57 protein-coding genes and 4 pseudogenes (2 of these 61 running past the window's edge) are annotated in these 54,234 nt (G+C 72.8%); 34 read left to right on the top strand and 27 right to left on the bottom strand.

Annotation, left to right across the window (positions count from 1 at the left end; all coding sequences use genetic code 11):
- Positions 1-309: the 3' portion of a hypothetical protein gene (locus ACFY0F_RS15815; protein WP_388793501.1), read on the top strand. The gene continues 138 nt to the left of window position 1, outside the view; 309 of the gene's 447 nt are visible here — the last part of the coding sequence; its start codon lies off the left edge, out of view; its stop codon occupies positions 307-309.
- A gap of 196 nt (positions 310-505) precedes the next feature.
- The gene (locus ACFY0F_RS15810; protein ID WP_388793499.1) at positions 506-2,200 is read left to right on the top strand and encodes an FAD-dependent oxidoreductase; all 1,695 of its coding nucleotides are present in this window, start codon (positions 506-508) and stop codon (positions 2,198-2,200) included.
- On the opposite strand, the gene ACFY0F_RS15805 is transcribed toward ACFY0F_RS15810, so the two are convergent.
- The 6 genes from ACFY0F_RS15805 to ACFY0F_RS15780 are packed head-to-tail and all read right to left on the bottom strand — an operon-like array spanning position 2,197 to position 7,609.
- Positions 2,197-3,435 carry a cytochrome P450 gene (locus ACFY0F_RS15805; RefSeq protein ID WP_388793498.1) on the bottom strand — a complete coding sequence of 413 codons (1,239 nt, stop codon included), beginning with the start codon at positions 3,433-3,435 and terminating at the stop codon, positions 2,197-2,199. The two genes, ACFY0F_RS15810 and ACFY0F_RS15805, sit on opposite strands and share 4 nt — an antisense overlap.
- A gap of 27 nt (positions 3,436-3,462) precedes the next feature.
- Positions 3,463-4,671, bottom strand: a complete 1,209-nt coding sequence (locus ACFY0F_RS15800; protein ID WP_388793496.1) for a cytochrome P450 — start codon at positions 4,669-4,671, stop codon at positions 3,463-3,465.
- Positions 4,668-5,294: an ATP/GTP-binding protein gene (locus ACFY0F_RS15795; protein WP_388793494.1), complete on the bottom strand. Its 627-nt coding sequence runs from the start codon at positions 5,292-5,294 to the stop codon at positions 4,668-4,670. Before ACFY0F_RS15795 ends, ACFY0F_RS15800 begins: the two co-directional genes overlap by 4 nt.
- The gene (locus ACFY0F_RS15790) at positions 5,275-5,622 is read right to left on the bottom strand and encodes a DUF742 domain-containing protein (protein ID WP_388793492.1); all 348 of its coding nucleotides are present in this window, start codon (positions 5,620-5,622) and stop codon (positions 5,275-5,277) included. Before ACFY0F_RS15790 ends, ACFY0F_RS15795 begins: the two co-directional genes overlap by 20 nt.
- The gene (locus tag ACFY0F_RS15785) at positions 5,619-6,026 is read right to left on the bottom strand and encodes a roadblock/LC7 domain-containing protein (RefSeq protein WP_388793491.1); all 408 of its coding nucleotides are present in this window, start codon (positions 6,024-6,026) and stop codon (positions 5,619-5,621) included. Before ACFY0F_RS15785 ends, ACFY0F_RS15790 begins: the two co-directional genes overlap by 4 nt.
- Positions 6,023-7,609 (bottom strand): ATP-binding protein, encoded by a 1,587-nt coding sequence (locus tag ACFY0F_RS15780; RefSeq protein ID WP_388793489.1) that lies wholly within the window; start codon positions 7,607-7,609, stop codon positions 6,023-6,025. Before ACFY0F_RS15780 ends, ACFY0F_RS15785 begins: the two co-directional genes overlap by 4 nt.
- A gap of 185 nt (positions 7,610-7,794) precedes the next feature.
- Here ACFY0F_RS15780 and ACFY0F_RS15775 point away from each other — a divergent pair, with 185 nt between their 5' ends.
- From ACFY0F_RS15775 to ACFY0F_RS15765, 3 genes are all read left to right on the top strand, one after another.
- Entirely contained in the window at positions 7,795-9,276 is a 1,482-nt protein-coding gene (locus ACFY0F_RS15775) for an MFS transporter (RefSeq protein ID WP_388793487.1), read from the top strand.
- 86 nt (positions 9,277-9,362) lie between these two features.
- Positions 9,363-10,196, top strand: coding sequence for a lysozyme (locus tag ACFY0F_RS15770; protein WP_388793485.1), 834 nt, complete (start codon positions 9,363-9,365; stop codon positions 10,194-10,196).
- 17 nt (positions 10,197-10,213) lie between these two features.
- The gene (locus tag ACFY0F_RS15765; protein WP_388793483.1) at positions 10,214-10,942 is read left to right on the top strand and encodes an FG-GAP repeat domain-containing protein; all 729 of its coding nucleotides are present in this window, start codon (positions 10,214-10,216) and stop codon (positions 10,940-10,942) included.
- Here ACFY0F_RS15765 and ACFY0F_RS15760 read toward each other — a convergent pair.
- On the bottom strand, positions 10,918-11,787 hold the full coding sequence (locus ACFY0F_RS15760) for a LysR family transcriptional regulator (protein WP_388793481.1): 870 nt from the start codon (positions 11,785-11,787) through the stop codon (positions 10,918-10,920). The genes ACFY0F_RS15765 and ACFY0F_RS15760 overlap by 25 nt on opposite strands.
- A gap of 132 nt (positions 11,788-11,919) precedes the next feature.
- On the opposite strand from ACFY0F_RS15760, the gene ACFY0F_RS15755 reads away from it, so the two are divergent.
- From ACFY0F_RS15755 to ACFY0F_RS15740, 4 genes are all read left to right on the top strand, one after another.
- Positions 11,920-12,825: an NAD(P)H-binding protein gene (locus ACFY0F_RS15755; protein ID WP_388793479.1), complete on the top strand. Its 906-nt coding sequence runs from the start codon at positions 11,920-11,922 to the stop codon at positions 12,823-12,825.
- Positions 12,826-12,854: 29 nt separating this feature from the next.
- The gene (locus tag ACFY0F_RS15750; RefSeq protein ID WP_388793477.1) at positions 12,855-13,175 is read left to right on the top strand and encodes a hypothetical protein; all 321 of its coding nucleotides are present in this window, start codon (positions 12,855-12,857) and stop codon (positions 13,173-13,175) included.
- A 136-nt stretch (positions 13,176-13,311) separates the two neighbouring features.
- On the top strand, positions 13,312-14,013 hold the full coding sequence (locus ACFY0F_RS15745; protein ID WP_388793475.1) for a ferritin-like domain-containing protein: 702 nt from the start codon (positions 13,312-13,314) through the stop codon (positions 14,011-14,013).
- A gap of 117 nt (positions 14,014-14,130) precedes the next feature.
- Positions 14,131-15,693, top strand: a complete 1,563-nt coding sequence (locus ACFY0F_RS15740; RefSeq protein ID WP_388793473.1) for a hypothetical protein — start codon at positions 14,131-14,133, stop codon at positions 15,691-15,693.
- 7 nt (positions 15,694-15,700) lie between these two features.
- On the opposite strand, the gene ACFY0F_RS15735 is transcribed toward ACFY0F_RS15740, so the two are convergent.
- Entirely contained in the window at positions 15,701-16,117 is a 417-nt protein-coding gene (locus ACFY0F_RS15735) for a DUF6010 family protein (RefSeq protein WP_388793471.1), read from the bottom strand.
- 137 nt (positions 16,118-16,254) lie between these two features.
- On the opposite strand from ACFY0F_RS15735, the gene ACFY0F_RS15730 reads away from it, so the two are divergent.
- The 7 genes from ACFY0F_RS15730 to ACFY0F_RS15700 all read left to right on the top strand — a co-directional run bounded on the left by ACFY0F_RS15730 (position 16,255) and on the right by ACFY0F_RS15700 (position 20,428).
- Positions 16,255-17,193, top strand: a complete 939-nt coding sequence (locus ACFY0F_RS15730) for a GlxA family transcriptional regulator (RefSeq protein WP_388793469.1) — start codon at positions 16,255-16,257, stop codon at positions 17,191-17,193.
- A gap of 66 nt (positions 17,194-17,259) precedes the next feature.
- Complete coding sequence (locus ACFY0F_RS15725) at positions 17,260-17,835, top strand: exonuclease domain-containing protein (protein WP_388793467.1); 576 nt, start codon at positions 17,260-17,262, stop codon at positions 17,833-17,835.
- A gap of 37 nt (positions 17,836-17,872) precedes the next feature.
- A complete protein-coding gene (locus ACFY0F_RS15720; RefSeq protein ID WP_388793465.1) occupies positions 17,873-18,004 on the top strand; it encodes a hypothetical protein in 132 nt (43 codons plus the stop codon).
- Between the two features lie 5 nt (positions 18,005-18,009).
- Entirely contained in the window at positions 18,010-18,228 is a 219-nt protein-coding gene (locus ACFY0F_RS15715; RefSeq protein WP_388793463.1) for an O-methyltransferase, read from the top strand.
- Positions 18,229-18,322: 94 nt separating this feature from the next.
- On the top strand, positions 18,323-18,478 hold the full coding sequence (locus ACFY0F_RS15710) for a hypothetical protein (RefSeq protein ID WP_388793461.1): 156 nt from the start codon (positions 18,323-18,325) through the stop codon (positions 18,476-18,478).
- Positions 18,479-18,550: 72 nt separating this feature from the next.
- Positions 18,551-19,141, top strand: coding sequence for a TetR/AcrR family transcriptional regulator (locus ACFY0F_RS15705; RefSeq protein ID WP_388793459.1), 591 nt, complete (start codon positions 18,551-18,553; stop codon positions 19,139-19,141).
- A gap of 108 nt (positions 19,142-19,249) precedes the next feature.
- Complete coding sequence (locus ACFY0F_RS15700) at positions 19,250-20,428, top strand: GDSL-type esterase/lipase family protein (protein ID WP_388793457.1); 1,179 nt, start codon at positions 19,250-19,252, stop codon at positions 20,426-20,428.
- Between the two features lie 202 nt (positions 20,429-20,630).
- On the opposite strand, the gene ACFY0F_RS15695 is transcribed toward ACFY0F_RS15700, so the two are convergent.
- Positions 20,631-21,116: a MarR family transcriptional regulator gene (locus ACFY0F_RS15695; RefSeq protein WP_388793455.1), complete on the bottom strand. Its 486-nt coding sequence runs from the start codon at positions 21,114-21,116 to the stop codon at positions 20,631-20,633.
- Positions 21,117-21,262: 146 nt separating this feature from the next.
- Here ACFY0F_RS15695 and ACFY0F_RS15690 point away from each other — a divergent pair, with 146 nt between their 5' ends.
- The 6 genes from ACFY0F_RS15690 to ACFY0F_RS15665 all read left to right on the top strand — a co-directional run bounded on the left by ACFY0F_RS15690 (position 21,263) and on the right by ACFY0F_RS15665 (position 27,113).
- Positions 21,263-22,423, top strand: a complete 1,161-nt coding sequence (locus tag ACFY0F_RS15690; protein WP_388793453.1) for a PP2C family protein-serine/threonine phosphatase — start codon at positions 21,263-21,265, stop codon at positions 22,421-22,423.
- Positions 22,424-22,579: 156 nt separating this feature from the next.
- Complete coding sequence (locus ACFY0F_RS15685) at positions 22,580-23,473, top strand: STAS domain-containing protein (RefSeq protein WP_388793451.1); 894 nt, start codon at positions 22,580-22,582, stop codon at positions 23,471-23,473.
- Complete coding sequence (locus ACFY0F_RS15680; RefSeq protein ID WP_388793449.1) at positions 23,470-23,877, top strand: STAS domain-containing protein; 408 nt, start codon at positions 23,470-23,472, stop codon at positions 23,875-23,877. Before ACFY0F_RS15685 ends, ACFY0F_RS15680 begins: the two co-directional genes overlap by 4 nt.
- Complete coding sequence (locus ACFY0F_RS15675) at positions 23,874-24,323, top strand: ATP-binding protein (RefSeq protein ID WP_388793447.1); 450 nt, start codon at positions 23,874-23,876, stop codon at positions 24,321-24,323. Before ACFY0F_RS15680 ends, ACFY0F_RS15675 begins: the two co-directional genes overlap by 4 nt.
- Positions 24,320-25,393 carry a SpoIIE family protein phosphatase gene (locus ACFY0F_RS15670; RefSeq protein WP_388793445.1) on the top strand — a complete coding sequence of 358 codons (1,074 nt, stop codon included), beginning with the start codon at positions 24,320-24,322 and terminating at the stop codon, positions 25,391-25,393. The genes ACFY0F_RS15675 and ACFY0F_RS15670 overlap by 4 nt, the downstream gene beginning before the upstream one ends.
- Positions 25,377-27,113, top strand: a complete 1,737-nt coding sequence (locus ACFY0F_RS15665) for a SpoIIE family protein phosphatase (RefSeq protein WP_388793443.1) — start codon at positions 25,377-25,379, stop codon at positions 27,111-27,113. The genes ACFY0F_RS15670 and ACFY0F_RS15665 overlap by 17 nt, the downstream gene beginning before the upstream one ends.
- Positions 27,114-27,273: 160 nt before the next feature.
- Here the strand turns inward: ACFY0F_RS15665 and ACFY0F_RS15660 are convergent, their stop codons facing one another.
- The gene (locus ACFY0F_RS15660; protein WP_388794065.1) at positions 27,274-27,768 is read right to left on the bottom strand and encodes a MarR family winged helix-turn-helix transcriptional regulator; all 495 of its coding nucleotides are present in this window, start codon (positions 27,766-27,768) and stop codon (positions 27,274-27,276) included.
- Positions 27,769-28,026: 258 nt separating this feature from the next.
- Here ACFY0F_RS15660 and ACFY0F_RS15655 point away from each other — a divergent pair, with 258 nt between their 5' ends.
- Entirely contained in the window at positions 28,027-28,419 is a 393-nt protein-coding gene (locus ACFY0F_RS15655) for an ATP-binding protein (RefSeq protein WP_388794062.1), read from the top strand.
- 89 nt (positions 28,420-28,508) lie between these two features.
- On the opposite strand, the gene ACFY0F_RS15650 is transcribed toward ACFY0F_RS15655, so the two are convergent.
- The 4 genes from ACFY0F_RS15650 to ACFY0F_RS15635 form a co-directional block, all read right to left on the bottom strand.
- Positions 28,509-28,784 carry a DUF4190 domain-containing protein gene (locus tag ACFY0F_RS15650; protein ID WP_388793441.1) on the bottom strand — a complete coding sequence of 92 codons (276 nt, stop codon included), beginning with the start codon at positions 28,782-28,784 and terminating at the stop codon, positions 28,509-28,511.
- 3 nt (positions 28,785-28,787) lie between these two features.
- The gene (locus tag ACFY0F_RS15645; protein WP_388793439.1) at positions 28,788-28,949 is read right to left on the bottom strand and encodes a hypothetical protein; all 162 of its coding nucleotides are present in this window, start codon (positions 28,947-28,949) and stop codon (positions 28,788-28,790) included.
- Between the two features lie 70 nt (positions 28,950-29,019).
- Positions 29,020-30,606, bottom strand: coding sequence for a glycerol-3-phosphate dehydrogenase/oxidase (locus tag ACFY0F_RS15640; RefSeq protein ID WP_388793437.1), 1,587 nt, complete (start codon positions 30,604-30,606; stop codon positions 29,020-29,022).
- On the bottom strand, positions 30,603-31,202 hold the full coding sequence (locus ACFY0F_RS15635) for a TetR/AcrR family transcriptional regulator (RefSeq protein ID WP_388793435.1): 600 nt from the start codon (positions 31,200-31,202) through the stop codon (positions 30,603-30,605). Before ACFY0F_RS15635 ends, ACFY0F_RS15640 begins: the two co-directional genes overlap by 4 nt.
- Before the next feature lie 46 nt (positions 31,203-31,248).
- On the opposite strand from ACFY0F_RS15635, the gene ACFY0F_RS15630 reads away from it, so the two are divergent.
- The 3 genes from ACFY0F_RS15630 to ACFY0F_RS15620 all read left to right on the top strand — a co-directional run bounded on the left by ACFY0F_RS15630 (position 31,249) and on the right by ACFY0F_RS15620 (position 34,970).
- Entirely contained in the window at positions 31,249-32,844 is a 1,596-nt protein-coding gene (locus ACFY0F_RS15630; protein ID WP_388793433.1) for an FAD-binding oxidoreductase, read from the top strand.
- A gap of 60 nt (positions 32,845-32,904) precedes the next feature.
- Positions 32,905-33,786 carry a YegS/Rv2252/BmrU family lipid kinase gene (locus ACFY0F_RS15625; RefSeq protein ID WP_388793431.1) on the top strand — a complete coding sequence of 294 codons (882 nt, stop codon included), beginning with the start codon at positions 32,905-32,907 and terminating at the stop codon, positions 33,784-33,786.
- A gap of 122 nt (positions 33,787-33,908) precedes the next feature.
- Positions 33,909-34,970: a type I phosphomannose isomerase catalytic subunit gene (locus ACFY0F_RS15620; RefSeq protein WP_388793429.1), complete on the top strand. Its 1,062-nt coding sequence runs from the start codon at positions 33,909-33,911 to the stop codon at positions 34,968-34,970.
- Between the two features lie 353 nt (positions 34,971-35,323).
- Here the strand turns inward: ACFY0F_RS15620 and ACFY0F_RS15615 are convergent, their stop codons facing one another.
- The 4 genes from ACFY0F_RS15615 to ACFY0F_RS15600 form a co-directional block, all read right to left on the bottom strand.
- Complete coding sequence (locus ACFY0F_RS15615; RefSeq protein ID WP_388794058.1) at positions 35,324-37,147, bottom strand: M1 family aminopeptidase; 1,824 nt, start codon at positions 37,145-37,147, stop codon at positions 35,324-35,326.
- Positions 37,148-37,419: 272 nt separating this feature from the next.
- A complete protein-coding gene (locus tag ACFY0F_RS15610) occupies positions 37,420-39,123 on the bottom strand; it encodes a purine-cytosine permease family protein (protein ID WP_388793427.1) in 1,704 nt (567 codons plus the stop codon).
- Positions 39,124-39,230: 107 nt separating this feature from the next.
- The gene (locus tag ACFY0F_RS15605) at positions 39,231-39,683 is read right to left on the bottom strand and encodes a hypothetical protein (protein WP_388793425.1); all 453 of its coding nucleotides are present in this window, start codon (positions 39,681-39,683) and stop codon (positions 39,231-39,233) included.
- A 96-nt stretch (positions 39,684-39,779) separates the two neighbouring features.
- Positions 39,780-40,739 carry a helix-turn-helix transcriptional regulator gene (locus tag ACFY0F_RS15600; RefSeq protein WP_388793423.1) on the bottom strand — a complete coding sequence of 320 codons (960 nt, stop codon included), beginning with the start codon at positions 40,737-40,739 and terminating at the stop codon, positions 39,780-39,782.
- Between the two features lie 151 nt (positions 40,740-40,890).
- On the opposite strand from ACFY0F_RS15600, the gene ACFY0F_RS15595 reads away from it, so the two are divergent.
- A complete protein-coding gene (locus ACFY0F_RS15595) occupies positions 40,891-41,253 on the top strand; it encodes an ANTAR domain-containing protein (RefSeq protein ID WP_388793421.1) in 363 nt (120 codons plus the stop codon).
- A gap of 194 nt (positions 41,254-41,447) precedes the next feature.
- On the opposite strand, the gene ACFY0F_RS15590 is transcribed toward ACFY0F_RS15595, so the two are convergent.
- Positions 41,448-41,870: a DUF6003 family protein gene (locus tag ACFY0F_RS15590; RefSeq protein ID WP_388793419.1), complete on the bottom strand. Its 423-nt coding sequence runs from the start codon at positions 41,868-41,870 to the stop codon at positions 41,448-41,450.
- 33 nt (positions 41,871-41,903) lie between these two features.
- Positions 41,904-42,422: pseudogene (locus tag ACFY0F_RS15585) on the bottom strand (glycosyltransferase); the annotation flags it as partial.
- On the opposite strand from ACFY0F_RS15585, the pseudogene ACFY0F_RS15580 reads away from it, so the two are divergent.
- Positions 42,376-42,594: pseudogene (locus tag ACFY0F_RS15580) on the top strand (MerR family DNA-binding protein); the annotation flags it as partial. The pseudogenes ACFY0F_RS15585 and ACFY0F_RS15580 overlap by 47 nt on opposite strands.
- Positions 42,587-42,826, top strand: a pseudogene (locus ACFY0F_RS15575) (glycosyltransferase); the annotation flags it as partial. The pseudogenes ACFY0F_RS15580 and ACFY0F_RS15575, both read left to right, overlap by 8 nt.
- Here ACFY0F_RS15575 and ACFY0F_RS15570 read toward each other — a convergent pair.
- Positions 42,812-42,955 (bottom strand): annotated as a pseudogene (locus tag ACFY0F_RS15570) (MerR family DNA-binding transcriptional regulator); the annotation flags it as partial. The pseudogenes ACFY0F_RS15575 and ACFY0F_RS15570 sit on opposite strands and share 15 nt — an antisense overlap.
- 60 nt (positions 42,956-43,015) lie before the next feature.
- Positions 43,016-43,738: an FAD binding domain-containing protein gene (locus ACFY0F_RS15565; RefSeq protein WP_388793417.1), complete on the bottom strand. Its 723-nt coding sequence runs from the start codon at positions 43,736-43,738 to the stop codon at positions 43,016-43,018.
- Positions 43,739-43,938: 200 nt separating this feature from the next.
- Here ACFY0F_RS15565 and ACFY0F_RS15560 point away from each other — a divergent pair, with 200 nt between their 5' ends.
- Positions 43,939-44,796, top strand: coding sequence for a DMT family transporter (locus tag ACFY0F_RS15560; RefSeq protein ID WP_388793415.1), 858 nt, complete (start codon positions 43,939-43,941; stop codon positions 44,794-44,796).
- 74 nt (positions 44,797-44,870) lie between these two features.
- Here ACFY0F_RS15560 and katG read toward each other — a convergent pair whose 3' ends face one another.
- The 4 genes from katG to ACFY0F_RS15540 form a co-directional block, all read right to left on the bottom strand.
- Positions 44,871-47,090, bottom strand: coding sequence for a catalase/peroxidase HPI (katG, locus tag ACFY0F_RS15555; RefSeq protein ID WP_388793413.1), 2,220 nt, complete (start codon positions 47,088-47,090; stop codon positions 44,871-44,873).
- Positions 47,091-47,123: 33 nt separating this feature from the next.
- Positions 47,124-47,561 carry a Fur family transcriptional regulator gene (locus ACFY0F_RS15550; RefSeq protein ID WP_388793411.1) on the bottom strand — a complete coding sequence of 146 codons (438 nt, stop codon included), beginning with the start codon at positions 47,559-47,561 and terminating at the stop codon, positions 47,124-47,126.
- Positions 47,562-47,675: 114 nt separating this feature from the next.
- Entirely contained in the window at positions 47,676-49,229 is a 1,554-nt protein-coding gene (locus tag ACFY0F_RS15545) for a N,N-dimethylformamidase beta subunit family domain-containing protein (RefSeq protein WP_388793409.1), read from the bottom strand.
- Between the two features lie 68 nt (positions 49,230-49,297).
- On the bottom strand, positions 49,298-49,651 hold the full coding sequence (locus ACFY0F_RS15540; RefSeq protein WP_388794055.1) for a DUF1330 domain-containing protein: 354 nt from the start codon (positions 49,649-49,651) through the stop codon (positions 49,298-49,300).
- Between the two features lie 208 nt (positions 49,652-49,859).
- On the opposite strand from ACFY0F_RS15540, the gene ACFY0F_RS15535 reads away from it, so the two are divergent.
- On the top strand, positions 49,860-50,366 hold the full coding sequence (locus ACFY0F_RS15535; RefSeq protein WP_388793407.1) for a SigE family RNA polymerase sigma factor: 507 nt from the start codon (positions 49,860-49,862) through the stop codon (positions 50,364-50,366).
- Positions 50,367-50,552: 186 nt separating this feature from the next.
- On the opposite strand, the gene ACFY0F_RS15530 is transcribed toward ACFY0F_RS15535, so the two are convergent.
- Positions 50,553-50,918 (bottom strand): hypothetical protein, encoded by a 366-nt coding sequence (locus ACFY0F_RS15530; protein ID WP_388793405.1) that lies wholly within the window; start codon positions 50,916-50,918, stop codon positions 50,553-50,555.
- Between the two features lie 112 nt (positions 50,919-51,030).
- Between ACFY0F_RS15530 and ACFY0F_RS15525 the strand changes: the two genes are divergently transcribed.
- From ACFY0F_RS15525 to ACFY0F_RS15515, 3 genes are all read left to right on the top strand, one after another.
- On the top strand, positions 51,031-52,287 hold the full coding sequence (locus ACFY0F_RS15525; RefSeq protein WP_388793404.1) for a glycosyltransferase: 1,257 nt from the start codon (positions 51,031-51,033) through the stop codon (positions 52,285-52,287).
- On the top strand, positions 52,284-53,546 hold the full coding sequence (locus ACFY0F_RS15520; RefSeq protein WP_388794052.1) for a hypothetical protein: 1,263 nt from the start codon (positions 52,284-52,286) through the stop codon (positions 53,544-53,546). Before ACFY0F_RS15525 ends, ACFY0F_RS15520 begins: the two co-directional genes overlap by 4 nt.
- Positions 53,547-53,627: 81 nt before the next feature.
- Positions 53,628-54,234 carry the 5' portion of a helix-turn-helix domain-containing protein gene (locus ACFY0F_RS15515; RefSeq protein WP_388793402.1) on the top strand. The gene runs 392 nt beyond the window's last position, so the window shows 607 of its 999 coding nt (coding positions 1-607); it begins with the start codon at positions 53,628-53,630; its stop codon lies off the right edge, out of view.

The following is a 54,234-nucleotide window of genomic DNA, read 5'->3' as shown; positions in this document are numbered from 1 at the left end:
GATGACGCGGCGTCAGCGGCCAAGGAGGGCGCCGACAAGGCGACCGGGGCGGCGGCCGAGGCGACGACCGGGGCCGTGCAGGCCGGGGCCGAGAAGCTGGAGGCGGGCCGCCGGGCGGTCGTCGCGGCCTCCGGCCAGGTGGCGTCGACCGCCAGGACGGCCTGGACGGTCATCAGCCAGCGCAAGCTCGTCGCCGTGGCGGCGGGAGCCGGCCTGACCGCGGTGAGCGCCGCGTCGTACGCGGTGGGCCGCCGCGCGGGACGCCCCACGCAGGGTCCCCTCACCCGACTCACCGGCGGCCGTATCTGACACCCGGGGGCGGCCGTGCCCGCCCCCGGGCCCCCTTCCCGGGAGCCGTTCATCGCGATCCAAACCAGCAACTAGCCGGATCGGACGCCTCCGGCCGGGTGAACCGGCCCGAGCCCGTCTCCGTCCCGCGGGGCATGCATGACAGTCCCGGCCGTTTCCGGCCGAGTCGGGGGAGACGACGCGCTGGAGGCGAGTGATGAAGGAAAGAGCCGATTCCGCCGACCGCGGCACCCACCGGGTACCGGTCCTCATCGTCGGCGGTTCCCTGGTCGGCCTGTCCACCTCGGTGTTCCTGGGCCGGCTGGGAGTTCCGCACACGCTGGTGGAACGCCATGCCGGTACGTCCATCCACCCCCGTGGGCGCGGCAACAACGTACGGACCATGGAGCTGTTCCGGGTGGCCGGCGTCGAGCCCGGGATCCGGCAGGCCGCGGCCACGCTGGCCGGCAACCACGGCATCCTGCAGACCCCCACCCTGGTCGGCGACGCGGGTGAATGGCTGTTCAAGGAGATCGACCCGGGCGGCGGACTGGCCCGGTTCAGCCCCAGCACCTGGTGTCTGTGCAGCCAGAACGACCTGGAACCCGTCCTCCTCGACCATGCCGTCGGCCAGGGCGGCGACCTGCGGTACCACACCGAGCTGATGTCGTTCGACACCGACCCCGACGGTGTCACCGCGGTGGTCAAGAGCCGTGACACCGGAGAGCACACCACCATCCGCGCGGACTACCTGGTCGCCGCCGACGGCCCCCGCAGCCCCGTCCGCGAACAGCTCGGCATCGGGCAGAGCGGCCCCGGCGACCTGTTCCACAACATCAGCATGACCTTCCGCTCCCGTCGCCTCGCCGACGTGGTGGGCGAGCGCCGTTTCATCGTCTGCTACCTGACCAGCCCGGACGCCGACGGGGCGCTGCTCCCGGTCGACAACAAGGAGAACTGGGTCTTCCACGCCCCCTGGCATCCCGAACACGGCGAGACGCTGGAGGAGTTCACCGACGAGCGGTGCGTCGACCACATCCGCCGCGCGGTCGGTGACCTGGACCTCGACGTCGAGATCACCGGCCGGGCGCCCTGGCACGCCGCCCAGCGCGTCGCCCGCAGCTACCGGTCCGGCCGGGTCTTCCTGGCCGGGGACTCGGCGCACGAGATGTCCCCCACGGGGGCCTTCGGTTCCAACACCGGCATCCAGGACGCCCACAACCTCGCCTGGAAGCTGGCCGCGGTGCTCGGCGGCTGGGCGGGGGAGGACCTGCTGGACACCTACGACACCGAGCGCCGCCCGGTCGCGGAGGCGACCAGCGCCCGGGCCGCCGGACGTTCGGTGGAGCACAGCCACCCGGGTTTCGCCCCGGCCCCCGGCATGGGCAGCGGCGGCCCGCAGCGCGGCATCCTCAACGTCGCGCTGGGCTACCGCTACCCGCAGGGCGCGGTGGTGGACGCCGACCCGGCGACCCCGGTCGTCCCCGAGGCACTGCACCTGACCGGCGAACCGGGCAGCAGGGCCCCGCACATGTGGCTGCGGCGGGACGGGGAGCGCCTCTCCACCCTCGACCTCTACGAACGCGACATGGTCCTGCTCAGCGACGCGGAGGAGAAGGGCGGGACGGGCGGCTGGCACGAGGCCGCCACCCGCCTCGCCGAACAGATGCCGATCCCGCTGACCTCGTACCGCGTGGGCATCGGACCCGACGCCGAGCTGACGCCCGAGGGCGACGTGAACTGGGCGGAGCGGCACGGCACGACACCCGGGGGCGCCGTGCTCGTCCGCCCCGACGGGTTCGTGGCATGGCGGTCGCCGGGCCCGGTCGAGGAGCCCGCGCTGACCCTGCGCGAGGTCCTGGGCACCGTCCTGGCCCGAGCCGACCTCATCGGCCCGGGCGACCTGCCCTAGGCCCTGTCCTGGCCGTGCAGCCGCACGGGGAGCTCGAACAGGTCGTTCTGCGTCACCACCGGCTTGTTGCGCAGCTCGGAGGGGGGCACCGCCAGCTCCAGCCCGGGGAAGCGGGCGTACAGCGCGGGCAGTGCCACCCCGGCCTCCAGCCGGGACAGGGCCGCGCCGGGGCAGACGTGCGGGCCGTGGCCGAAGGAGATGTGACGGTTCCTCGACTCGCGGGTGATGTCGAAGTCACCCGCGGTCGGCCCGTGCGCCTTCTCGTCCCGGCCTATCGCCCCGTACGAGACGATCAGGGCGTCGCCGGCCGGGATCACCCGGTCCCCGACCGGCACGTCCTCGGTCGCGAAGCGGATCAGGACGTGCGAGGTCGGAGTCGACCAGCGCAGCGTCTCCTCGACCACCGCCGACCAGTCCGCCTCCCCGGACAGCACGAGCGCGCGCTGGTCGGGGTGGGTGGAGAGGTTGACGACGGCGTTGACGATCAGGGAGATGGTCGTCTCGTGGCCCGCGGCGACCATCAGCTGCAGGGTGGAGACGATCTCCTCGTCGGTGAGCCGGTCGCCGTCCTCGGAGGCGAGGATCAGGGCGCTGGTCAGGTCGTCGCCCGGCGCCGCCCGCTTGGCGGACACCGTCTCGGCCATGATCTGCGCCAGCTCCGTCAGGGTCGCGATGACCTCCTCGGGCGGGGTCTGGGTGGAGAAGAACTTCTCGAACAGCACCTTCAGCCGGGGCAGCCGGGCCTCGTCGAGCCCCATGAGGTCGGCGACGACGTACATGGGCAGCGGGTAGGCGAACTCCGCCTTGAGGTCGACGACGTCCGTGCCGGTGGGCAGCCGGTCGAGCAGCTCTTCGGTGAGCTTGGTGATCCGCTCCCGCATCCGCTCCACCCGGCGCGGGGTCAGCGCCTGGGCGACCAGGGTGCGCATCCGGCGGTGGTCCGCCCCGTCCACGGTCAGCATGGAGCGGCCCGGGTTCGCCAGGCCGATCAGCGGCCAGTCCGCGGGGATCTCCCCGCGTTGCCAGGCGCCCCACACGTTGATGTCCTTGACCAGACGCGGATCGGTGAGCAGCGCCTTGGCCTCGGCGTGGTGGGTGACGGCCCAGACGGGGACGCCGCCCGGCAGTTCGACGGCGGCGAGCGGACCGGCCGCGCGCAGTGCCGCGCCCTCGCCGTCCAGGTCGGTGACGAAGGGGTCGAGGGCGATCCGGGTTGCTTCGGTACCGGTCGTCATCGTGGCATGCCTCCAGGGCGGGCGGGTTCAGAGGGCGGGTACGGGCGTGAACCGCACGGGCAGTTCGGTCAGGCCCCGCAGCCAGGGCGAGGGCCGGCGGGTGAGGGACTCGGCGGGCACCGCCAGGTCGATGTCCGGCAGCCGGTCGAGGACGACCTCGATGCCGGTCCGCGCGATCACCTCGGCCACCTCCTGCGCGGGGAACGGACAGCGGTGCTCGCCGTGGCCGAAGGAGAAGTGCGCGTTGTTGCCGCCGGTCAGGGCCGAGCCGTCGGTGCGGACCTGAGGGTCGGAGTTGGCGCCCTGCAGGCCGAGCAGCAGCAGGTCACCGGCCCGGATACGGCGCCCGCCGAGGTGGGTGTCGCGGGAGGCCCAGCGGCCGGCCACGTTCTGGGTGGGCGCGTCCTCCCACAGCACCTCGTTCATGGCCTCGGCGACGCTGTTGCGGCCGCCGAACAGGGAGGCGGCGAAGCGGTCGTCGGTGAGCATCAGTCTGAGGGAGTTGCCGATCCAGTCGGCGGTCGGCTGGTGCCCGGCCGCCATCATCACCATCAGGTCCTGGGCGATCTCCTCGTCGCTGAACCCGCTGTCGTCGGCGAGCATCCGGGAGACGACGTCGTTCGCGGGCCGCGCCCTGCGGTCGGCGAGCAGCTGCGCCATCGAGGTCCCCAGATGGGTCTGGCCCGCGATGGCCCGCTCCCGGCCGTCGATCATGTCGTTGAGGGCGGTGACCAGGCCCGGACCCTCCTCGTCGGAGAAGCCGTAGAGCCGTGCCAGGACACGTACGGGCAGCAGCATCGCGTACTGGCCGACCAGGTCGGCCTCGCCCACGGTGCACACGGCGTCGACGAGTTCGTCGGCGAACCGCTCGGCGTGGGACCGCAGCGCGGACGGGTCCACCGCCTCCAGGGCGTCGCTGATCATCGCTGCGCGCTGCCGGTGGCGTTCACCGACGGTGTACAGGATCGACGGCTGCTTGCGGCCGATCATCGGCAGCAGCGGCCAGTCCGGGGGAATGGTGTCCCACTGGTTCCACAGGTCGGAGTCGCGGCTGAACAGCACCGGGTCGCCGGTGACCTGGTGCAGTTCGCGGTAGCCGAGCACCAGCCAGGCGGGCACGTCACCGTCGAGCAGCACGGGGGCGACGGCGCCGTGCTCGCGCCGCATCTCCCGGTACAGGCGCGCGGGCTCGGTCTGGAACCGGGGTCCGCCGAGGGGAACGGCGTCGGGGGTCACACGAACTCCTGTCGGGGCTGGGCCGCCGGGGCGGACCGGCCGGCGTAGTGCTGCTGGATGTGCTGGACCAAGGTGATGAGCACCTGCTTGCTCGACTCGCGCGAGCGGGCGTCGCAGTCGACCAGGGGCACGTGCGGGTCCAGGTCGAGGGCCTCGCGGACCGCGCCCGGCGGGTGCGCGGGACCGCCGAAGTCGTTGCAGGCCACGATGAAGGGCGTGCCGTGGTGCTCCAGCCGGTCGATGGCGTACCAGGACTCGTCGATCCGGCGGGTGTCGAGGAGGACGACCGCGCCGAGGGTGCCGGAGAACAGCCGGTCCCACAGGAACCAGAACCGCTCCTGGCCCGGCGCACCGAACAGGTACAGCACGTTGCGCGCGTCCAGCGTGATCCGGCCGAAGTCGAAGGCGACGGTGGTGGTGGTCTTGCCGCCGACCTGCCGGATGTCGTCGACCGTCTCGCCCGCCCGGGTCATCGTCTCCTCGGTGTTCAGGGGACGGATCTCGCTGACCGAGCGGACCAGTGTGGTCTTTCCGACGCCGAAACCGCCCACGACGACGATCTTCAGACCGTTGTCGGCGGAGGCACCCAGCGGGGTGCGCGCGTCAGAGATTACGGAGTCCAACGAGCACCTGCTCCAGGATGTCGGGGTCGTGAACGGCGGCTCCGCGGGGGTGGCGGGCGCTGACCCGGCCCGCCGCGAGCAGGTCGCACAGCAGGACCTTGGTGATACTCACGGGCAGCCGCAGCTCGGCGGCGATCTCCACCACGGAGGTGGGGGACTCGGTCAGGCGCAGGATCGCCGCGAGCTCCGACTGCATCCCGGTGACCGGCGCGGACTCGGCGACGACGAGCGTGACCAGGTCGAAGGGGTTGTCGGGGCCGGTCCGGCTGCGCCCACCGGTGATGGTGTAGAGGCGGTCGGGAGCGTCGTCCCGGCCGGGGCGGCTCATGAGGTGCGGGGCGGGGCGCTCAGGTGCTCGCCGAGCTGCTCCACCAGTTCGCTCATGTTGTGGCCCACCATCCCGGGGTCCGCGTCCTCGGTGGTCACGACGGCGAGGTGAGCTCCGTTTCCGGCCTCCACGATGAACAGCACGCCCCCGTAGAACTCGGTCATCGCCGACCGCACGCCTCCGCTGCCGTCGCCGAACTCCACGGACGCCCCGTGCGACAGCGACTGGATGCCGGCCGCGATGGCCGCGAGCTGGTCCGCCTGGTCGACGCTCAGCTCGGGCGTACGGCACAGTTTCAGCCCGTCGCGGGAGAGCACGAGTGCGTGCCGCGCGCCCGGGGTGCGCTCCAGAAGACCCTCGATGAGCCAGGTGAGCTTCTCGTCGGCGGTGGTCGTGCCGGTCATGAGGTGGTGTCGCCTTCCGGGTGGGCCTGCGGGTGGGAGGTGTTCGTGTTCGGCGGCGCGGTGTCGTCGTCCACCGCGTGGTCCGGCGAGGTGTGGTCCGGCGTGGTGTGGTCCGCGGCAGGTGCGCGCACGGCCCGGCGGAAGCTGCTGAAACGGGCGGCGCGGACCCTGGCGTCGTCGGCGGCGGGCGGACGGCCCGGCCCGGCGGCCGGGGGAGTGCCGCCCGGCTCGGCGGACCGGGGCGCGGGCCTCGCCCGCTCGGCGGCGGCGAGGGTACGGCCCCGGCGGCGCTTGGGCAACGACGTCGACTCGTCGTCGGCCGCCGCCTCGTGGAGCGGTGCCGGGTCCGCCTGCGGTGCTCCGGTGACCGGGGCCGGGGCGTCCGGTTCCGTGGGGCGCGGCCCTTCGGCGGCGGGCGGCGCGAGTGCCGCCGCCGGTTCGGCGGTGTGCGGGCCGGTGAGGATCTCCTGCGGGATGAGCACCAACACCCCGGTGCCGCCCCGAGCGGACGGCCGGAAGGAGACCCGCAGACCGTGCTTGCGGGCCAGCCGGCCGACCACGGCGAGCCCGAGCCGGGTGCCGGTCAGACCGCCCAGCTCGGAGCTGTCGCCCGCCACCGCCCGTTCGGCGCGGCGCAGCTGGACATCGCCCATCACCAGTCCGCTGTCCTCCACGGACACGATGGCACCGGCCGGCACCTCCTCGACGTACACGTGGACCTCGGCCGTCGGGGGCGAGAAGTTGGCGGCGTTGTCGAGCAGCTCGGCCAGTGCGTGCATCACGCCCTCGGCCGCGTGACCGGCGACGGCCGTGTCGCTGACCGAGTGGACGCGCACCCGCCGGTAGCCGCTGATCCGTCCCATGGCGCCGCGCAGGATCGACTCCATCGCGATGGGCCGCGCCCAGCGGCGGCCGGTGCGCGCTCCGGTCAGTACGGCGACGGAGTCCGCGAGCCGGCCCGCCTGCGCGGTGCGGTGGTCGAGGTGGAGCAGGTCGGCGAGGACGTCCTCGTCGGTGTGACGGTCCTCCATCGCGCGCAGGTCGGCGAGGGTGGCGGTGGCCAGGGCCTGCATACGGCCGGCCGCGCTGGACGTCGCGGCGATCGCCGCCGCCCGCTCCCGGGTGGCGCGCTCGAGCCGCGCGGCCAGGTCGGCGTTCTCCTGGTCGAGTCGGTCCAGCTCCTGTGCGGCCTCCGCCTCGACCCGGCCCAGCTCCCGGTGGAAGGACTCCGTCAGTTCGGCCCGCTGCTCGGCCAGCTCGTCGATCAGGCGCTGCTGCTCCAGCCGGGACTCCTCGGTCGCCCGGGCCTGCTGCTGCAGGAGCCGGCCGAGGTCCTGCGTCACGGTCTCCAGCCTGCGCCGGGCGCCGCGCTCACCCTGCACGGCGTGCACCGCGGAGGCCACCGCCGCGCACAGCACCAGTGCCGCGGCACTCGCCCCCAGGGCGAGCGGGGTGCGTACCGACGACGGAGCCAGGTCGACCGCTGTGACGACGACGAGCGCGCAAAGGAGGCCGGTCAGCGCCAGGGCGGGGGCGATCGTGCGGAAGGTGGGGCGTTCGCCGTCAGGTGTGGGCGCGGTCATCAGTGGATCCTAGGGCAGCTGTCGGCGGGGGCACCGGCAGATGTGAGTGAGTGGTGACGCTTGGTGCTCAACTGGCGGTCACTATAGGAGAGTTCTTGATCGGATCGGAGAGGTTCCGGACTCATTGCGTGAATCAAACGGGTACTCGCCCGAATGACGTGACCGCAGGGAACAGGAGCGAACCGGTGGAATTGGGTACACACGGGGGTGACGGCAGCGACCCCAGGCGTTGGAAGGCCCTGGCGGTCACACTGGTGGCCGGATTCATGAGCCTGCTCGACGTGACGATCGTCGCGGTCGCGCTGCCGTCCATGCAACGGGCCCTGCACGCCTCGGCGCCCGACATCCAGTGGGTGGTCTCCGGCTACGCCCTGGCCTTCGCCCTGGTGCTGGTGACCGCCGGGCGCATCGGGGACACGATCGGCCGACGGCGCGTCTTCCTGCTGGCTCTCGGCGCCTTCGTGCTGTGCAGCGCCGCGGCCGGCGCGGCCCCCACGATCGGTCTGCTCATCGCGGCCCGGCTGGCGCAGGGAGTCGCCGCGGGCTGTCTCGCCCCGCAGAACTCCGCCCTCATCCAGCAGATGTTCCGCGGAGCCGACCGCGGGAAGGCCTTCGGTCTCTTCGGCGCCACCGTCGGCATCTCCAGCGCCGTGGGGCCGGTCGTGGGCGGGCTGATCCTCAAGCTCGCCGACGGCCCCCAGGGATGGCGGTGGATCTTCTACGTGAACGTGCCGGTCGGTGCCCTGGCACTCCTCCTCGGCCTCCGGCTGCTGCCCAGGCTGGCCCCGGGCCGGCGGGAACGGCTCGACCTGGTCGGTGTGCTGCTCCTCGGCTGCGGGGTCCTGACGCTGATGTTCCCCCTGGTGCTGGCGGAATCGGGCGGGGTGAAGCGGCTGTGGTGGCTCTTCCCGGCCGGGGTGGCCCTCCTGGCCGCGTTCTCCCGGTGGGAGCGGCGGGTCGCGGCACGTGACGGCCGGCCGCTGCTCGACCCGCGGCTGGTGACCGAGACCCGGGGGTACGCCGTCGGCGCCGCCATCGCCGCGCTGTACTTCGTCGGCTTCAGCGGGGTGTGGCTGGTGTTCGCCCTCTTCTTCCAGAACGGCCGGGGCTACAGTCCGCTGCAGTCCGGGCTCGCGGTGACACCGTTCGCCATCGGCTCCGCCGCGGCCGCGGCGATCGCCGGCCGCCTGGTGGAGCGGTTCGGCCGGCTGCTGACCGTGTGCGGGCTGGCCGCCGTCACCCTGGGACTGGGCGCCACGGCGCTGCTCCTGCGCCTCGCACCCGGTGACAGCGCGGTCTGGTTCGCCCTTCCCGCCCTCTTCGTCGGCGGTCTGGGCAGCGGGTGCGTGATCTCGCCCAACGTGACCATGACGCTGCGGGACGTACCGGTGCGGATGGCGGGAGCGGCGGGCGGGGCTCTGCAGACGGGGCAGCGGCTCGGCGGGGCCGTCGGCACGGCGGCACTGCCCGGACTCTTCTACGTGGCACTGGGCGCCCACCCCCACGACTACCGCACCGCCGTCGCCCTCGCCGTCGGCTCCGGCGTCCTGCCCGTGCTGTGCGCACTGGGCCTGGCGGTCCACGACTGGCTGCGCGACCGCCGGGCGATGGCGCGGCACTGCGCGCCCGAGGTGTCGCACAGCCACACCCACGCAGGTCAGGGCTGACCTCACTCGTACGGAGCCTTCTGTCCCCGATGGGCCGTCATGCGGCGCATCCCGGCGTGCGACGAAGGCCGACTGCCGATCAGATGATGTCTGTGCGACCACTCATAGCCCTTCACCCCACGCGCGCCCGCCTGTTCGCCGCCGGTGTCCCGGCTGCCCTGCTGGCGCTGCTCCTCTCCCCGTTCACCGTCCCCGCCTCCGCCGACGACACCCCGGCCCGCGGCTCGGCCCGCATGGGCATGGGCGTAGCGGCCCACGACGGCTCGAGCCCCGCCTCGGCCGGCCCGCGCGCCGGCCAGACCGAGGGGGTCGACGTCGCCAGCTACCAGGGCGACGTCGCCTGGCCGACCCTGTGGGACGGCGGCGTCAGATGGGCGTACACCAAGGCCACGGAGGGGACCTACTACACCAACCCCTACTTCTCCGCGCAGTACGGCGGTTCGCTCGGCGCCGGCATGATCCGCGGCGCGTACCACTTCGCGACCCCCGACACCAGCGGCGGCGCCACCCAGGCCGACTACTTCGTCGACCACGGCGGCGGCTGGAGCGGTGACGGCGTCACCCTGCCCGGAGTGCTCGACATCGAGTGGAACCCGTACGGCGACGACTGCTACGGCAAGACACCGAGCGCGATGGTGACCTGGATCCGTGACTTCCTCGACCGGTACCGGTCCCGCACCGGCCGCGACGCCGTGGTCTACACCGCCACCTCCTGGTGGAACACCTGCACCGGCAGCCACACCGGCTTCGGGAAGACCAACCCCCTGTGGGTCGCCCGGTACGCGTCGGCGGTGGGCGACCTGCCGGCCGGCTGGTCCTCGTACACCATGTGGCAGTACACCTCGACCGGGCCGACGGTGGGCGATCACGACCGGTTCAACGGCTCCGTCGACCAACTGAAGAGCTTCGCCAGGAACTGACGTGGCATCATGCGCGGATGCCCCCGACCGCGCACACGATCCGGCCGCGCCGCATCGTCGCCGTCGTGGCGGCGGCCCTGGCGGTCTTCGCCGGCTCGTTCGACACCTTCCAGGGGACGGCGCCTCCGCGTCCGGCGGAACCGTCCGCCATCAGGCCGTGCGTGAGCGGGACGGGCGATCTCCTGGCGGACCTGGACGCCGACGGCCACCGCGACCGCGTTGCCGACCCCTCCCGGACCGGTGCCCGGCTCACCATCACCTTCGGGACCTCCTCCGGCGACGGCAGGCGGGTCGGGGTCCGCGAACCGGTCGGCGGGATCGGGCACGGGAAGGAGGACCTGGCCGTCGTGGCCGACTTCGACCGCGACGGATGGGCCGACCTCCTCGTCACGGCCACGGGTCCGTCGCGGGGCGACGACCCGATCGAGCCGCGCCTGTCCGAACTCAGGCGCGGCCCGCTCTCCAGAACCGGCCGCGGCCACGCCCCCCGGCACATCGACCTCGGCGAGACCCGCGGGCTCGCCGTCGGCGACTACGACCACGACCGTTACCCCGACCTCGCCGCGTTCATCTACGACGGTGACGGTGTGTACGCGACCCACGGCCTGCTCGGCGAGAAGGCCGCGGGAATCGGCCGTCACACCGGCGAGTACGCCGTCGACGCGGAACGGACGGACGACGACACACCCGACAACATGCCGACCGACGGCCCGAGTTCGTTCTATCCGAGGTGCGCGAGGGAGTGACCCCGCTCCCGTACGGCTTCAGCGCCGGTCTCCGTGACGGCCACCGCGGCGCGTACCAGCGCGGCCGTGGCCCTCGAACGGGACTGCTGCGGCCAGGCGATGGCGAGGACGCAGGGCGGCGCGTCCACGAGCGGCCGGTACACGACCCCGGGGCGCGGATAGCGGGCGGCGACCGACGCGGGCAGCACGGGGGCCACGCTGCCGAGCCCCACAAGGGTGAGCAGTTGGGCCAGGTCACGGCCCTGGCCGCGGATCTCGTCGATGTACCGGTGCAGCTCGCCGGGGCGCAGCCCGAGGTCGGCCAGGGCCAGGCTGTCGCGGGCGGCGAGAGGGGAGGTCGCGGCCAGGGCCACCACACGCGGTTCGGCGGCCAGCGTCTCGGTGTCCAGCCCCGTTCGGTCGAAGGGCTCGTGAACCAGGGCCGCGTCGGCCTCCCCCCGCCGCAACAGCCGCGGCTGCTCCTGCCAGTCGCACAGCCGGACGGCGACGGGTACGGCTCCGGGCTCGGCCGCGTAGCGCGCCAGCACCGGCTCCAGCAGCCCCCCGTCGCCGTCCGCCTTGACGGCCAGCACCAGCCCCGGTTCGGCGGCGGCGCGCCGGGCCCGCCGCCCTGCCGCCTCCAGGGCCTCCAGGGCGAACCGCGCCTCCGGGAGCAGCACCGTTCCCGCGGCGGTCAGCGTCACCCTGTGGGTGGTCCGCTCCAGGAGGGTGACGCCCAGCTCCGTCTCCAACTGGCGGATCGCACGGGACAGGGGAGGCGGGGACATGCCCAGCCGCTCGGCGGCGCGGGCGAAGTTCAGCTCCTCGGCGACGGCGACGAAGTAGCGCAGCAGGCGGGAGTCCATGCGTCCCCTCCGTTCGGTGTTACCCGGAGGGTAACAAGCGGGAGTGAACCGGTCCTTCAGTTCCCGCGCCCCGCGCAGCAGGCTCGACGGCATCCGGAACATCCGGCGGACCACCACAGCATGGAGTTGTTCATGATTGTCGTCACCACCCCGACCGGCCAGATCGGCCGGCAGGTCCTCGACCGCCTCCTCGACGCCCCGGACGCCGCGGCGGGGATCCGGGTGATCGCCCGCGAACCCGCCCGCCTTCCCGCGCGGGTGCGGGAGAAGGCCGAGGTGGTACAGGGGTCGCACGCCGACCCCGCCGTCCTGGGGAAGGCGTGCGCGGGCGCCGACCGCCTGTTCTGGCTGGTGCCGCCGACGCCCTCGGCCGACAGCGTCGAAGGGCACTTCCACACGTTCACCGAGTCGCTGCGCGAGGTGACCTCACGCCAGGGCGTCGAACGGGTCGTCGGCGTCTCCACGCTGGGCCGCTCGGTGGCGAAGAACGCCGGGCAGATCTCGGCGTCGCTCGCCATGGACGAGGCGATCGCGGCCATGGGCGTGCACTACCGGGCACTGTGCCCGCCGTTCCTGATGGAGAACCTGCTGGGCCAGGCCGAGTCGATCCGCACCGGGGGCGTGTTCTTCCTGGCGGTGGAGCCGGACCGGGTGCTGCGTACCTGCGCCACCCGCGACATCGCCGCCACGGCGGCCCGGCTGCTGCTGGACGGCTCCTGGACCGGGCAGGACGACGTCCCACTGGCCGGGCCCGACGACCTGACCCCCGAAGGCATGGCACGGGTCGTCTCCGAGGTGCTGGACCGCGAGGTGCGCTTCCAGGCCGTCAGCAGTGCGCAGCAGAAGGAGACGCTGCTGCGCCGCGGCGTGAGCGAGGCCTGGGCGCAGGGGCTCGCCGACATGACGGACGCGCTGCGCGACCAGGGGTTCTACGGCGCCGACCAGCCGACCACCCCGGACACGGCGCCCACGGGATTCCGCCAGTGGTGCGAGGACGTACTCCGTCCGGCCGTGATGGCACCCGGCTCTCAGGGGTAGGTGGTGTGACATCCGAGGAAAGGATCGTCATGACCACGTACCTGATCAGCGTTCCCGGCACCTTCACCACCGGGATCGAGGAGGACGAGCGAGCACGGCTGAGCCGGGCACTGCGGCCGGCCGATCCCCACACCACTCGGACGGGCAGTACGGAGGATCTGGACGCCCTCACCGTCAACGACGACAACACCTTCACCATCCGCCTGTCCGTGGAGGCGGACAGCGGCGCCGACGCCGAGGAGGACGCCCGTGACCTCGCCGACTCCGCGCTGCGCCATGCGGGGCTCGACCCGGACAGCGCTCCCCTCGGGCCCGCGGTGATCACCGGCATCGATTCCGACGTCGGCTGACCCCTCCCTCTCGGCCTCCGTCGCTCCCGCGCCGGCGGGGCGGCAGACCGCCGCCCCGCCGGAACGATCCGGCCACCGTCCGCGTCCTTCACGACCAGGGCACGGCAGCCGTGCCGCGGGGACGAGGGGAGACCGGGTGCCGACCAGCGGATTCGCCGACTGGACACGCAGATTCGAGGAGGAGGACGAGCGCAGACAGGCGGCGCCCGACCCGGACTGGGAACGGGGAGCGGCCCTGCACCGCACGGTGTGGGCGAGCATCCAGCGTTTCCAGGTCGGGGAGGACGGGGACGGCGCGGGCCTCATCGCCAAGGCGGAAGAGGCCGGTGACCCCCACTACGCGCACGCCGTGAAGCTCTTCGTCGCCGAGGAACAGAACCACGCCCGGATGCTGGCGCGTCTGCTGACCGCCGGTGGCGTGCCGACGTTGGCCGGCCACTGGAGCGACGCGGTCTTCGTACGGCTGAGGCACCTGATGGGGCTGCGTACCGAACTGCTGGTACTGATGATCGCCGAGGTGGTGGCGCTGCGCTACTACCGGGCCCTGCGCGACGGCGCCGACGACCCGCTCGCCTCCGACGTGGCGGCCCGCATCCTGGCCGACGAACAACGCCACGTGCCCTTCCACTGCGAGCGGCTGCACGCGTCCCTGCGGGAACTGCCCCGCCCGCTGCGGCGTCCGGTGACGGCCGCCTGGCAGCTCCTGCTGTGCGCGGTCTGCCTGGTGGTGACCGCCGACCACGGCGCGGCCCTGCGCCGACTGGACGTCGGGCGGCTGCGGTTCGTCTCCGACGTCATGGCGTCGTCGAAGACCGTGGTCCGCGCGATCTTGGCCTGATGGTGTCGCCGCACGGTCTGCCGGGCCGTCGTTATGGACCCCTCTGTCGGGTTCGCGTCCCGGGCCGTACACTGCCAACCCGCAGTTCTGCGGGCACAGTTCGTCGGGGGGAGCACCATGTCCGGGAATCCGTACGGTCCGTACCAGCAGTTCAACGTGCCGCCCATGCCGTCGAGCCCACCGCCGGCACCGCCGGACGGCCTGCGGGCGGCCGCGGTCGCCATTCTCAACCTCAGCGGCCTCGGCCTCGGTTACGCGCTCGTCCGAAGATGGGCCCTGATGGCCGCGTGCTGGGTGGCGACCATCGTGCTGCTGCTGGTGGCACTGCCGGCGGACGCCGACGGCGTCCCGGGGGTGGCGCTCGCCGGGTACGCCGTGTTCCTGCTGCTGGCGGCCGTGCACGGCGCGGTGGCCGGGCTGCGCACCCGGCTGTCGTGGTCGGGCAGGGCGCCCCTCGCGTTGCTGCTGGGTGTGCTGCTCCTCGCCGTACCGGCCGGCGCCGCTGTCGGGTACGGCAACGCGCACGACGAAGCAGTGGAGCGGTCACTCCTCGACCGCCTGGAGCGGGCCGACCACCTGGTGACGGCGGGCAGCCGGCACACGTTCGCCGAGGCCAGGTCCGACTACGGGACCGCCCTGGACGTCTACAGGGACCTCGCGGTCGAGCACTCCGGCTCCCGCGCGGCCGAGCAGGTGCCCGACCGGATGAAGACGTACTACGAGACGGTCGGCGCGGCCTACGGGCACAAGGACTACTGCGCCGCGATCGATCCGTTGAAGTACCTGCGCACGGTGCCCCGCACCATGCCGAGGAAGCAGCTCGGCTCGCTGACGCGGTGGCCCGACGACCGGCTGGCCACCTCGCTGTACGAGTGCGGTTCGAGCAGTCTGGCGAACGGCGAGGCGGACTGGGTCACGAAGTTCGGCGACCTGCTGGACACGTTCCCGCAGTCCGGGCCGGCCGGGGAGGTCGTACCCGCCGTCGACTCCGCGGTGAAGAGGGCGGAGAAGGCGGTCGGCGGTGGCGAACCCTGCGCGGCCGTCGAGCAGTTGCGCAACCTGAACACCCGTATCACCGAGCTGTCGGGTACGGCCCCCGACGCGGCCGGCGACCTCGGGAAGGCCGCCGGCCGGGCCGACAGGAGCGGCGACGCGGGGGAGTACGCCTGCGGCGTCGACCAGTACAAGGACGGCGACTTCGCAGCGGCACAGAAGACCATGGACCAGTTCCTCGCCGACAACAAGCACAGCGGCAACCGGGACCGCGCGAAGAAGACGTCCATCGCCGCGGAGGTCGCCCAGACGCTCCCGGCCGCCGGGAAGAAGCTGCCCACCACCGCCTCCGGCGGCAGCATCTCCGTCACGGTGAAGAACGACAGCCCGGACGACGTCACCGTCCTCTACACCGGGCCGGTCACCGGCAGCTTCACCCTCAAGGGCTGCGGCAGCTGCAGGACGTACACCCTCGCCGACACGCTCCTGGTCGGCTTCAAGCCCTGCCGCAGCGGCAAGAACTATCCGCAGCGCACCATCAGTCTCCCGGTAGGCACCACGTACTTCGTGCACAAGCCGCACGGCGACAGCACGGCGACGCCCGGCTCGGACACCGCCAAGCTCCGCTCCGGCTACATCTACACGGAATGCGCCTACACGACGCAGACCTTGGGGAGCGGCTACTGAGGGGCGGCTACCGAGGAGCGACCGGTTCCCGCGTCCGCGCCGTCCGCCAGGGCAGCGCGACACGGGGGCCGTTCCGCAGGCACCACAGCGCGATGACGGGGTCGCAGATGGCGCAGCCCATGGAGGAGCCGTGCTCGAAGGGCACGATCGGGTTGCCCTTGAGGTGGTGGACCAGGTCCCACGCGGTGTGCAGGAGCCAGGCGACCCCGATGAACGTCCAGGACTCGAGCCCCCGGTAGGCGACGAAAGTGGCCACGGCGGTGAAGGCGAACTCCCAGGCCCCGAGGCCGCCACCGCTGAGGTAGGCGGCCGAGGCGCCCCCCACCATGAGCGCGTTCAGGCGGCGTCGCCGGTCGTCGTCGCGGACCAGTGACATCAACAGGACGTAGACGATGCCGATCAAAATCGGGGAGACGTAGCTCATGACTGCTTCGCTTTCTCAGGGTGCCGTCGGGTCGTGTCCGGGCCGCGGGACGCCCTGAAGCCAACCAGCCGCCGGCCCGTCGCCCCAGTGGCATTGACGACACCTTCCGACGGGATAGTGACAGGTAGGTTCTGGCCATGCACACCGTCGCCGTTCTCGCACTGGACCAGGTGATCCCGTTCGACCTGTCCACCCCGATCGAGGTCTTCACCCGCACCCGGCTCCCCGACGGGCGCCCCGCCTACCAGGTCCGGGTGTGCGCCGAACGACCGGAGATCGACACCGGGTCCTTCGTGCTGCGCGCACACTGGGGCCTGGACGGGCTGAGGGGAGCGGACACGGTCATCGTGCCCGGGACCGCCGCCCCCGAGGCCCCACTGCCGTCCGCCGTCCGTGACGCCCTGCGGGCGGCGGCCGGGGACGGCACGCGCATCGCGTCCATCTGCTCGGGCACCTTCCCGCTGGCCGCCACCGGCCTCCTCGACGGCCTGCGGGCCACCACCCACTGGGCCGCGGCCGACCTGCTGGCCGCCCTCCACCCGGAGATCGAGGTCGATCCGGGCGTCCTGTACGTCGACAACGGCCAGTTCCTCACCTCGGCCGGCGCCGCCGCGGGACTGGACCTGTGCCTGCACATGATCCGCCGCGACCACGGCTCGGCCGTCGCCGCCGACGCGGCCCGGCTGTCCGTGATGCCCCTCGAACGCGAGGGCGGGCAGGCGCAGTTCATCCTCCACGACCACGCTCCGGCCCCTCAGGGCTCCGCCCTGGAACCGGTGCTCACCTGGTTGCGGGAGAACCTCGGACGCGATCTCTGCCTCGCCGACATCGCCGCGCACGCCGGAACCAGCACCCGGACCCTCATCCGCCGCTTCCGCGAACAGACGGGCACCACCCCGCTGCAGTGGCTGCACCGCGCCCGGATCCGCCAGGCCCAGCACCTCCTGGAGACCACGCAGCACCCGGTCGAACGCATCGCCGGGCAGGTCGGCTTCGGCTCGCCCACCGCCTTCCGCGACCGTTTCAAACGCACCACCGGTGTCAGCCCGTACGCCTACCGCCGCAGCTTCAGCTGATGCCGGCAACTCCCTTCCTCGGAGAAATACGGGTGATGGGTGTGCCGTCCCCCTAGGCTCGGCGGCATGGATCAGGGGGATGCACTGTGGAACGTCGTCGACGTGGAGGCGACCTGCTGGGCGGGCCGCCCGCCGGCCGGGGCGGTCGGCGAGATCATCGAGATCGGGCTGACCGTCGTCGATCCGGCGACCGGTGAGCGCACCGGACGGCACCGCGTCCTGGTACGGCCCGCCCGCTCCACCGTCAGCGCCTTCTGCACCGAGCTGACCGGGCTGACGCAGGCCGAGGTGGAGCAGGGACTGTCCTTCGCCGAGGCGTGCCGGCTACTGGCCACCGTCCATCGCTGCGGATCGCGCCCCTGGACGAGCTGGGGCGAGTACGACCGCCGCCAGTTCGAGCGGCAGTGCCGGGCGACCGGTGTGACGTACCCCTTCGGACGGCGGCACGTCAACGCCAAGGAGGTCTTCACCGCCGCGCACGGACTGCCCAGGCGCCCCGGCATGGCCGAGGCACTGCGGGTCGCGGGACTGCCGCTGGAAGGACGCCACCACCGGGGCGAGGACGACGCCTGGAACATCGCCGCCATGGTCCTCGACCTCGTCCGGCGCGGCGCCTGGCCCGATCCCCGCGAGGCCCGGTGACCGCTCGTCGCAGCCGATTTCTCATCGAGGAGCCCACGTGGACCGTGCCCTGACCCGACTCCTGGACGATCTGCACACGCAGGGCCGTTCGCACGACGCGCCGCCGGCCGACCGGCTGCTGCGGCTGCGCAACATGGCCCCGAGGCGGCCCGGCCGGTCGCCCTGCTGATCCGTGTGCAGCGCAGCGGGCGCGTGCTGGAGATCGGCACGTCCAACGGGTACTCCGCGATCTGGTTCGCCGACGCGCTGCGGGACACCGGCGGCCGGCTGACCACGGTCGAGATCGACGGCGAGCGGGCGGCGACGGCGCGGCGCAACCTCGTACGCGCAGGACTCGCTCGTACGCGCAGGACTCGTGGACCACGCGGACGTCGTGCACGGGAACGGCGGTGAGGTCCTGGCCGCGGCCCCGGACGCGTCGTTCGACCTCGTCGTCCTCGACGCCGAACGACCCGAGTACGTGGAGTACTGGCCGTAGCTGCGGCGGGTGCTGACGCCGTACGGGCGCGTGGCGGTCGACAGTGCGGTGAGCCACCGCGAGCAGCTCACCGCGTTCGACGAGCTGGTACGGCGGGACGGGGCCTTCGCCGTCCACCTGAACGAGGTGGGGGACGGGGTGCTCACGGCGGTCAGATGCGGCTAATCCGATAGGGGATTTGCCTAAAGAGTTTAGGCAACTGCACAATCGGCTCAGCCGAGCGAGAGGACGCCGGACGTGGCGCGTGCAGGACTGACCCCGGACCGTCTCGCCCGAGCGGGCGCGGAACTCGCCGACGAGGTCGGCTTCGACCAGGTGACCGTCTCCGCGCTCGCCCGGCGGTTCGACGTCAAGGTGGCGAGCCTGTACTCGCACGTCAAGAACTCCCAGGACCTCAAGACGCGGATCGCCCTGCTCGCCCTGGAGGAGCTCGCCGACCGGGGCGCCACCGCGCTGGCCGGACGAGCCGGCAAGGACGCCCTGGCCGCCCTGGCGAACGTGTACCGCGACTACGCCCGGGAGCACCCGGGCAGGTACGCCGCGGCCCGGCTGCGGCTCGATCCGGCGACGGCGGCCGCCAGTGCGGGCGCCCGGCACGCCGGGATGACGCGGGCGATCCTGCGGGGCTACGACCTGACGGAACCCGACCAGACGCACGCGGTCCGGCTGCTGGGCAGCGTCTTCCACGGCTACGTCAGCCTGGAGCTGGGCGGCGGGTTCAGTCACAGCGCCCCCGACTCCCAGGAGAGCTGGACCCGGATCCTGGACGCCCTCGACGCCCTGCTGCGGAACTGGCCCGCGGACCGGACAACGAACTGGATCCACTGACCGGATCGACTGACCGGATCCACTGACCGGATCCCAGATCGCATCCCCCGACCACGTCCCGACCACCTCCCCTGACCAGGGACCTCCCGACCGGAACAGGCTGACGCGATGCCCACCCAGGACCACTGGATCACCACACCCGTCACCGCCGGCCTCCTGCGCGGCGCCCTCGACGTGGAGCGCACCGAACACGGCGTGCTGCCGCACCGGCTGCCCGCCCGGGCCCGCGCCCAGTGCGCCGACCCGCAGCTGGCCATGGCCGAGGCCCAGCCCTCCGGGGTACGCGTGGTCTTCCGCACCCGGGCCACCGTCCTCGAACTGGACACGTTGCCGACCAAACGGGTCTACACCGGCGCCCCACCCCGTCCGGACGGCGTGTACGACCTCCTCGTGAACGGCCGACCGGCCGGCCGGGGCAGCGTGCCGGGCGGCAACACCGTCACCATCGACATGGCCACCTGGACCACCGAGCGGCGGTCCGGCCCCGTCGGCACCCTCCGCTTCGCCGACCTGCCCGACGGGGTCAAGGACATCGAGATCTGGCTCCCGCACAACGAGACCACCGAACTCGTCGCCCTGCGCACCGACGCGCCCGTCGAGCCCGCACCCGACCCGGACCGCAGGGTGTGGCTGCACCACGGCAGCTCGATCAGCCACGGCTCCGACACCGAGAGCCCCACCACCACCTGGCCCGCGCTGGCCGCCTCCCTGGGCGGAGTCGAGCTGATCAACCTGGGCTTCGGCGGCAGCGCCCTGCTCGACCCGTTCACCGCCCGCACCCTGCGCGACACCCCCGCCGACCTGATCAGCGTCAAGATCGGCATCAATCTGGTCAACACCGACCTGATGCGGCTGCGCGCCTTCGGCCCCGCCGTCCACGGCTTCCTGGACACCATCCGCGAAGGCCGTCCGGACACCCCGCTCCTGGTGGTTTCGCCCCTGCTGTGCCCCATCCACGAGGACACCCCCGGCCCCAGCCTCCTCGACCCCGGCTCCCTCGGCACCGGCCGGCCGCGGTTCCGGGCCGCGGGTGACCCGGCGGAACGGGCCGCCGGAAAACTGACCCTGGGTGTCGTCCGAGACGAGCTCGCCCGGATCGTCTCGCAGCGGGCGGCCGACGATCCGCACCTGCACCACCTCGACGGCCGCCGGCTCTACGGCGAGGCCGACTCCGCCGAGCTGCCGCTGCCCGACGACATCCACCCGGACGCCGCCACCCACCGCCGCATCGGCGAACGCTTCGCCGAGTTGGTCTTCACGCCCGGCGGGGCCTTCGGCGACCGATGACGCCCGAGACGTCGGCCACACTCGCGGCAGGCGGCCGTCAGCCGGGGTACCTGAGTCATGGACAGGTATCCCGCGGAAAGTTGCCATTTGACAACTATGGTCGGGAGGCAACAAAGTAACCGTGTCGGACGTGCACGGGGAAGGATCTGGAATGTTCCGGTCGGCTCACGCCGGCTCCGTGTCCGGTGCCGCGGCCCGCGGCTCAGGCGGTCCGGCTGTCAGAGTCCTGCGCGGCGTCGTGTATCTGCGCGGCGGCCGCGTCGCAGAACGCCTCCAGCCCCTCCAGGAGCGCGGTGCGTTTTGCGGCGGGCATGAGATCCAGCACGGCCTCGAGTGTGATCTCCCGCCGTGTCCGCAGATCGGCCAGGAAGGCGCGGCCCCGGCTGCTGAGATACAGGCGCACCTCGCGCCGGTCGACCGGGCTCACCGCGCGCCGGACGAAGCCGGCGGCCTGCAGCCGGTCGCACAGCCGGCTCGTCGAGGGCGGTGTGGAGGCCAGGGAGTCCGCGAGCGAGCGCAGATTGATGCCCTCGTGGTGCTCCAGGATGAGCAGGACCCGCAGTTGCGAGGCCGACGCGGGCGCGGTCGACGCCCGGCCCCACAGCACCTCCAGCAGTTCCGCGGCCGTCGCGGTCACCTGTGCGACCTCGGCGGGCTCCGGGCGGGGGCGGAAGGTAGTCACTGTCACACTCTCGCAGACACTGGGACGGCCGCCAGCGTACTAGGGCCCGCCCGGCCGGGAGAGGCCCGAGCCGCCATCTGGTGGAACTGAACGGCCCTCTACGGGGAACGAGGCCTGTAGTCGTTCAGTGAAGGATTGGTGCGTTTACCATCGTGAACAGATTTGTGGCCGCCGAGCGCGCTCTGCGCAGGGCGGCGCCCCACGCCCTGCCGGACGCCGCCCGCCGCGTCCTGGCGGATCACTACGCGGCGGAGTCCGTCGAACTGTTCATGGCCGACTACGGCCTGTCCGTACTGCAGCCGGTCTCCGAGCTGCCGTACACCCAGGAGTCGGTCTCGGTGCACAACAGCCCGGCCGGCCGTGCCTTCGGCGCCCAGGAGCCGTACGTGGAAGCCGTCCAGGACGGCCGGGTGCGCGTACACCTGCCGGTCACCGTGCGCGGCGACCGGCTGGGCGTGCTGTCGGTGACCCTGCCGGACGAGGAGCGGGCACGCGACTGCCTGGGCGAGCTGACGGACGTCGCGGAGGTGCTCGGCCACGAGCTGGTCGTGGCCGAACGGGACACCGACCTCTACATGCAGGCGCGGCGCAAGGACCGGCTCACCCTGGCCGCCGAGATGCAGTGGCACCTGCTGCCGGGCCGCTCCTGCGCACGCCCGGAGTACGAACTCGGCGCCCAGCTGGAACCCGCCTACGCCATCTTCGGCGACAACTTCGACTGGTCGGCGACGGCGGACCACCTCATGTTGTATGTCACAAACGGCATGGGGGAGGGCATAGAGGCCTCCCTGCTGACGAGCCTGGCCATCAACGCTCTGCGCAACGCGCGGCGGGCCGGCATCCCGATCGCCGACCAGGCGGCCCTGGCCGACCAGGCCGTCTACGCCCACTACCGTGGCCGCTGCTACCTGTCCGTGCTGATGCTCGACTTCGAACTCGCCACGGGCCGCGCCTGGGTGGTCGACGCGGGGTCCCCGCAGATGCTGCGCCTGCGGGACGGCACGGTGGAGAGGATTCCGCTCGAGGCGCAGTTGCCGCTGGGTATGTTCGAGGAGACCGACTACGTCGCACAGGAGTTCCGGGTCGAGCCCGGCGACCGGCTCGTGTTCGTCAGTGACGGCGTCCACGAGGTCGCGTCCCCGGGAGGAGAGACCTACGGGGACTCCGCCCTGGCGCGGGCGATCACCTCGACCCGGCTGCTGCCCGCCGCCGAGGTCCCGCGTGCCCTCCTGCGGGAACTGTCGGGTCACCGCGGTCGTACGCTGCCACGGGATGACGCTTTGGTGGTGTGTCTGGACTGGCGGGGGCGCTGAGGGGCAGAGCAGGAGGAGAGGGCTGCCCGACGGTGGTGAGCACGTGTTGTTCGCGCTGCACGGGCAGCGCTAATGTTTGTCATACGGCAATAATCGGCCGGATCGGCCGACGACGACCGGCAGGCACCGGGCCTGTGCAGTAGGGAGACGATGTAAGTGTCGGACCAGCATGCGGCGGACGAGCCGGCGGCCCGCCAGGTGGGCGACTTCCTGGAGCAGCGCCGTGAGCAGATCGCCCAGCGCTGGGCGGACGCCACCCTGTTCCGGGCGGTCTTCACCGTCTCCCGGGACGAGGCGGTGGAGGCGTGCAGGGTCGTGGTGGAAGCCCTGACCCAGGTGGCGTACTCGGGAAGGCTGGAGGACATCGAGGCCCCCGGCTTCGAGGTCGTGCGCGACCAGCTCGGCCGTATGTCCGCGTCCCTGACCCGCACGGGATACAGCCCGGCCCAGATCGCCGGCGAGGTCGCCGGACTGCGCCCGTCGGCCCTCGAGCTGCTGCGCGGTGAGTTCCCCGACCCGCGAGGTCCGGAGAGCACCGAGAGCGTGCTGGCACTGACCGTGCTGCTGGACACCCTGCGCCTGGTCGTCATGGAGACCGCCCTCAGCGAGGGCGAGGAAGTGATCTCACGCCAGCGGCAGCAACTGCTCGAGGTGGCCACCCCGGTGATCAACCTGTGGGAGGGCGTCGTCGCGGTCCCGCTGATCGGCACCCTGGACAGCGCCCGCAGCCAGGTGGTCATGGAGAGCCTGCTGGAGGCGATCGTCGACCAGCGCGCCCGGTACGCCATCCTCGACATCACCGGGGTCCCCACCGTCGACTCGCTCGTCGCCCAGCATCTGATGAAGACGGTGGCCGCGGCCCGGCTGATGGGCGCCGAGTGCATCGTCTCCGGCATCCGCCCCGCCATCGCGCAGACCATCGTGCACCTCGGCATCGACCTGGGTTCGGTGCTCACCCGCGCCTCGCTGGCCGACGCCCTGGCCTACGCGCTGAGCCAGCAGGGCATCCAGGTGTCGCCGAGCACGGGCGCCGGAGTGAGCCCGCGGTGAGCGGTGGCTACCTCGGTCCCGCGGTCCCGGTGCTGACACTGGGAGACGTCCTGCTGGTCACCGTCCAGGGCGAGCTGCACGACGGGATGGCCGAGCAGCTCCAGCACGACATCACCCAGCGCATCGCCCGCAGCAGGGTGACCGGTGTGGTGATCGACGTCTCCGGCGTGGACATAGTCGACTCCTTCCTCGGCCGGATCTTCGCCGAGATCGCCGCCAGCACCCGGCTGCTGGCGGCCCGCACGGTGCTCGCCGGGATGCGGCCCGCCGTGGCGATCACGCTGGTCGAACTGGGGCTCACCCTGCCCGGACTGACCACCACCCTCGATGTCGAACGCGCGATGGAGCTGCTCGGGCAGCCCGTACCGACGGCTTCCGCCGACGGAAGGAAGGGAGGCACGTGACGCCGGCCTCCCGCCCCGCTGCGGCGACGACACTGCCCATCCGGTCGGACGCGGATCTGGCCTGGGTGCGGCAGCAGGTGCGCCAGACGGCGGCCGACCTCGGTTTCGGGCTGGTGCAGCAGACGAAACTGGTCACCGCCGCCAGCGAACTGGCGCGCAACACCCTCGTGCACGGCGGCGGAGGACACGCGGAGATCACGCCCCTGGACAACGGACGCACCCGGGGCCTCAAGCTGTCCTTCAGCGACGACGGCCCCGGCATCCGGGACCTCGAACAGGCGATGACGGACGGCTACACCACCGGCGGCGGCCTGGGTCTCGGCCTGAGCGGTGCCAAGCGGCTGGTGCACGAGTTCGCCGTCGACACCGAGCCCGGCCGGGGCACCACCGTCACCGTCGTCGCCTGGGTCGCCGGCGTACCGGCCTCCCGTTCGGAGCCGGCATGAGCCGGGTCTGGGACATCCCGGTGCACGACTCCACCCGGATCCGCGACGTCCGGGTGGCGGCCGAGGAGGCCGGCGCGTACGTCGGCCTGGACACGCACCGTACGGCGGTCGCGGCGCTGGCCGCCACGGAGCTGGCCACCAATCTGCTCAAACACGCGGGCGGCGGCCGGATACTGATCAACATCGTCGAGCCGCCGTCCGCCGACGGGGCCGCCCGCGGGCCGTCGGTGCAGCTCTTCGCCCTCGACCACGGCCCCGGTATCGCAGACGTCGGGGCCGCCCTGCGCGACGGCTACACCACCGTCAACACCTCCCTCGGCGCGGGCCTCGGCACCTGCCTGCGCATGTCCAGCGACTTCGACCTGTACAGCGCACGCGGCCGGGGGACGGTGGTGGCGGCCCGCATCGACCAGCGGTCCGCGGAGCGCCGGACGGGGACCGCACCCCGGGTCCGCGCCGGAGGCGTCAACATGTCCCTCGCCGGTGCCGAGCACTCCGGGGACGCCTGGAGCTGGGTGCGCTCGGGATCCCGTACGACCCTGATGCTGGCCGACGGCCTCGGCCACGGCGCCAAGGCCGCCGAGGCGTCGGGCGCAGCGGTCGGCGAACTGCGCCGCAGGGGGCACCTGGCGCCCGTGGAGCTCCTGCGGCACCTGCACACGGCGCTGCGGCCCACCCGGGGAGCGGCCGTCGCCGTGGCCCAACTGGACGAGGCCACCGAGGAACTCAGCTTCGCCGGCGTCGGCAACATCGGTGCCCGGCTGCACCACGCCGGCACCTGGCAGGCCCTCGTCTCCCATCCCGGCATCGTGGGCGCACACTTCCCGGCGGGCGTTCCCCTGCGGCGGGTGCCGTGGACCGGGGACAGTCTGCTCGTCCTGCACAGCGACGGACTGCCCAGCCGCTGGTCACCGCCCGACGACACCCGGCTCCTCCGCCACGACCCGGCGGTGGTCGCCGCGGTCGTCCTGCGGGACGCCAGCAGCCCCGCCCGACCCGTACGCGACGACACCAGCGTGGCCGTACTCTCCCCCGACCGCCGGACCGGCACCCATGACCACAGCATCTGATGTCTGGCACATCACCTCCGTGTCCGACGCGGCCCGTGCCCGCACCGCCGCCGCGCGTCTCGCGGCGGCCGCCGGCGCACCCGCCCTGGAACGGGCACGCTTCCTGACGGCCCTCACCCAACGGCTGCGGCACTGCCTGGCGCAGGGCGGCGCGGACGTCGTCGTCACCACCGAGCAGCCCTCCCCGGACACGGAGCGGCGGGTACGGGTCGACGTGCGGCCGGCCGGCCCGTCCGCGGACGGGGGCCCGCCCTGGCAGTTCACGCTGACCTGCCACCGTCCCGTGGAGCAGACCGGAACCGGCCACCTGGCCGACGCCGACGGCACGGAGCTCGCCGAGGGCCTCCTGGCCGCGGACGAGGAAACCGCGGCGGCTCTCGACCGGCTCGACGAGCTGGAGGAACTGGTCCGCTTCCACCGTGAGGAACTCCACCAGACCAACCAGGGCGTCCTGGCCCTCCACGCCGAACTCGACGCCGCCTCCCGGGCCCAGCGCGAACTCCTCGACGCCGAACGAGTGGCGCGTACCGAGGCGGAGAACGCGCGGCGCCTGCTCACCTTCCTGACCACCGCCAGCGCCGTCGTGACCACCTCGCTCGACCACGAGGACATCCTGCGCCGACTGCCCCGGCTCCTCGTTCCCGACTACGCCGACCACGTCGACATCTGGCTCTTCGACGAGGAGGAGGTGCCGCACCACGGCGAGCGGCCGGCCGCCGCCGTCACCGCCGCCCGCACCGGCCGGCCCCAGCATGCCGCCGATCACCCGGGCGGCCTCCCCGGCGTCGAGGACCATCCGCCGTCCGTGCTGTCCCCGACCCGGCCGCTGCTGTGCGTCCCGCTCACGGCACGCGGTGTCCTCGGCGTGCTGACACTGACCGCGCCCGGCCCGCGCTTCGACCCGGACACCGGTGTCATGCTCCTGGAACTGGCCCGGCGCCTGGCCATCGCCCTGGACAACGCCCGCCGCTACGAACAGCACCGGGACACCGCCGAGGCCCTGCAGCGCGCCCAGCTCACCGAACTCCCCGCCTGCCAGGGGATGTCCCTGGCCGCGCGCTACCTGCCCGCCACCCACGGACTCAACATCGGCGGCGACTGGTACGACGCCTTCACCCAGCCCGACGGCAGCGTGCTCGCGGTCATAGGGGACGTCACGGGACACGGGCTGCGCGCCGCCGTGATCATGGGGCAACTGCGCACCGCGCTGCGCGCCTACGCGGTCGAGGGCGACAGCCCGGCCCGGATCCTGACCCGGCTGCACCACATGCTCCGCCACCAGCAGCCCGAGCTGTACGCCACCGCTGTCATCGCCCGCTTCCGGCCCGGCGACACGGAGGTCGTCTGGGCGGCCGCCGGGCACCCGCCCGCCGTGGTGCGCTCCCCCGAGGGCGAGGTGCGGATACTCGACACCAAGCCGGGCGTCATGCTGGGGGTCCCCCTCGCCTACGAGTACGAGGACCACGTCGTCCGGATCCAGCCCGGCTCCACCGTCGCCCTCTACACCGACGGCCTCGTGGAGCGCCGAGCACACGGCATCGACCCGGGCATCGACCGTCTCGCCCATGCCCTGGCCGCACTGAGCCCGGCGGAACTCGAGGACCTCGACGCCTGTGCCGACTCGCTGCTCAAGCCCATGCTGCACGACTCCGAACGCGACGACGACATCTGCCTCCTGCTGTGCCGCACCGGGCCGGAAGAGGCCCAGTCCTGCCGATGACGGGGCGTGCGCCACAAACGGGCCGGTGACATCGACCGTGGAACGAACGGACGCAGGAACATGGCCCGTTGAGCAGATGCGGGAGCTCTTCAGCGAGGGCTTCCCGGAGTTCATCACAGCCGATCGGCCGGCCGAGCAGTTGGGTCGGGGTCCGCACCGTTCAAGGTTCGGGCTCGTCCTGGCCGGGAGGTGCGTCGTCCCGGGTTGCGAGGAAGGCCCGTAGACCACGGCTCAGCGCCGAGCGCTCCGCGGGGCGCATGGCCGCCAGGGCCTTTGTCAGGGCCTCGTTGCGGCGCGCCGCGACGTCGCCCAGCACGCGCCGCCCGTGCGGGGTCAGCCACAGCTGCACCTCGCGGCGTCTGCGCGGATGCAGGGCGCGCTCCAGCAGCCCGGCCGCCTCCAGCCGGTCGCACAGCCGGCTGGCCGTCGGCAGCCCTATGTCCAGCTGCTGGGCCAGAGCGGTCAGGTTCACACCCGGCGCCGCCTCCAGGGCCCGCAGCGCCCGCAACTGGTGCAGGGACAGCCGCAGCACCGCCTCCTGCGCGGCCAGTGACCACAGTGTCGTCAGGTTCTCCACGGCATCGGAGATCTCCAGGGCGACGGCCTCCGGGCCATCGCCCGCTCCCTCCTCACCGGACCGGCCGAGACGGGTCACGAACACATCACTTTCCATCAGCTCCGCGCCGTACGGGTTACCTCATTCCATCGCTGTACCCGACAAGCCGCGGAGCAAGCCGCCGTTGTCCGGACCGCAACCCGACCCCGGTGGCCGTCGGTGTGACGCAACCGACATCGAACGAGGGGGCGTGCGCGACGGATACCGGGGTATGCGCCGGGCGTGACAAGTGCGGTGAAGGAAGGCGGGGTGGAACTGGCCACCCAGGGCGAAGGCAGCGTGCGGGACGCCGAACCGATGGGGATCACGGCGGCCCTGGACGGCGACGACGGCTGCATCGCCCAGGCCCGTCGTCTGGCGGCCCAGTTCCTGGAGCGGGTGCAGGCCGAGCACGGGCTGCCGGTCTCGCCGCGCGCCATGGAACTCACCCGGCTGGTGGCCAGCGAACTGGTCACCAACGCCATCAAGTACGCCCCCGGCCCGGTGCTGCTGGACCTGCGGATCGCGGGAGACCTGGTGGAAGTCGTCGTCTGGGACAGTGAACCGGCGCTGCCGGTCGCACGGGCCGCCGACCCCGGGCGGGTCGGCCAGCACGGCCTGGAGATCGTGATGGCCGTCTGCCAGGGCTTCGAGGCGCAGCGGGAGCCGGTGGGCAAACGCGTCACCGCGCGTATCGCGCTGCTCGACTGAGGCCGTCCGCGGCGTACGCGGGCGCGTGAGCTGCCCTCGGGCGCGACAGGGCCGCCGTGCGGTGCCCGCCGCGCCGGGGGCCCCTGTGCTCATCCGCCCCAGAAGGACCATGACGCCGTACCGTGCACGGCCGTCAGCACGGCGAGGACGACGATGTCCGCGATGCCCAGGCCGAGGCCGAGCAGCGCCCGGAACCGGCGTGGGGTGCCGCGGCGCAGCGCGACCACGGCCAAGGCGATGGCGATCGGGCCGAGGACGAGGTTGAGCACGAGCAGGCCGACGAGCCCGAGGACGAAGGAGGCCACGGCCATGCCCTCGGTGTCCCGTCGTCCCGTGCGCTCGGAGGGGGGTGCGGTCAGTCGCATCGCCTACGCCCTCCTCGTCCCGCGGCGGCGGCGCTCCCGCGCGGCGAAGACCAGCAGCCAGACGGCGATCACCGTGCCCAGGACGACCGTGACGGGCCAGGGGAGATAGGCCGCGCTCCCCATGACCACGCCCAGCAGGAGCAGGGCGGCAACCAGGAACAGCACGGCTACCTCCCCTCGGCCACGGGAACGGAAAGGCACTGACGTTTCTTTAACGCGCTCATGACATCGTGGGTTACCCGCGATCGGCCGTGTCACGCAGGAGCTCTCCGGCTCCGTCCAGAATCTCCCGGGCGGCCCGCAGCGCCGCCGTACGGTCCTCGGGGACCAGGCCGACGCGCGTGCGCCGGTCGAGGAGGTCCGAAGTGTCGAGCGCCCCTTCGTGCCGTACCGCCCACAGCAGTTCGGCGCCGGTGACCGGATGGCCGGGGACGAGGGGTTCACGCAGCCGGCGGTCCCTTTCGCCCAGGGCGTGCACCGCCGTGGCCTCGGTGCCGTAGCGCCGGACCAGGCGCCGGGGCACGGGCAGGGCGGCGAGCCGGGCCGGTGCGGCGGCGCCGACCAGGGGGAGCGCGGCGGTGGGGGAGGGGCCGGCCGGCAGACCCCGGGCCGCGACGGCGGCGTCGACGGCGTCCTCGGCCATGCGCCGATAGGTGGTCAGCTTGCCACCGACCACCGTGACGACGCCCTCGGCGGACGTCAGCACCGCGTGCCGCCGGGAGATGTCGGCCGTCCTGACCGTCCCTCCCGACCGCTGCGGCGGGGTGTCCAGCAGGGGGCGCAGTCCCGCGAACGCGCCCACGACGTCGTCACGGTGGACGGGGGAGTCCAGGACGGAGCCGAGCACGTCGAGCAGGAACCCGATGTCCGTCTCCGGCACCTCGGGGACATCGGGGACGGGACCCTCGACGGGTTCGTCGGTGAGGCCCACGTACACCCGGCCGTCGCCCTGCGGCAGGACGAGCACGAAGCGGTTGGTCTCGCCGGGGACCGGTATGTGCAGTCCGGCCGGCAGGGGGCCGAGCCGCTCGGCACGCAGGACGAGGTGGGTGCCCCGGGACGGCCGGATCCGGATGCCGTCGACCAGGCCGTCCGCCCACACTCCGGAGGCGTTGATCACCGCACGGGCCCTGATCTCGCCCTCCTCGCCGGTGAGTTCGTCACGCACGAGAGCACCCGAGGCGGACAGCCGCAGGGCCCTGACCCGGGTCAGGACACGCGCACCGCGGGCGGCGGCGGTGCGGGCGAGCGCGGTCACCAGGCGGGCGTCGTCGGTCAGCCGGCCGTCCCAGGACAGCAGGCCGCCGCGCAGCCCGTCGGTGCGCAGGGCCGGGGCCAGGTGCCGGGTCTCCTCGGCGGACAGCCGGCGGGGCGCGGGCAGGGTGGCGCGGGATGTGCGGGCCGCCAGCCGCAGGGCGTCGCCGGCCCGGAACCCGGCCCGCGCGAGGGCGGCCCCGGTGCGCGGGACCAGGGGGGTGAGCGGCAGCACGAACGGCTGGGCGCGCACCAGGTGCGGCGCGGTGCGCTGCATCAGCACGCCCCGCTCCACGGCGCTCTCGTGGGCCACGTCCAGCTGGCCGGACGCCAGATAGCGCAGACCCCCGTGGATGAGCTTGGAACTCCAGCGCGAGGTGCCGAAGGCCAGGTCGTGGGCGTCGACCGCGACGACCGTCAGCCCGCGGGCCGCGGCGTCCAGGGCGGCTCCGGCGCCGGTGGCACCGAGACCGACGACCAGGACGTCCACCACCGGCCCGCCGACGGTGCCGGCCAGTTCCCGGCAGCGGCGCGCGGCGGACAGGGACGAGCTGCCGGTGGGGCTCATGGTGCGAGGGTCCTCTCCAGGATGGTCCGCAGCTCCCGGAGGAAGGCGGCGGGGGTCAGCTCCGGGTCGTCCTCCTCGGTCATGGTCCGCAGCGACAGGGTGAAGGACTGCACGATCAGCAGCACGGACCGCGCCTGACGCGCCGGAGGGCACACCCGTACCGACCCGTCGGCGTGGCCGTCCCGCAGGGCGCCGGCCAGCAGTTCCAGCAGGGCGTCCTGGCTGGCGCCGCGGCGGTCGAGGACGTACGGCAGGAGGAGTTCCGGATCGACGTCGACGATCTTCCGGAAGAGCGGGTGGGCGCGGAAGGCCTCCACCCCGTCCACCAGCCCGTCGACGACCAGGTCGCGCGCGGACCGGTCCGGCCGTGGATCCGGCATGGCGCGTGTGGCCACACCGACCCACTCACGTGTCATCAGGTCCCCGACGAGGGTACGGACGTCCGGCCAGCGCCGGTAGAGCGTCATCCGCGAGACACCCGCCCGGCGGGCCACGTCGGTCAGGGTCGTACGACGGACACCGACGGCCAGCACGCAGTCGCGCACCGCGTCGAGCACCGGATCACTGTCCCGCTCGTTGTGACGAATAGGCGTCATGTGTCACAGTGTAACGCCCCTGAAGCGAGCGACGAGGACGACCGCGATGGACATGCTGTGGAATGGCTGGGGCGACCCGGCCGAGGCGGCACCGCTGCCCGAGACGGTGACCGGGCTGCTGCGTGACCTGCTGGGCGTCAGGCCGCGCCCGGCCGCACCGCTGCGGCTGGACGACATCGCCGTCCCCGCCGCACCGCTCGACCCCGCCGCCCTGCGGGCACTGTCCGAAGCCGTGGGCGGCGACGAGCACGTGCTGCGGGACGCTGAGACCCGCGTCCGGCACACCCGCGGCAAGTCGACCCCGGACCTGCTGCGGATCCGCGCCGGCGACATGAGCGACGTGCCCGCCGCCGTCGTTCTCCCAAAGGCTCACGACGCCGTGCTCGCCGTACTCCGGGTCTGCGCCGAACACGGCCTCGCCGCCGTCCCGTTCGGCGGCGGAACCTCCGTCGTCGGCGGGCTCGCCCCCGCATCGCGCGGCCCCTTCGTCGCCCTGGACCTGCGCCGTATGAACCGGCTGCTCGACGTCGACCCCGTCTCCCGCACGGCCACCCTGCAACCCGGGCTGCGCGCACCCCGGGCCGAGGCCCTCCTCGCCGGACACGGCTTCACGCTCGGGCACTTCCCGCAGTCCTACGAGTGGGCCACCATCGGCGGATTCGCCGCAGCCCGGTCCAGCGGGCAGGCCTCCGCCGGATACGGGCGCTTCGACGACATGGTGCTCGGCCTCACCGTCGCCACCCCCGAGGGCACCCTCGAGACCGGACGGGCCCCGCGCTCCGCCGCCGGACCGGACCTGCGCCAGCTGATCCTGGGCTCCGAGGGCGCCTTCGGCGTGATCACCTCCGTCACCGTCCGGGTGCGTCCCCTCCCGGAGGTCCGCCGGTACGAGGGCTGGCACTTCCCCTCCTTCGAGGAGGGCACCGCCGCACTGCGACGACTCGCCCAGGACGGCCCGCGCCCCACGGTGCTGCGCCTGTCCGACGAGACCGAGACGCTGATCGGGCTCGCCCAGCCCGACGCGATCGGCGCCGAGGGCGCGCAGCGGAGCACCGGATGCCTGGCGGTCGCCGGGTTCGAGGGCACCGAGGAGGACACCGCCCACCGCCGCGAACGGGCCGCCGCCGTGCTGCGCGAAGCGGGCGGCACGTACGCCGGTACGGAGCCGGGCGAGCGCTGGGCACACGGCCGCTACTCGGCGCCCTACCTGCGGGACTCCCTGCTCGACGCGGGGGCGTTCGCGGAAACACTGGAGACCGCCGCCTTCTGGTCGAGGATCCCCGCGCTGTACGCCTCGGTCCGCACCGCCCTGACCGCCTCCCTCACCGAGGCCGGCACCCCGCCCCTGGTCATGTGCCACATCTCGCACGTCTACGAGAACGGTGCCTCGCTGTACTTCACCGTCGTCTCCGCCCAGGGGGAGGACCCGGTGGCCCACTGGGCCCCGGCCAAGCGGGCGGCGGGGGAGGCGATCCTCGCCGCGGGCGGCACCATCAGCCACCACCACGGTGTGGGCACCGACCACCGCGACTGGTACGTCCGCGAAGCCGGTCCTCTCGGTGTCGCGGCCCTGCAGGCGGTCAAGGAGCGTCTGGATCCCGGCCGGTTGCTCAACCCCGGCGTCCTGCTCCCCACGGACTGACGAACCACCCTCCGCCCGACCGGCACACCCGCCCGTACCACCGCCTCGAAAGGCGCGCCCATGCGACAGTTCACCGCCGTCGTCAACCCCACCGCGGGCTCAGCGGGCGCGGCGGCCGCCCTGCTCCGGGTGGCCCGCGTGCTGCGGGAGGCCGGGGCCGGACTGGAGACGGAGTACAGCCGCAGCCTGGGGCACGCCCAGGACATCGCACGCCGCGCGGCGCAGCGGGGGCGGGTGGTGCTGGCGGTCGGCGGCGACGGCATCGCCGGCGGTGTCGGCGGCGGGCTGAGCGGCACCGACGCGGTGCTCGGCCTCGTACCGGCCGGGCGGGGCAACGACTTCGCCCGGGCCCTCGGCCTGCCCGCCGACCCCGACGCCCTGGCCCGGACCCTGCTCGACGCGGACCCGCGCCCGGTGGACACCATCGAGGTGCGCTCGGCCGTCCACCGCCGGGCCGTCGTACTCGGCAGCGTGTACGCGGGCGTCGACGCCCTGGCCAACCGCCACGCCAACCACGCCCGTCTGCTGCGCGGTGCCGCCTCCTACTACGCGGGCGGCCTGCGTGCCGTGGCCACCTGGCGCCCGGTGGACTACCGGGTCACCGTCGACGGCCGCACCCACGCGCACCGCGGCTACACCGTCGTCGTCGCCAACTCCCCCTACTACGGCTCCGGTCGCATGATCGCCCCCGCCGCCCGCGTGGACGACGGCCTGCTGGAAGTGGTGATGATCCGTCAGGCACCGCGCCGGCTGTTCTTCACCCTGATGAACGAACTCGGCTCCGGCGCCCATGTCGGGCGGCCCGAGGTCGACATCCTGCGCGGCCGCGAGATCCGGATCGAAGCGGACCGCGAGGTGCCCTACGGCGCCGACGGGGAGGTCGAGGCGGTCCTGCCGGTCACGGTGAGGGTGCTGCCCGGCGCGCTGAGAATGCTGTACTGAGCACCGGGACGCCGATCCCGTCCGACCTGCTCGCATCGGCCGGCGCACGTGTGGGCACGCCCCCGACGGGCTACCCGGCGCGGCGGACGCGTACGCGACGGCAGGACGAGCGAGGACGGAACGTGGACTGGTACCCGCTGCGGCTGACCACACCGGTCAAGCAGCACGTCTTCGGCGGCCGGGCCATTGCCGACCGCCTCGGCCGCGGGGGTCTGCCCCCGGGGCGGATCGCCGAGACCTGGGAGGTCAGCGACGTGGACGGCGACGAAGCACACGTGCGGGAAGGCCCCCTCGCCGGGGCGCGGCTGCGCGACCTCGTCCGCCGGCACCCGCAGGACATGCTGGGACGCGGTCCGCGAGGGCCGCGTTTCCCGCTGCTGACCAAGTTCATCGACGCCGCCGCCCCGCTGCCGGTGCACCTGCATCCGGACGACCGGGCCGCCCACGCGCGGGGCGAACCCAACGGCAAGACCGAGGCCTGGCACATCCTCGAGGCGGAGCCCGGCGCCACCGCACTCGCGGGCGTGAAACCCGGGGTGGGACGGCGACGACTCCGGCAGGCCCTCCTCGACCAGGACTTCGACACCGTGCTGCGCCGGCTGCCCGTCCGGGCCGGACAGACCCTGTACGTCCCGGCGGGCACCGTGCACAGCTTCGGCCCGGGCACACTCGTCTACGAGATCGAGCAGACCTCGGACCTCCAGGAGCACGCCATGCGCCACCGCATGGAGGACGGCGCGCCGCTCGACGAGGACGCGTGGCACGCCAACGTGGAGGCGCTGCTGGAGCAGTGGCACCCGGACCACCGGCCAGAGTTCACACAGGGGCTGAGGCTGCCCACCGGTGACGGCACCCAGCGGGTGATCCTGTGCGCCGGCCCCTACTTCGCACTGGAGCGGTGGCAGGTCGCGGCCGGCGCCCGGCTGGACCGCCCCGTCACCACCGCGCTCGTGGTGAGCAACGCCGGCGCACCCGCGTCGTTCTCCGGCGGGGGAACGACACAGACGCTGGCCCGCGCCGAAACGGCACTGCTGCCCGCCGTGCTCGGTGACATCCGGCTCCACGGCCCGGCCGACGTCCTCGTCGGCTACGTGCCGGACCTGGACGCCGACATCCGGGACCCCCTGCTCTCGGCCGGTCACGGTCCCCGTGTCGTGGCGACGCTGGGCGAAGGTCTCGGCTGAGCCTCCACCAAGGGTGCCCCCCGCCCCCCGTACGGGGGCACCCGGCCTGTGGGCCGACGGTCGGAAGGCGCCGGCGTTGAGGGCCTTCTGGAGCTGGGTCGTGGTGGCGTCGTCCCAGCTGTCGTGCGGCGGCAGCCCCAGGTGCTGGTTGAGGGCGGTCACGGTGTCCGGCCCGGTGATCCCGTCGGCGGTGACCCCGACGTAGCTCTGCAGGACCTTGATCGTCAGCGGGCCGAACGCCCCGTCGACGTCGAGCGGCGCGGCCGCGGCGACCAGTGCCCTGGGCGTCGTGACCGTACCCATGTGCCTCGGGTGGCGCCGGCCGGCGCCACCCGAGGCGGCCGGTGTCCCGGTCAGCCGTCGATGCGGTGGGTGGTCCAGAACGAGGTGAGGTCCGTGGTCGTGGCCGCCTGGGCCGCGGCCTTGAACTCGGCGGTGGTCGAGACGCCGTACCAGTGCGAAGTGGCGTAGTCCTTCAGCAGTTTCGCCATGGCGGTGTCGCCCAGGACGCGCCGCAGATCGTGCAGGGCGCACTTGCCGTAGCCGTAGACGACGGTGGAGTACCGGGAGGAGTGGGCGTCCCAGTACGCCATCGAGTTGGTGATCTTTTCGGCCGACGAGGCCCAGGAGACGCTGCTCCAGCAGTTGCTGCCGGTCTTGCCCTGCGCGAGGTCGGTGGCGTAGTCGGTGAACGCCTCGTCCAGCCAGGGGCTGTTGTACTCGTCGTCGCCGACGATGCCGTAGAACCACTGGTGACCGATCTCATGGGTGAGCGCGGTCGTGCTGACGAGGTCGAGGACGAAGCCGGGGTACTCCATGCCGCCGAACCAGTAGTTATTGTCGATGACCGCGTCCAACTCACCGTACGGGTAGGCGCCGAACCGCGCGGCGTGGGCGTCCACGGCCGACTTGGCGGTGCTGAGCATCGACTGCGCGGAGGAGGAACTGATGCCCGACACGGAGTAGACGTTCACCGCCGTACCGGCGGCGGAGGTACCGGAGATCTTCGTGAAGGGGCCCGCGGCCCAGGCGAAGTCACGGACCTTGGCGGCCGTGGCGGTGGTGACGGTGCGTCCGCCGGTGCCGGGCGTGTCGACAGAGGTGCCGGTGGCCGGGACCAGCAGGGTGCTCGGGTGGTCGAGGGTCACACGGAAGTCGGCGGCCAGCGAGTAGAACGACTCGCCGTTGTTCGTGTACGGGTCGAGGTGCCAGCCCGCGCCGTCCTTGACCGCGAGGACGGGCAGGGCGTTGCCGATGAAGCTGAAGGAACCGTCGTGCCCGAAGCGGTCGGCGCCGCTGGGTACGGTGATGCCCAGGTCGAAGCCGATGGTGGCCGACTGGCCTTGGGCGAGAGGCGCCGGAAGGGCGATCCGCAGGGCGGTGCAGCCGACGGAGAGGGAGCCGGCCGTACCCCCGGTGACGTTGCTGACCGTGATCGGCATCGCCGAGCAGGTGCCGTGGTAGTTGTCCCACAGCCGCAGGTACACCTCGCTGAGCGCGGTGGCGGAGGCGTTGGTGAACGTCGCGCTCTCGTGACCGGTCCAGACGGTGCCGGCGGCGTCGCTGCTCAGGCTGACGGTGTACGAGGGCGCGGCCGGGGTCCGGGTGGAGTCCGCGGGCGGGGCCGAGTCGCCGGAGGTGTCGAGGGCGACGTCGTCCACGACGAAGCTGGTCTGCAGGCTGGAGTCCTCGGTGCCGCTGAAGGCGAGGCTCACGGTCTGGCCCGCGAACGCCGACACGTCGAAGGACTTCTGGACGTATCCGGTGTTCTTGTCGAGGTTCGAGTAGGTCGCCAGCGTGGTGCTGCCGATCTTCGCCGTCAGCTTGTCGTATGCGGTGGACGAGGTGGTCTCGGCCGTGTCGACGTGCAGCCAGAAGGTGAGGGTGGCGCTGTTGCACCCGCTCGGGATCGTGACGCTCTGCGTGAGCGTGTCGGTGTGGGTGCTGCCGACACCGTCCAGCCAGGCGAAGGATGTTCCGCCGTGGGCCGACTGGCCGGTGCGGCTGGTGATGACGCTCGTCGACGACTGGCTCCATGGCGAGGTGCCGCCCTCGAAGCCGCCGTTGCCGACCACCTGCGCCGGGCTGCAGGCGGCGGCCCGCTCCGCGGCGGGCGGCGCGGCTGCCGCCGGGGTGCTCGGCAGCGAGACCGCCACCAGCGCGGCGACGGCGAACATGCCCGCCGCGAGGGTCTTGTGGGCGGTGGGTCTGTGGGGGGTCTGTCTCACGCGTGACTCCTTTGCGCGGCCGGGATCGACGGCCTGCTCGGCGGCCGTCCGGTCGGCTGGGGTGCGCCGGGTCGGCCGTGGGGTGCGTGTACCGCTCGAAGCGTGACAGATTTGACCGGGGCATGCCAGATCGCGGTCATGGTGGCACGTCCGGCACCCGGCCGGCCCGCGCCGACGGGCACGGGCCGGCCGCGGACCGGGGACACGCGGTGCGGCGGCGGTCAGTCCACGGCGCGCACGGCGGGCAGCGCCAGGTCAACCGGCCCCCTGCCGCCGCTCTTGCAGGAGTCGTGGCAGTCCTTCTCCAGGCTGCAGCACAGCGAGCAGACGGCGCCCCGGTGGAACGGGCAGCCCGCCATGTCGGGACGTTCGAAGCCGGTCGCGCAGACCGAGCAGGTCAGGGTGGCCGCCGAGGGCAGGCCGTCGGCGCCGAGCAGCGGTTCGGCCAGGTCGTCGGCGCGGGCGATGTAGTACCTGCCCTTGGTGAGCACCGCGAAGAGGGGCGAGAGCACCATGGCCAGGAACAGCGCGATGAAGGGGGAGTACGCCTTGCCGTAGGCGCCGAACGCCCCGAAGTACGCGGCGATGGAGACGGCCGAGGCGATCAGCATCGAGCCGAAGCCGACCGGGTTGAAGTGGTACAGATGGGCCCGCTTGAACTCGATGTACGAGGGGCTGAGCTTCAGCGGCTTGTTGACGACCAGGTCGGCGACGACCGCGCCGATCCAGGCGATGGCCACGTTGGAGTAGAAGCCGAGCACCGTGTTGAGGAAGCCGAAGACGCCGCCCTCCATCAGGGCGAGGGCGATGCCCACGTTGAGGAAGATGTAGACCACGCGCCCCGGGTGGCGGTGGGTCAGCCGCGAGAAGAAGTTGGACCAGGACAGTGAACCGGAGTACGCGTTCGTCGAGTTGATCTTTATCTGGGACAGGATGACGAAGAACGTCGCCAGCCCCAACGCGACCGGTGCCGCGAAGGTCTTGAAACCGTGTACGTACTGCTGGATGGGCTCGTTGGCCTTGCCCAGGCCCACGGTGCCGGCGATGTAGAACGCCAGGAACGCCCCGCCGATCTGCTTGGCCGCGCCGAGCACCACCCAGCCGGGACCGGCGGAGAGCACCGCGCCCCACCACTTCCCCGCGTTCCCGGGCGTCTTGTCGGGCATGAAGCGCAGATAGTCGACCTGCTCACCGATCTGCGCGATCAGCGACAACGCGACACCCGCGCCTGCGCCGACGCCGAGCACACTGATGCTCGACCCGGTGGGGGAGTCGCCGGCGAAGTGTGTGAACTCCGCGAACCTGCCCGGCTCCTGGATCGCGATGGACACGAACGGCGCGACCATCAGCACCAGCCAGACCGGCTGGGTCCACACCTGCATCCGCGACAGCGCGGTCATGCCGTAGACCACCAGCGGCAGGATGATCAGCGAGCAGATCAGATACCCGACGGCGAGCGGTATGTGCAGGCCCAACTCCAGTGCCTGCGCCATGATCGAGCCCTCGAGGGCGAAGAAGATGAAGGTGAAGCTCGCGTAGATCACCGACGTGAGCGTGGACCCCAGGTAGCCGAAGCCCGCGCCCCGGGTCAGCAGGTCCATGTCGATGGAGTACTTGGCCGAGTAGTACGAGATCGGTATGCCGGTCAGGAAGATGACGACCGCCGCGGCGAGGATCGCCACCATCGCGCTGGAGAAGCCGTTCGAGATCGCGATGGAGCCGCCGATGGCGAAGTCCGCGAGGTAGGCGATGCCGCCCAGGGCCGTGGTGGCCACCACGTAGGGGGTCCATCGCCGGAAGGACTTCGGCGCGTAGCGCAGCGAGTAGTCCTCCAGAGTGTCGTTCTGCGTCCAGCCGTTGTAGGTCCGTCCGCCTGTACGGCCGCCTGTCGTGGCCGGTGTCTCTTCGTCGACGATGTCCGTCACGGTTCTTCCCTCTTCCGCGGGGAGCAGTTCGAGGGAAGGGTCCCGTCACGGTGTTTCGCCGCCGTTTCCCGTCCTTTGCGGGGATGTCGAAGCCGAAAGCGACTCGATCACGGCAGCGCCCGGTACACGCAGGCGGTGGTCAGACCGTAGGCGAGGTGCGGCGCCACGTCGGACAGCCATGAGGTGAGACTCCACGAGGTGGGGTCGGTCACCCCGAGCGCCGTGGCCGGAACGTCGCTGCCGGCCATGGCCGCGGCGCCGAGCAGCGGCCCGGCCGCCATGGCCGGCAGCGATCCGTCGCCGCGCCGCAGCAGCCCGTAGGCGGCCCCGACGCCGAGCCCGGTCGCATAGCCGAGCAGGGCACCGGCGGCCTCCTCACGGTGTTCCCCGGTCTCACCGTCCCCCAGACCGACCCCCACGCGGTCGGCCAGGCGGTCGGCGACCTGGGCCGGCATTCCGCTCGACGACCGGCCGCGCAGCAGCATGTCGCCGTAGGTCACCATGTTCAGCGCGACGGTGCCGGCCGCCCCCGCCAGCATTCCTTTGGTCAGTGGTCGCATTCGAGGCACCCCCTGGTGCGCGCGTCCTGATTGTCGGGCAGGGTTCCCGAGTTCCCCCGCAGCGCAGGCGTAACAGCGGCGCCGACCGGCGGCCGGTCAGGAACCGAGCAGGGTCTGCTGCGGTGAGCTGCCGTAGGCGTCACGGTGCAGCGCGGCGAAGCGGCCGGGATGGAAGAAACCCCAGCGGGCCGCGATCTCCGTGACCGTGGCCCGCTGGGGGTCGGCGGCCACCAGGTCGTCATGGGCGTGGGAGAGGCGTACGCGGCGCAGATGCGCGAGCGGCGTGGTGCCCAGGTGGCGGCGGAAGGCGTACTGCAGCGCACGCACGGTGACATGTGCCGCGGCCGCGATCTCGGCGACCGTGAGGGGCTGGTCCGCGTGGTCGTCGATATGGGCCAGAGCGCGGCGCAGCACCGCCGGGTGGGCGGCGTCCTTGCGGTCCGCCCCGGTCGGCTCGGTGAGCGCGGTGCTGGGAAAGGCGGCGAGAACGCTCGCGGCCAGGTGCTGGGCGGCGGTCGAGACGACCAGAGGCTGGTTCGTGAGGGCGGGATCGGCCAGGACGTGATCGCGCACGTAGCCGATGGTGTTCCGCAGGCGCCGCGCCGCGGCTTCGGAGTTCGGCCGGTGCCCGGTCAGGCCGACCGGACGCGAGCCGCGTCCCTCCGCCGTCCCGGCGACCTGGGTGAGCAGATCCGGATCCAGCATGGTGATGTTGTAGCGGGCGGAACAGACCCGCCCGGCGTAGGACAGGTCCGGCGGGGCGAAGGACACCACGTCGCCGGGGCCGAAGGAGTCCTCGACACCCTGGTACACATGGTCCTGGATCGTGCCCTCGTGGACCACGCAGAGACAGATCCGGCCGAGCGGTGTCACCGCGTAGCTCATGTCGAAGTCCAGGTGGAGCTCGTCGATGCTGAGGGACTCCGTCGCGCTGCGGGTGATCCGTGCCCTGCTGGTGCCCGGGGTGCTGCTGCCGATGCGCATCCTGGCGTAGGCCCGGCTGAGGAACTCCTCGGTCCGTTCCAGGTCCTCACTGTCGAATGTGAGCGTCTGCACGACGACTGCGCCTCCTTGCTGTGACGGGGGTCGTTTCGTTTTCCGGCCTGCCGGACCCGATCTCGTTCGTTGCGCGGATCGCGGGGACGGCCGACGGCACCGAGGGTGGAAACGGAAGCGCCCTGCGCCGAGGGGAGGAAGACGGCCGGAGATGACTGATCAGCACGACGAGCTGGCCGAGAAGGTCGCCGCCCTCCGGAAGGAGGTCGAGCAGCTCCGCCATGCGGTGGTCTCGCACGCGGTCGTCGACCAGGCGATCGGGGTCGTCGTGGCCATGAGCCGCCTTGGTCCCGAGCAGGGCTGGGAGGTTCTGCGGAACGTCTCCCAGCACACCAACACCAAGCTGCGGGACGTGGCGCGGCATGTGGTGCGGTCGGCCCACGAGGGCGGTCTGCCACAGCACATCGACCACGCGCTGCGGGCCGTACTGATCGACGCGCGCCGCGCCCAGGACGGCCGCCCGCCCCTGCGGCGGGAGGGCGCGAACACGGAGCGCTGCGGCAGCGCGGGGTGACCGGGCACGGACCGGCCCGCGGCCGAGCACGACGAGCGGGGCCGTGTCCCGCACGGCCCCGCTCAGCACCGGAACACCCCTCGCGGTGCCGGCCGGCGCTCTCAGAGCACTCGCCCCACCACACCCACCTCCTTGCATGCGGGTCACCCCGCCGGGCCGCAGCAAACCCCCGGGCCGGACACCGGGGCGGGCTCTCACCTCCCGGCGGCTGCCACGGCGGCGGGGTCCTCGCCCGTCAGTTCCACGATGCGGTTCAGCGGGACACCGGCCGCCAGGGCCCGCCCGAGCAGGGCGTCCCGGCCGTCGGTGCAGTCCCGGTAGGCCAGGAGCTCCTGCTCGACCCGGGCGATGCTCTCCGGGGCGCTGTGCTGCCGCAACCGGCTCAACTCCTCGTCCCCGAGCGGGACCGGCAGCCGCTCGGCATCCTCCGGCACGGCTGCCGTGTCCTCGGGCGGCACCAGCCGCAGCCTCGGGGTCGTCGCCGTCACTTCGTGCGCGTCGAGCCACGCGCGCACGGCGGGTGTCTCCATGCAGGCGAGCTCACCGACCGCGGCCGGCGGGACACCGAGCGTCGCCGCCGCGTCGTCGAGCAGGAACAGATAGGCGTCGTCGGTCATCTCAAGGCGCTCCGAGGGCAGTTGACTGCGTGATCACTGCTTCCGGTACCCCGTCCCGGCCGGATCATCGTCGGGATGTCCCAGCCGCCGGACCGCCGCGACGACCCGGCCCGGCCCGTCCTCGGCCGCCATGTGCCGCGCCGCCGCCGCGGCGGCCTCCGCATGGGCCCGCTCTCCCACGGCACGGCCGAGCGCGTCGGCGAGCCGTTCGGCGGTGAGGGAGCGAAAGGGTACGGGGCTCGGGGCGGCACCGATCGCGGCGAGCCGGCCGGCCCAGAACGGCTGGTCCGCGGTGACCGGCACCGCGACGCCCGGCACCCCGGCCCGCAGCACGGCCGCGGAGGTTCCCGCCCCGGCGTGGTGGACCATCGCGGCCACCCGCGGCAGGAGCAGGGCGTGCGGCACGTCCCCCACGGTCAGGACGTCGTCCGCGTCGGCCGCGAGCCCGGCGCTGCCCGACTGGAGGACACCCCGCAGCCCGGCACGCCGCAGCGCCCGTACACAGATCTCGCTCAGCCGCTCACCCTCTCCCGCCGCCATGCTCCCGAACCCGCACCTGGCCCGGCTTCAGCAGATCCTCTTCTACCGCGAACTGGGCTTCCCGCTCGACGAGATCGCCGCCATCCTCGAGGATCCGCAGACGACCGCCCTGGAGCGGCTGCGGGCCCGGCAGCGGCGGCTGCACGAGGAGATCGCCAGACTGCAGCGGCTGGCCGAGGCTGCGCCGCCGTCTGGAGCTGCCCCCGCTGTCCGCGGCCGCGATGCGCCGACGGCAGGAGCGGGCTGGCTGGCCCGTGCTGCACGGCTTCAGCACGGCACTCGTGCCACGTCCCGCCGACTGGCGTTCCCGCCTGGAGGTCGTGGGCAACTGGTGGCCCCATCACGACGCCGCCGGACGGCTCCCCGACCGGCTGGAGGACTTCCTCCGCTCCGGGCCCCGGCCGGTGCTGATCGGCGTCGCTGTAGCGGCGGTAGCCGGCGTGGCTGCGCTCGCCGGGGGACAGCAACCCCGCCCTGTCGTAGTGATGCAGCGTACGCACGGTCACCCCGGCGAAGGACGAGACCTGGCCGACGGAATACCCCATGCACCTCCCCTTTCGTCGAACGTCAGCCTGCAGCCTGACGTAAGGGGAGGGTCAACTCGCTCAGCGGCCGGCCGGACGGGCCAGCAGAGCGGTGACCTCCTCGCGGACGACGTCCCGGGCGGCGGCGCCCAGCGCTCCGAGGTCCGTGCGCCACAGCGCGCCGACGACCTCCTCGGCGCCGTCGCCGCACCCGGTGCTCCCGCTCAGTACCTCGTAGCCGTCACGGACGGCGACCCGGAGGCGGTGCTGCCCGCCGCCCTCGGCGTGCACGGCGGCGGCGACCACCAGGGGCGGCGCCCCGCCCGCGTCGCCGGACAGCTTGCGGTATCCGCTGACCAGCGGTTCACGCCAGCGCAGGCCCAGCAGCAGCGGGCGTTTGGCCAGCACCTCGGAGAGGTCCGTCTCGGAGCGGCCGTGCGGTTCGAGCACCGTGCACCGGGCGTCCAGCACCAGTGCCGGAGGCAGCAGGCAGCGCAACGTGCTGCCGACGAGATTGCCGCCGACCGTGGCCGTGCGGCGCACGGCTCCCGTCCCCACCGAGGCGGCCGCGCGGCGCAGCACCTCCGGCGCGGGGTCACGCACCTGGTTCAGGACGACGGCCGCGCCCAGTTCCTCGCGCCCGACCACGTTGGCCTCCGGGAGGTCACGCAGTGACAGGGCCTGCTCCGGGAAGCCGTCCCGCAGCCAGGTGGCCCACACGAGCGTCGCGCCGCCGATGGGCACCGCCCCCTCGGCCAGGCACTCCTGCGCTTCGGACACGGACACGGGCAGACGCAACAGCACAGCCGACCTGCCTTTCTGCCCCGGTGGGCGACGCGGTAGGACGTCCTGGCCGTCCGGCCGCCGCCCTGGCGCATTCTCCCGGCCCTCCCGGGGGCGCATACAGGGCTCACGCGTGCGCGGCGCGGCCCCTTGGGGCCTGATCCGCCGGACAGGCCCTGGCCGACCGGGCCGAACCGCCCGGGAGGAGGCATGGTGGAGAAGTGATCGTGCTCGCCGTGCTCTTCGCCGTGATGGGAGCCGCCAGCAACGCCGTGGGCACCGCGTTCCAGCGCAAGGCCGCCGCCACGGTGTCCCGGGGCGGCGGCCTGCGGCTGCTGCTCTCCCTCGTGCGCCGCCCCGCCTGGGCGATCGGCATCGCGGGCGTCGCCGGGGCCGCGCTGTTCCAGGCCGTGGCCCTGATCAACGGGCCGATGGCCCTGGTCCAGCCGCTGTTCGTCCTGGAGCTGCCGTTCGCCCTGCTGATCGCCGCTCCGCTGCTGCACCGCCGGCTGCCCGGCGCCGGCTGGCGGGCGGTCGCGGCAGTGGTCGCCGGACTGGCGCTGGTCCTGTTCTCCGCTGATCCCTCCGGCACCCGGAACCAGGCCGCCATGGAGCGCTGGGTACCGGTGCTCGCGCTGTGTCTGGGGGCGATGGCCGCGGCCGTCGCCCTGGCCGTCCCGGCGCGCTCCGGCCTGTTCCGGGCGGCCGCACTGGCCTCGGGCGCCGCGATCGGCAACGCGCTGACCGCCGCCCTGATGAAGTCGGCGACGGACCGGCTCGCCGACGACGGTCTGCCCGCCTTTCTGACCACCTGGCAGACCTACGGGTTCGCGCTCGTCGGCGTCGGCGCGGTCCTGCTGCTGGAGAACGCCCTGCAGGCCGGCCCGCTGGTCGCCTCGCAGCCCGCGCTGACCATCGGTGACGCGACGGTGAGCCTCTGCCTGGGGGTGGCGCTCTTCGGCGAGGTGATCCGCACGGGCTGGTGGCTGCTGCCGGAGCTGGCCGGTGCCCTGCTCATCCTGTGGGGCGTCCTCCGGCTGACACGCGTGGTGCCGAAGCTCGCCGACTTCGCCCGGTAGGGCACGCACGCACGCGTCGGCGTCCAGGCCGGAAAGGGCCGGCCTGGACGCCGTTTCGTGGTATTACGCCCTGATCAGACGAGGTCGAACCGGTCGAGGTCCATGACCTTGGTCCATGCCGCGACGAAGTCGTGCACGAACTTCTCCTTCGCGTCGTCGCTCGCGTAGACCTCCGCGAGCGCGCGCAGCTCGGAGTTCGAGCCGAAGACCAGGTCGGCGCGGCTGCCGGCCCACTTGACCTCACCGGTGGCCGCGTCGCGGCCCTCGAACGTGGTCTGGTCCTCGGCGGTCGCCTTCCACGTCGTACCGAGGTCGAGCAGGTTGACGAAGAAGTCGTTGGTCAGCGCGCCGGGCGTCTTGGTGAGAACGCCGAGCTGCGACTGCTGGTGGTTCGCGCCCAGGACGCGCAGGCCCCCGACGAGGACGGTCATCTCGGGAGCGCTCAGGCTGAGCAGGTTCGCCCGGTCGAGCAGCAGGTACTCGGCCGGCAGACGGTTGCCCTTGCCGACGTAGTTGCGGAAGCCGTCGGCGACCGGCTCCAGCGCGGCGAAGGACTCCGCGTCGGTGTGCTCCTCGGTCGCGTCGACCCGGCCGGGGGTGAACGGCACCTCTACCTGGTAGCCGCCCTCCTTGGCGGCGCGCTCCACGGCCGCGGAGCCGCCCAGCACGATCAGGTCGGCCAGGGACACCTTCTTGGCGCCGACGGCGTTGAACTCCTGCTGGATGCCCTCGAGGGTGCGCAGGACCGTGGCGAGCTGCTCGGGGTCGTTGACCTCCCAGCCGCGCTGCGGCTCCAGGCGGATGCGCGCGCCGTTGGCGCCGCCGCGCTTGTCGCTGGCCCGGAACGTCGAGGCCGACGCCCACGCGGTGGAGACGAGCTGGGACACGGTCAGACCCGAGTCGAGCAGCTTGGCCTTGAGCGCCGCGACGTCGGCGGCGTCGATCGGCTCGCCCTCGGCCTCGGGCAGCGGGTCCTGCCACACCAGGGTCTCTTCCGGTACCTCCGGGCCGAGGTACAGCGACTTCGGGCCCATGTCACGGTGCGTCAGCTTGAACCAGGCGCGGGCGAACGCGTCGGCGAACTGGTCCGGGTTCTCGTAGAAGCGGCGGGAGATCGGCTCGTAGATCGGGTCGAAGCGCAGCGCCAGGTCCGTGGTGAGCATCCGCGGACGGTGCTTCTTCGCGGAGTCGTGCGCGTCCGGGATGATCTCCGGGGCGTCCTTGGCAACCCACTGGTTGGCGCCGGCCGGGCTCTGCTCGAGCTCGTACTCGAACTCGAAGAGGTTCTTGAAGAAGCCGTTGCCCCACTGGGTCGGCGTGGCGGTCCAGGTGACCTCCAGGCCGGACGTGATGGCGTCCCCGCCCTTGCCGGTGCCGTAGGTGCTCCGCCAGCCCAGGCCCTGCTCCTCCATGGAGGCGGCCTCGGGGTCGGCGCCGACGTGGTCGGCCGGGCCGGCACCGTGGGTCTTGCCGAAGGTGTGGCCGCCGGCGATCAGCGCGACGGTCTCCTCGTCGTTCATCGCCATGCGGCGGAACGTCTCACGGATGTCGCGGGCCGCGGCGATCGGGTCCGGGTTGCCGTTCGGGCCCTCGGGGTTGACGTAGATGAGGCCCATCTGGACCGCGCCGAGCGGGTTCTCCAGCTCGCGGTCACCGGTGTAGCGCTGGTCGTCGAGCCAGGTGGTCTCGGGACCCCAGTAGACGTCCTCCTCGGCCTCCCAGACGTCCTCGCGGCCGCCGCCGAAGCCGAAGGTGGTGAAGCCCATCTGCTCCAGCGCGACGTTGCCGGTGAGGATCAGCAGGTCCGCCCAGGAGATGCTCTGGCCGTACTTCTTCTTGACCGGCCACAGCAGACGGCGGGCCTTGTCGAGGTTGGCGTTGTCCGGCCAGCTGTTGAGCGGGGCGAAGCGCTGCTGTCCGGCGCCGGCGCCGCCGCGGCCGTCGCTGATGCGGTAGGTGCCCGCGCTGTGCCACGCCATACGGACCATCAGCGGGCCGTAGTTGCCGAAGTCGGCCGGCCACCAGTCCTGCGAGGTGGTGAGCACCTCGGCGATGTCCCGCTTCACCGCCGCCAGGTCGAGGGCCTTGAACGCCTCGGCGTAGTCGAACTCCTCACCGAGGGGGTTGGCCACGGCGGGGTTCTTGGCGAGGATCTTCAGGTTGAGCCGCTCCGGCCACCACTGGCGGTTGCCGCCGCCCTGAGTCGGGTGGAGGGCGCGCCCGTGGGCGACGGGGCAGCCACCGGTCTCCTCCGGCTTGGGGTCCGTGACGATCGCATCGTGGTTCTCAGTCATGAATGTCCTTCCGAACTGGGTGGATCGTGGTGCTCAGCTACTGCGGGCGGTGGAACAGTCGGGGCACAGGCCCCAGTAGGTGACCTCGGCCTCGTCGATCGAGAAGCCGTGGTCCTCGGAAGCGGTCAGACAGGGGGCGTCGCCGACGGCGCAGTCGACGTCGGCGACGGCGCCGCACGACCTGCATACGACGTGGTGGTGGTTGTCCCCGACGCGTCCCTCGAACCGGGCGGGACTGCCGGCCGGTTCGATGCGGCGTATGAGTCCCGCCGCGGTGAGGGCGTGGAGAGCCTCGTAGACGGCCTGAAGGGAAATGTGGCCCACGCGGTCGCGGACCCCGGAGGCGATCGCCTCGACGCCGAGGTGGTCACCGTGCCGGACGGTCTCCAGCAGCGCGACGCGGGCCGCCGTTACCCGTAGGCCGACACCGCGCAGCTCCTCGGCAGGGGTCGGAGTCTGGGATGCGGTCATGGCGGCCAACCTATCCCGTAAAACACGAGCTGTACAGTAAGACGAACGATTCAAGTTTATGGACCTTGATCGTCGCGCCCCCTCCGGGATGCTCCGTACTCGCCGGGCTGCCGGTCAAGTGGCATACAGGTCATGTGCGTTGGGGTGCGGCGCCGGGCGGTGCCGGGCGGCCGGGCCCTCGGCGAAGGCGCGCAGCAGGTTCTCTGTGGTGCGGGTCACGAAGGCACGGGTGCGGGCGTCCATGCCGTGGTCGCGGCCCAGTTCGCCGGTCCCGGCCACAAGGGCCTCCACCCAGCGCATGGTTCCGGAGGCGAACACGCCCGCGCCGCCGGGAACGGTGTAGTACGCGGAGTCGCTGTGGCTGGGCCGGCCCGCGCAGACCAGCGGCGAGTGGGCGGTCACCTCCAGTGCGCGCGGGGTGGGGGAGGAGGGCGTGACCCGGTCGTACTCGACGCCCACCAGGTGCCCGAAGGCGTCGCCGGGGCGTACCCCGGTGCCCTCGTACAGCCAGTGGCCGGCCGAGAGGACGACGTGGGGGGCGTCCACCGGGTAGCCCTCGTAGAGCACACCGGTCAGGGACGATTCGGGGTCCGGTGCGGGCCCGGCGCGGAAGTCGGTGGTCACCAGGTCCGGCCGGGAGGCGTAGCAGGGGTCCGCGCGGTAGGCGGACTTGTAGCACACCACGGTGCGGCCGGCCGGGGTCGGACCGGCTTCCAGGCGGATCCGCCGGAAACAGGTGTTCGCGCCGAGGAACGCGACGTTCGAGCCGGCGTCACGGGCCCGTGTGACGTGCGCGCGCTGCTCGGGAGTCCAGTACTCGTCGTGCCCCAGGCAGGCGACGGCCGCGGCGCCTTCCAGCACCGCCGGATCGTCATGGACGTCCATGCCGGTGCTGTAGGCGAGCGGTATGCCCAGCCGTTCCGCGAGCACCACCGCCGGCCACTCGTACACCCGGAACTTCTCGGCGCCGTCCGCGTCGTAGGGCCGGTCGAAGGCCACCGCGAGGGACCGCGTGGCGTACGCCCCCGACGCACCGGCGTAGAGGCTGGCGCCGCCCCACCGGTTGTACGCCTGCCAGGTGGCCGGGGCGTGCAGCAGCACCGTGCGCCCCGCTCCCCGGACCGAGCGCACGATCAGGGGCACGTAGCGCTGATGGCCGGTGTCCGCGTCCAGCCGGAGCAGATAGGCGCCCTCCGGCCAGCCCTCGGTGTCCAGGGTCAGGGTGCGACGCCAGTCCGCGCGGACGGTCCGGGTCCCGGGCGCCAGTCGCGGGGCCCGCTGGACGCGGCCGGGCACCCGGGGGGAGGTCCACACCCGCCGGGCCAGGGCGCCGTCGTACCAGCCCGTCCGGAACGCCGACACCCGGAACGAGGCGGCCGTCGTCGACACGAACAGCCCCAGTTCCTCGCCGGGCGTCACGCTCACCCGGTCGGCGTAGCCGGTGATCGCCGCCGGCGGCCCCTGGGACGTGATCCGCCAGTCGGGGGATCCCGGGGCGTCACGCTCGGCTTCCGGCCGGTGGCCGACGTCGCGGGCGCGGTCCGGGTGGCCGGCGCGCGAGTGGTCGCAGGCCGCCGCGCCGAGGCCCGCGCCCGCGCACAGGCACAGGAACCGGCGCCGTGACACCGCGGAACCGCTGGGGTGCGCGGAATGCTGTGGTGGAGCCACACTGCCTCCTCACCCCCCTCCGGGTCCGGTCCCAGCGTCCGGGTGCGCCCGCGGCCCCGCAACCCGCGTCAGCCCTGACCGGCCTCCATGGACTCCCGCATGGCCTTCGCGGTCGTGGCCGCGTCGTAGCCCTCGGGCACCCCCTCGACCAGGATGATGTCGCCCTCGATGTGCCGGGAGCGCAGCGGAGCGATCTCCTGGTAGGCGGGTGAGTCCCACCAGGCCCGGGCCTCGGTGACACCGGGGAAGCCGATCACGACGACGAACCCGGGCCAGCTGCCCTCCTTCACCTCGTGCTCGGCGGCGTGCACCAGGAAGCGGCCGCCGTACGGCTCGAAGGTCGCGCTGATGCGCTCGATGTACTCGGGGATCTCCGGGTGCGGGACGGCGTCGCGCAGATGGGCGATGGCGTAGGCGGGCATGGTGTCCTTCCGGTCGGTCGGGCTCCGTACGCCGGTGATCATGGCACGCGGGGACGACGGGGGTCGATGACCTGACAGGTAAGCGGCGGCAACCGCCCGCCCCTCGACCGTCATGTGACCCGGATCACAGCCGTGGGGTGCATAGAGAAGCGGCGTTCAGCGTCTTTCTTCCCATGCAGGGGGACCGGCGGAGCGGGGGAAAGTGCGGATGGAGCAGGGTCGGGCCGATGGGTTCGACGGGTTCGTGGCGGCCCGTTGGTCGGCGTTGTTCCACCTCGCGCGGCTGCTCGTGGGAGGAGACCGGCACCGGGCCGAGGACCTGCTCCAAGAGGCCCTGGTCAAGCTCTGGTTCGTCTGGCCGAGGATCGCGGAGGAGGCTCCGGAGGCGTACGTACGCCGGATCCTCGCGCGGGCGGCGGCCCGTTCGGCCCGGCGGCGCTGGTGGGGGGAGCGCCCGGTCGAGCAGCTGCCGGACCGGGCGGAGACGGGCGACGTGTCCGCCGCGGTGGCGGAGCGCTCACGACTGGAGGCGGCGCTGGCGCAGTTGCCGCCCAAGCAGCGGGCCGCGGTGGTGCTGCGCTACTACCAGGACCTGTCGGAGAAGCAGGTCGCCCAGGTGCTGGGGTGCCCGGTGGGCACCGCCCGCTCCCACGCGTCGCGCGGCGTGGCCCGGCTGCGCCGGATCCTGGCCGATGTCATCGAGCCGGTGGGGTGAAGGGGAGTCCATGGATCAGTTCGAGCGGGAGCTCGCGCGCATGATGCGCGACACCCAGGAACACACTCCCTACGACGGCGAACACCGGGTCCGGCTCCACTCCGGGGTCCGCGCCCGCCGCCGGGCCCGTCGGGCGCAGCGGGCCGTCGGCTGCGTGCTGGCCGTCGCCGGACTCGGTGTCGGCCTCTATCTGATGCCGCACGAGCGCGTCGAGAACAGGCCGCAGGCCCCCCTGCCACGGCCCGCGGTCAGTCCCGCCTCCCCGAGCCCGGCACCGTCACCGACGTCGGAGCCCTCCCCGAGCAGGACCACCGCCGCGCCCCCGCCCGGGACCGCCACCGCGACCCCGACCGGAACCGCGACGCCCGACTCCGTGCCCGCCACGGTGCCGCCCACCACCGCGACGCCGGGTACGCCGTCCGCGCCTCCGGCCCCGCCCACCACTTCCGCGCCCTCCGACTCGGGGACGCCCAGCCCGCCGGCCGCACCGTCCGGCACGCCGGTGACCGCCCGGTCCTCGGCGTCGGCGGACTCCGGATAGGAGAGGCCCAAGGCTCCGCGACCGCCCATCCGTTACCCCGACCGCAGCACCGCCGCGGCACCCCGTGTGCCCGGCGGCCAGCCCGAACATGGACATGCCTTGACAAAAACAGGCCCGATAGCCGTGACGGACCCTCTCGCCCCGGACCGACTGCCGGTGCGCACACCGCTGCCGGCCCGTCAGCGGGAACCCGTCCTCGACGTGGTCGTCCCCGTGTTCAACGAGGAGCGGGACCTGGAGCCGAGCGTACGGCGACTGCACGCGCACCTGCGCGAGACGTTCCCGTACCCGTTCAGGATCACCGTCGCGGACAACGCCAGCACCGACGAGACGCCGCGGATCGCTGCCCGGCTGGCCGCGGAGCTCCCCGAGGTCCAGGGGCTGCGGCTGGCCGAGAAGGGCCGGGGCAGGGCGCTGCACACCGCGTGGTCGAGCTCCCGGGCGCCGGTGCTCGCGTACCTGGACGTGGACCTGTCGACCGACCTCGCGGCGCTGCTGCCCCTGGTCGCCCCGCTGATCTCCGGACACTCCGACATCGCCATCGGCACGCGCCTGGCACGCGGCTCCCGGGTGGTGCGCGGCGCCAAGCGAGAGGTCGTCTCCCGCTGCTACAACGCCCTGTTGCGCTCCACGCTCGCCGTGGGGTTCTCCGACGCGCAGTGCGGATTCAAGGCGGTGCGGCGCGAAGTCGCCGAACGGCTGCTGCCCCTGGTGCAGGACTCGGGGTGGTTCTTCGACACCGAGCTGCTGGTGATCGCCGAGCGGGCCGGGCTGCGGATACACGAGGTGCCGGTCGACTGGGTCGACGACCCCGACAGCCGGGTCGACATCCTGTCCACGGCGCTCGCCGACCTGCGCGGCATCCTCAGGATCGGCCGGGCGCTCGCCCGCGGCGCGCTTCCGATGGCCGGGCTGCGCCGCAGCGCCGACGACGACCCGCCGGGCGGCCCGGGCCTGGCCGGCCAGCTGCTGCGCTTCGCCGCGGTGGGGACCGTGAGCACCGTCGCGTACGTGCTGCTGTACGCCCTGTTGCGCCGACCCGCGGGTCCGCAGGCCGCCAATGCGCTGGCACTGCTGATCTGCGCGGTCGCCAACACGGCCGCCAACCGCCGGCTCACCTTCGGGCTGCGCGGCCGGGGCGGCGCGATGCGCCACCAGGCCAAGGGGCTCCTGGTCTTCGGGATCGGTCTCGCCCTCACCAGCGGGGCGCTCGGCACGCTGCACCAGGCGGCCCCCGGGGCCGCTCGCGGCACGGAGGTGGGGGTGCTCGTCGCCGCCAACCTGGCGGCCACACTGCTGCGTTTCCTGCTCTTCAGGGCCTGGGTGTTCCCCGCCCGCCGCCGCGGCGCGGGAGGCCGGACCGCGTGCACCACACGATGACGCCGGCGACCGACTCCGGGGCCGACTCGCCCGAGCCCCCCGGCCGCGCCGCCGAGGCCGGAGACGGCCGCGGCTCGCAGGTGCTCCGTGCCGTCCGGCACCACGGCCCCGTGCTCGCCTTCTACGGCGTGCTCAAGCTCATCGGCTTCCTGGTCTTCATGTACCTGCTGGACTCGTCAGGCGACTTCCGGAGGAAGGACCCGCGCTTCGGCGGGGGCGCCCACGCCTGGAACGTCCTGGCCAGCTGGGACGGGTGGTGGTACCAGCAGATCGCCGCGTACGGCTACCACCCCGCCCTCGTCCCGGTCCAGGGAGCGCACGGGCTGCTCACGCTCCAGGGCAACTCGGCGGCGTTCTTCCCGCTCTACCCCGCCGCGATGCGACTGGTCGCCGACTGCACCGGGCTCGGTCTGTACGCCGCCGGCATGCTCGTCTCGGTCGTCGCCTCCTTCGTCGCCGCCCTCGGCATCTACGCCGTCACCGACCGGCTCAGGGGCAGAAGGGCCGGTCTGGCCGCGGCCGGACTGTGGGCCGTGTGGCCCGGCTCCGGCCTGGAGTGGGCGGGCTACTCGGAATCCCTGTACGTGGCGCTCGCCGTCTGGTCCTGCTACGCCGTCATGACCCGCCGATGGCTCACCGCCGGGATCCTCGTCTTCCTGGCCGGCCTCAACCGCCCCACGGCGGCCGCGCTCATCGCCGGCCTCGGCGTGGCCGTGCTGCTCTCCCTGCGGCGGCGCGAGGACGGCGTCGTACGCCCGCTGGCCGCGATGCTGATCTCCCCGCTCGGCCTCGCCTGGTACCTGCTCTGGGTCGGCCACCGGATGGGCGACTACGGCGGCTACTTCGCGCTCCAGAAGGGAGCGTGGGCCCACACCTTCGACTACGGGGCACAGACCCTGGACGTCTTCACCTCCGTCGCGGTGGGCCGCTTCGACTACCTCTTCGCGTTCCCCGTCACGGACATCATCGGCGTGGGCGTCGTCCTGCTGGGCCTGATCCTGATCCCCTTGCTCATCCATCTGCGCCCCCCGGCCGTCCTGACCGTCTACACCCTCCTGACCTTCGCCCTGGTCCTGGGCAGCCAGCAGATCTTCGGCAACGTCTCCCGGTACCTGCTCCCCGCCTTCCCGCTGTTCCTCCCGCTCGCGACGGCACTGCGCCGGCTGCGGCTGCGCCTGCTGTGCGCGGTGCTCGGCATCGCCGCGGTGGCCTCGGGCTCGTACGCGGGGTATCTGCTGTTCGAAGCGGGGGTGCCCTAACAGCCGTCGGGTGGCCGGGAATTGCGATTCTTCCTCCGATTCTTCCTGGACCCCCGGGCACCCGGGTGATGACATGGACGCGTGTCCAAGACGCTCTCCACGGCGCCGCTGGCCGCCTCCGAACGGGAGGAGTGCTGGCACGACGTCGTGTCCCGCACCTTCGTACCGCTCGACGTCGCCCTCCTCGAGAAGGAGCCGTCGCCCGGCAGGATCGTCACCGAACGGGTCGGCCCCCTGCTGATCGCTCATGTGCAGGCGGGCCCGCAGGCGGTGACGCGGAGCAGACGTCTCATCGCCCGGGACGACCGCGAATACCTCACCCTCAGCATCCAGCGGCGGGGCACCGCGACGAAGGAGCAGGACGGCCGGGAATCCCTGCTGAAGCCGGGCGACTTCTCCCTTTCCGATTCGTCCCGCCCGTTCCGTAAGAAACTCGAGGGCGAGTTCTCCTTCGTCTCGTTCCACTTCCCCCGCCGGGAACTCCCGGTCCGCGACGCCGACCTGCGCGAGTTCACGGCGACCGCCTTCGGTGGTGGCGCGGGAACCGCCGCACTGGTGTCGTCGTATTTCATGTCCATGGCGCGTGAAGCGGCGGGCTTCGACGACGCCGTCCGCCGTCGTGTCGCCGCCACCGCGCTGGACCTGCTGACCCTGCTGGTCGACGAGCACCGCGGCCGCGCCGATTCCC

Origin of the sequence: Streptomyces sp. NPDC001544, from assembly GCF_042894285.1 — a bacterium.
Taxonomy (GTDB): domain Bacteria; phylum Actinomycetota; class Actinomycetes; order Streptomycetales; family Streptomycetaceae; genus Streptomyces.
The sequence above is the reverse complement of the archived record's forward strand: the minus strand, read 5'-3'. Positions and strand labels throughout refer to the sequence as shown.

What these genes read in the sequence shown, in the direction of transcription:
- ACFY0F_RS15810 (WP_388793499.1), top strand. Translation starts at nt 506, where the DNA reads ATGAAGGAAAGAGCCGATTCCGCCGACCGCGGCACCCACCGGGTACCG.
- ACFY0F_RS15805 (WP_388793498.1), bottom strand. Translation starts at nt 3,435, where the DNA reads ATGACGACCGGTACCGAAGCAACCCGGATCGCCCTCGACCCCTTCGTC.
- ACFY0F_RS15790 (WP_388793492.1), bottom strand. Translation starts at nt 5,622, where the DNA reads ATGAGCCGCCCCGGCCGGGACGACGCTCCCGACCGCCTCTACACCATC.
- ACFY0F_RS15785 (WP_388793491.1), bottom strand. Translation starts at nt 6,026, where the DNA reads ATGACCGGCACGACCACCGCCGACGAGAAGCTCACCTGGCTCATCGAG.
- ACFY0F_RS15780 (WP_388793489.1), bottom strand. Translation starts at nt 7,609, where the DNA reads ATGACCGCGCCCACACCTGACGGCGAACGCCCCACCTTCCGCACGATC.
- ACFY0F_RS15770 (WP_388793485.1), top strand. Translation starts at nt 9,363, where the DNA reads ATGTCTGTGCGACCACTCATAGCCCTTCACCCCACGCGCGCCCGCCTG.
- ACFY0F_RS15765 (WP_388793483.1), top strand. Translation starts at nt 10,214, where the DNA reads ATGCCCCCGACCGCGCACACGATCCGGCCGCGCCGCATCGTCGCCGTC.
- ACFY0F_RS15760 (WP_388793481.1), bottom strand. Translation starts at nt 11,787, where the DNA reads ATGGACTCCCGCCTGCTGCGCTACTTCGTCGCCGTCGCCGAGGAGCTG.
- ACFY0F_RS15755 (WP_388793479.1), top strand. Translation starts at nt 11,920, where the DNA reads ATGATTGTCGTCACCACCCCGACCGGCCAGATCGGCCGGCAGGTCCTC.
- ACFY0F_RS15750 (WP_388793477.1), top strand. Translation starts at nt 12,855, where the DNA reads ATGACCACGTACCTGATCAGCGTTCCCGGCACCTTCACCACCGGGATC.
- ACFY0F_RS15740 (WP_388793473.1), top strand. Translation starts at nt 14,131, where the DNA reads ATGTCCGGGAATCCGTACGGTCCGTACCAGCAGTTCAACGTGCCGCCC.
- ACFY0F_RS15735 (WP_388793471.1), bottom strand. Translation starts at nt 16,117, where the DNA reads ATGAGCTACGTCTCCCCGATTTTGATCGGCATCGTCTACGTCCTGTTG.
- ACFY0F_RS15730 (WP_388793469.1), top strand. Translation starts at nt 16,255, where the DNA reads ATGCACACCGTCGCCGTTCTCGCACTGGACCAGGTGATCCCGTTCGAC.
- ACFY0F_RS15725 (WP_388793467.1), top strand. Translation starts at nt 17,260, where the DNA reads ATGGATCAGGGGGATGCACTGTGGAACGTCGTCGACGTGGAGGCGACC.
- ACFY0F_RS15700 (WP_388793457.1), top strand. Translation starts at nt 19,250, where the DNA reads ATGCCCACCCAGGACCACTGGATCACCACACCCGTCACCGCCGGCCTC.
- ACFY0F_RS15670 (WP_388793445.1), top strand. Translation starts at nt 24,320, where the DNA reads ATGAGCCGGGTCTGGGACATCCCGGTGCACGACTCCACCCGGATCCGC.
- ACFY0F_RS15665 (WP_388793443.1), top strand. Translation starts at nt 25,377, where the DNA reads ATGACCACAGCATCTGATGTCTGGCACATCACCTCCGTGTCCGACGCG.
- ACFY0F_RS15655 (WP_388794062.1), top strand. Translation starts at nt 28,027, where the DNA reads ATGGGGATCACGGCGGCCCTGGACGGCGACGACGGCTGCATCGCCCAG.
- ACFY0F_RS15650 (WP_388793441.1), bottom strand. Translation starts at nt 28,784, where the DNA reads ATGCGACTGACCGCACCCCCCTCCGAGCGCACGGGACGACGGGACACC.
- ACFY0F_RS15640 (WP_388793437.1), bottom strand. Translation starts at nt 30,606, where the DNA reads ATGAGCCCCACCGGCAGCTCGTCCCTGTCCGCCGCGCGCCGCTGCCGG.
- ACFY0F_RS15635 (WP_388793435.1), bottom strand. Translation starts at nt 31,202, where the DNA reads ATGACGCCTATTCGTCACAACGAGCGGGACAGTGATCCGGTGCTCGAC.
- ACFY0F_RS15630 (WP_388793433.1), top strand. Translation starts at nt 31,249, where the DNA reads ATGGACATGCTGTGGAATGGCTGGGGCGACCCGGCCGAGGCGGCACCG.
- ACFY0F_RS15625 (WP_388793431.1), top strand. Translation starts at nt 32,905, where the DNA reads ATGCGACAGTTCACCGCCGTCGTCAACCCCACCGCGGGCTCAGCGGGC.
- ACFY0F_RS15615 (WP_388794058.1), bottom strand. Translation starts at nt 37,147, where the DNA reads ATGTTCGCCGTCGCCGCGCTGGTGGCGGTCTCGCTGCCGAGCACCCCG.
- ACFY0F_RS15605 (WP_388793425.1), bottom strand. Translation starts at nt 39,683, where the DNA reads ATGCGACCACTGACCAAAGGAATGCTGGCGGGGGCGGCCGGCACCGTC.
- ACFY0F_RS15595 (WP_388793421.1), top strand. Translation starts at nt 40,891, where the DNA reads ATGACTGATCAGCACGACGAGCTGGCCGAGAAGGTCGCCGCCCTCCGG.
- ACFY0F_RS15590 (WP_388793419.1), bottom strand. Translation starts at nt 41,870, where the DNA reads ATGACCGACGACGCCTATCTGTTCCTGCTCGACGACGCGGCGGCGACG.
- katG (WP_388793413.1), bottom strand. Translation starts at nt 47,090, where the DNA reads ATGACTGAGAACCACGATGCGATCGTCACGGACCCCAAGCCGGAGGAG.
- ACFY0F_RS15550 (WP_388793411.1), bottom strand. Translation starts at nt 47,561, where the DNA reads ATGACCGCATCCCAGACTCCGACCCCTGCCGAGGAGCTGCGCGGTGTC.
- ACFY0F_RS15540 (WP_388794055.1), bottom strand. Translation starts at nt 49,651, where the DNA reads ATGCCCGCCTACGCCATCGCCCATCTGCGCGACGCCGTCCCGCACCCG.
- ACFY0F_RS15535 (WP_388793407.1), top strand. Translation starts at nt 49,860, where the DNA reads ATGGAGCAGGGTCGGGCCGATGGGTTCGACGGGTTCGTGGCGGCCCGT.
- ACFY0F_RS15520 (WP_388794052.1), top strand. Translation starts at nt 52,284, where the DNA reads ATGACGCCGGCGACCGACTCCGGGGCCGACTCGCCCGAGCCCCCCGGC.